Origin of the sequence: Pseudomonas sp. 06C 126, assembly GCF_001855215.1 — a bacterium.
Classification (GTDB): domain Bacteria; phylum Pseudomonadota; class Gammaproteobacteria; order Pseudomonadales; family Pseudomonadaceae; genus Aquipseudomonas; species Aquipseudomonas proteolytica.
Window position 1 is genome coordinate 55,854 of sequence record NZ_MIFU01000066.1, and the last position, 57,671, is coordinate 113,524.

Annotated in this window: 52 protein-coding genes, 4 tRNA genes and 1 riboswitch (1 of these 57 only partly in view); of the genes, 22 read left to right on the forward strand and 34 right to left on the reverse strand. The window is 58.7% G+C overall.

All coding sequences use genetic code 11. The features are described from left to right. Positions 1-7 precede the first annotated feature (7 nt). Positions 8-1,354, reverse strand: a complete 1,347-nt coding sequence (locus BHC62_RS07590; protein ID WP_070994657.1) for an ATP-binding protein — start codon at positions 1,352-1,354, stop codon at positions 8-10. Further along, complete coding sequence (locus BHC62_RS07595) at positions 1,351-2,028, reverse strand: response regulator transcription factor (protein WP_029300720.1); 678 nt, start codon at positions 2,026-2,028, stop codon at positions 1,351-1,353. Before BHC62_RS07595 ends, BHC62_RS07590 begins: the two co-directional genes overlap by 4 nt. Positions 2,029-2,176: 148 nt before the next feature. Here BHC62_RS07595 and BHC62_RS07600 point away from each other — a divergent pair, with 148 nt between their 5' ends. Next, on the forward strand, positions 2,177-2,893 hold the full coding sequence (locus tag BHC62_RS07600) for a 4'-phosphopantetheinyl transferase (RefSeq protein ID WP_070994658.1): 717 nt from the start codon (positions 2,177-2,179) through the stop codon (positions 2,891-2,893). Positions 2,894-2,991: 98 nt separating this feature from the next. On the opposite strand, the gene BHC62_RS07605 is transcribed toward BHC62_RS07600, so the two are convergent. Together BHC62_RS07605 and BHC62_RS07610 are read right to left on the reverse strand one after the other, a co-directional pair. Continuing rightward, entirely contained in the window at positions 2,992-4,602 is a 1,611-nt protein-coding gene (locus BHC62_RS07605) for an ATP-binding protein (RefSeq protein ID WP_070994659.1), read from the reverse strand. Beyond that, on the reverse strand, positions 4,599-5,324 hold the full coding sequence (locus BHC62_RS07610) for a response regulator (protein ID WP_029300726.1): 726 nt from the start codon (positions 5,322-5,324) through the stop codon (positions 4,599-4,601). The genes BHC62_RS07605 and BHC62_RS07610 overlap by 4 nt, the downstream gene beginning before the upstream one ends. Before the next feature lie 847 nt (positions 5,325-6,171). Between BHC62_RS07610 and BHC62_RS07615 the strand changes: the two genes are divergently transcribed. Next, positions 6,172-9,063 (forward strand): ribonucleoside-diphosphate reductase subunit alpha, encoded by a 2,892-nt coding sequence (locus BHC62_RS07615; RefSeq protein ID WP_029300728.1) that lies wholly within the window; start codon positions 6,172-6,174, stop codon positions 9,061-9,063. 94 nt (positions 9,064-9,157) lie between these two features. Here the strand turns inward: BHC62_RS07615 and BHC62_RS28545 are convergent, their stop codons facing one another. The 7 genes from BHC62_RS28545 to BHC62_RS07650 all read right to left on the reverse strand — a co-directional run bounded on the left by BHC62_RS28545 (position 9,158) and on the right by BHC62_RS07650 (position 15,529). After that, positions 9,158-10,213, reverse strand: coding sequence for a hypothetical protein (locus BHC62_RS28545; protein WP_070994660.1), 1,056 nt, complete (start codon positions 10,211-10,213; stop codon positions 9,158-9,160). Positions 10,214-10,429: 216 nt separating this feature from the next. Next, on the reverse strand, positions 10,430-11,749 hold the full coding sequence (gene flgE, locus BHC62_RS07625; protein ID WP_070994661.1) for a flagellar hook protein FlgE: 1,320 nt from the start codon (positions 11,747-11,749) through the stop codon (positions 10,430-10,432). Between the two features lie 31 nt (positions 11,750-11,780). Continuing rightward, positions 11,781-12,512, reverse strand: coding sequence for a flagellar hook assembly protein FlgD (flgD, locus tag BHC62_RS07630; RefSeq protein ID WP_029294490.1), 732 nt, complete (start codon positions 12,510-12,512; stop codon positions 11,781-11,783). A 16-nt stretch (positions 12,513-12,528) separates the two neighbouring features. Continuing rightward, positions 12,529-12,972 (reverse strand): flagellar basal body rod protein FlgC, encoded by a 444-nt coding sequence (flgC, locus tag BHC62_RS07635; protein ID WP_029294486.1) that lies wholly within the window; start codon positions 12,970-12,972, stop codon positions 12,529-12,531. A 3-nt stretch (positions 12,973-12,975) separates the two neighbouring features. Continuing rightward, positions 12,976-13,383, reverse strand: a complete 408-nt coding sequence (gene flgB / locus BHC62_RS07640; protein WP_057439685.1) for a flagellar basal body rod protein FlgB — start codon at positions 13,381-13,383, stop codon at positions 12,976-12,978. Positions 13,384-13,725: 342 nt separating this feature from the next. Then, the gene (gene cheR, locus BHC62_RS07645; protein ID WP_029294484.1) at positions 13,726-14,553 is read right to left on the reverse strand and encodes a protein-glutamate O-methyltransferase CheR; all 828 of its coding nucleotides are present in this window, start codon (positions 14,551-14,553) and stop codon (positions 13,726-13,728) included. Between the two features lie 43 nt (positions 14,554-14,596). Further along, positions 14,597-15,529: a chemotaxis protein CheV gene (locus BHC62_RS07650; RefSeq protein WP_029294483.1), complete on the reverse strand. Its 933-nt coding sequence runs from the start codon at positions 15,527-15,529 to the stop codon at positions 14,597-14,599. 81 nt (positions 15,530-15,610) lie between these two features. Here BHC62_RS07650 and flgA point away from each other — a divergent pair, with 81 nt between their 5' ends. The 4 genes from flgA to BHC62_RS07670 all read left to right on the forward strand — a co-directional run bounded on the left by flgA (position 15,611) and on the right by BHC62_RS07670 (position 18,195). Continuing rightward, positions 15,611-16,375, forward strand: coding sequence for a flagellar basal body P-ring formation chaperone FlgA (flgA, locus tag BHC62_RS07655; RefSeq protein ID WP_029294482.1), 765 nt, complete (start codon positions 15,611-15,613; stop codon positions 16,373-16,375). Between the two features lie 141 nt (positions 16,376-16,516). Continuing rightward, entirely contained in the window at positions 16,517-16,834 is a 318-nt protein-coding gene (gene flgM / locus BHC62_RS07660) for a flagellar biosynthesis anti-sigma factor FlgM (protein ID WP_029294481.1), read from the forward strand. A gap of 48 nt (positions 16,835-16,882) precedes the next feature. Next, positions 16,883-17,350 (forward strand): flagella synthesis protein FlgN, encoded by a 468-nt coding sequence (locus tag BHC62_RS07665; protein ID WP_029294480.1) that lies wholly within the window; start codon positions 16,883-16,885, stop codon positions 17,348-17,350. Between the two features lie 95 nt (positions 17,351-17,445). Beyond that, positions 17,446-18,195 (forward strand): flagellar brake protein, encoded by a 750-nt coding sequence (locus tag BHC62_RS07670; RefSeq protein ID WP_029294479.1) that lies wholly within the window; start codon positions 17,446-17,448, stop codon positions 18,193-18,195. Positions 18,196-18,256: 61 nt separating this feature from the next. On the opposite strand, the gene BHC62_RS07675 is transcribed toward BHC62_RS07670, so the two are convergent. Continuing rightward, on the reverse strand, positions 18,257-19,636 hold the full coding sequence (locus BHC62_RS07675; RefSeq protein ID WP_029294478.1) for an MFS transporter: 1,380 nt from the start codon (positions 19,634-19,636) through the stop codon (positions 18,257-18,259). A gap of 539 nt (positions 19,637-20,175) precedes the next feature. On the opposite strand from BHC62_RS07675, the gene BHC62_RS07680 reads away from it, so the two are divergent. Further along, positions 20,176-21,387 (forward strand): site-specific integrase, encoded by a 1,212-nt coding sequence (locus tag BHC62_RS07680; RefSeq protein WP_070994662.1) that lies wholly within the window; start codon positions 20,176-20,178, stop codon positions 21,385-21,387. On the opposite strand, the gene BHC62_RS07685 is transcribed toward BHC62_RS07680, so the two are convergent. Next, positions 21,380-21,868 (reverse strand): hypothetical protein, encoded by a 489-nt coding sequence (locus BHC62_RS07685; RefSeq protein WP_070994663.1) that lies wholly within the window; start codon positions 21,866-21,868, stop codon positions 21,380-21,382. The two genes, BHC62_RS07680 and BHC62_RS07685, sit on opposite strands and share 8 nt — an antisense overlap. 184 nt (positions 21,869-22,052) lie before the next feature. Here BHC62_RS07685 and BHC62_RS07690 point away from each other — a divergent pair, with 184 nt between their 5' ends. The 3 genes from BHC62_RS07690 to BHC62_RS07700 all read left to right on the forward strand — a co-directional run bounded on the left by BHC62_RS07690 (position 22,053) and on the right by BHC62_RS07700 (position 23,527). Then, complete coding sequence (locus BHC62_RS07690) at positions 22,053-22,256, forward strand: helix-turn-helix domain-containing protein (RefSeq protein ID WP_065950537.1); 204 nt, start codon at positions 22,053-22,055, stop codon at positions 22,254-22,256. Positions 22,257-22,374: 118 nt separating this feature from the next. Next, positions 22,375-22,611 carry a helix-turn-helix domain-containing protein gene (locus tag BHC62_RS07695; RefSeq protein ID WP_143007503.1) on the forward strand — a complete coding sequence of 79 codons (237 nt, stop codon included), beginning with the start codon at positions 22,375-22,377 and terminating at the stop codon, positions 22,609-22,611. A 64-nt stretch (positions 22,612-22,675) separates the two neighbouring features. After that, positions 22,676-23,527, forward strand: a complete 852-nt coding sequence (locus tag BHC62_RS07700) for a hypothetical protein (protein WP_256324285.1) — start codon at positions 22,676-22,678, stop codon at positions 23,525-23,527. Between the two features lie 104 nt (positions 23,528-23,631). On the opposite strand, the gene BHC62_RS28895 is transcribed toward BHC62_RS07700, so the two are convergent. Continuing rightward, positions 23,632-23,997: a hypothetical protein gene (locus BHC62_RS28895; protein ID WP_256324286.1), complete on the reverse strand. Its 366-nt coding sequence runs from the start codon at positions 23,995-23,997 to the stop codon at positions 23,632-23,634. Between the two features lie 143 nt (positions 23,998-24,140). Next, positions 24,141-24,368 carry a hypothetical protein gene (locus BHC62_RS07710; protein WP_070994664.1) on the reverse strand — a complete coding sequence of 76 codons (228 nt, stop codon included), beginning with the start codon at positions 24,366-24,368 and terminating at the stop codon, positions 24,141-24,143. A 219-nt stretch (positions 24,369-24,587) separates the two neighbouring features. Between BHC62_RS07710 and BHC62_RS07715 the strand changes: the two genes are divergently transcribed. Beyond that, positions 24,588-26,378, forward strand: coding sequence for an SIR2 family protein (locus BHC62_RS07715; protein ID WP_070994665.1), 1,791 nt, complete (start codon positions 24,588-24,590; stop codon positions 26,376-26,378). A 478-nt stretch (positions 26,379-26,856) separates the two neighbouring features. Here the strand turns inward: BHC62_RS07715 and BHC62_RS07720 are convergent, their stop codons facing one another. Beyond that, positions 26,857-27,720 carry a pentapeptide repeat-containing protein gene (locus BHC62_RS07720; RefSeq protein WP_143007504.1) on the reverse strand — a complete coding sequence of 288 codons (864 nt, stop codon included), beginning with the start codon at positions 27,718-27,720 and terminating at the stop codon, positions 26,857-26,859. Between the two features lie 1,343 nt (positions 27,721-29,063). Here BHC62_RS07720 and BHC62_RS07730 point away from each other — a divergent pair. From BHC62_RS07730 to BHC62_RS07760, 6 genes are all read left to right on the forward strand, one after another. Beyond that, the gene (locus BHC62_RS07730) at positions 29,064-29,480 is read left to right on the forward strand and encodes a DUF5681 domain-containing protein (RefSeq protein ID WP_017138405.1); all 417 of its coding nucleotides are present in this window, start codon (positions 29,064-29,066) and stop codon (positions 29,478-29,480) included. Continuing rightward, positions 29,477-29,908, forward strand: a complete 432-nt coding sequence (locus BHC62_RS07735; protein WP_070994668.1) for a hypothetical protein — start codon at positions 29,477-29,479, stop codon at positions 29,906-29,908. The genes BHC62_RS07730 and BHC62_RS07735 overlap by 4 nt, the downstream gene beginning before the upstream one ends. Then, entirely contained in the window at positions 29,895-30,104 is a 210-nt protein-coding gene (locus tag BHC62_RS07740) for a hypothetical protein (RefSeq protein WP_143007505.1), read from the forward strand. Before BHC62_RS07735 ends, BHC62_RS07740 begins: the two co-directional genes overlap by 14 nt. A gap of 4 nt (positions 30,105-30,108) precedes the next feature. Then, entirely contained in the window at positions 30,109-30,942 is an 834-nt protein-coding gene (locus BHC62_RS07745; RefSeq protein WP_070994669.1) for a hypothetical protein, read from the forward strand. 66 nt (positions 30,943-31,008) lie between these two features. Beyond that, complete coding sequence (locus tag BHC62_RS07750) at positions 31,009-31,302, forward strand: hypothetical protein (RefSeq protein ID WP_176770971.1); 294 nt, start codon at positions 31,009-31,011, stop codon at positions 31,300-31,302. A 446-nt stretch (positions 31,303-31,748) separates the two neighbouring features. Beyond that, on the forward strand, positions 31,749-32,360 hold the full coding sequence (locus tag BHC62_RS07760; protein WP_070994671.1) for a recombinase family protein: 612 nt from the start codon (positions 31,749-31,751) through the stop codon (positions 32,358-32,360). Here the strand turns inward: BHC62_RS07760 and BHC62_RS07765 are convergent. The 3 genes from BHC62_RS07765 to BHC62_RS07775 form a co-directional block, all read right to left on the reverse strand. Further along, on the reverse strand, positions 32,357-32,764 hold the full coding sequence (locus tag BHC62_RS07765) for a hypothetical protein (protein ID WP_143007506.1): 408 nt from the start codon (positions 32,762-32,764) through the stop codon (positions 32,357-32,359). The genes BHC62_RS07760 and BHC62_RS07765 overlap by 4 nt on opposite strands. Further along, positions 32,764-33,033 (reverse strand): hypothetical protein, encoded by a 270-nt coding sequence (locus BHC62_RS07770; protein ID WP_070994673.1) that lies wholly within the window; start codon positions 33,031-33,033, stop codon positions 32,764-32,766. Before BHC62_RS07770 ends, BHC62_RS07765 begins: the two co-directional genes overlap by 1 nt. Before the next feature lie 226 nt (positions 33,034-33,259). Next, positions 33,260-33,336 (reverse strand) — tRNA-Arg (locus BHC62_RS07775). Between the two features lie 330 nt (positions 33,337-33,666). Between BHC62_RS07775 and BHC62_RS07780 the strand changes: the two genes are divergently transcribed. The 3 genes from BHC62_RS07780 (at position 33,667) to BHC62_RS07790 (ending at position 34,809) form a co-directional block, all read left to right on the forward strand. Then, positions 33,667-33,891 carry a hypothetical protein gene (locus tag BHC62_RS07780; protein WP_029294477.1) on the forward strand — a complete coding sequence of 75 codons (225 nt, stop codon included), beginning with the start codon at positions 33,667-33,669 and terminating at the stop codon, positions 33,889-33,891. Positions 33,892-33,902: 11 nt separating this feature from the next. Next, entirely contained in the window at positions 33,903-34,082 is a 180-nt protein-coding gene (locus BHC62_RS07785) for a PA3371 family protein (RefSeq protein ID WP_070994674.1), read from the forward strand. 400 nt (positions 34,083-34,482) lie between these two features. Then, positions 34,483-34,809 carry an Arc family DNA-binding protein gene (locus tag BHC62_RS07790; RefSeq protein ID WP_029294475.1) on the forward strand — a complete coding sequence of 109 codons (327 nt, stop codon included), beginning with the start codon at positions 34,483-34,485 and terminating at the stop codon, positions 34,807-34,809. A 166-nt stretch (positions 34,810-34,975) separates the two neighbouring features. Here the strand turns inward: BHC62_RS07790 and mgtE are convergent, their stop codons facing one another. From mgtE to ltaE, 8 genes are all read right to left on the reverse strand, one after another. Further along, complete coding sequence (gene mgtE / locus BHC62_RS07795; protein ID WP_029294474.1) at positions 34,976-36,418, reverse strand: magnesium transporter; 1,443 nt, start codon at positions 36,416-36,418, stop codon at positions 34,976-34,978. Positions 36,419-36,798: 380 nt separating this feature from the next. Continuing rightward, positions 36,799-36,875 (reverse strand) — tRNA-Arg (locus tag BHC62_RS07800). A gap of 72 nt (positions 36,876-36,947) precedes the next feature. Next, a tRNA-Arg gene (locus BHC62_RS07805) sits at positions 36,948-37,024 on the reverse strand. Between the two features lie 108 nt (positions 37,025-37,132). Beyond that, positions 37,133-37,223 (reverse strand) — tRNA-Ser (locus BHC62_RS07810). Positions 37,224-37,285: 62 nt separating this feature from the next. Further along, on the reverse strand, positions 37,286-37,474 hold the full coding sequence (csrA, locus tag BHC62_RS07815) for a carbon storage regulator CsrA (protein ID WP_003178872.1): 189 nt from the start codon (positions 37,472-37,474) through the stop codon (positions 37,286-37,288). Positions 37,475-37,657: 183 nt separating this feature from the next. After that, positions 37,658-38,899 carry an aspartate kinase gene (locus BHC62_RS07820; protein WP_029294469.1) on the reverse strand — a complete coding sequence of 414 codons (1,242 nt, stop codon included), beginning with the start codon at positions 38,897-38,899 and terminating at the stop codon, positions 37,658-37,660. Between the two features lie 97 nt (positions 38,900-38,996). Next, the gene (alaS, locus tag BHC62_RS07825) at positions 38,997-41,615 is read right to left on the reverse strand and encodes an alanine--tRNA ligase (protein WP_070994675.1); all 2,619 of its coding nucleotides are present in this window, start codon (positions 41,613-41,615) and stop codon (positions 38,997-38,999) included. Between the two features lie 147 nt (positions 41,616-41,762). Continuing rightward, complete coding sequence (ltaE, locus tag BHC62_RS07830; RefSeq protein ID WP_070994676.1) at positions 41,763-42,767, reverse strand: low-specificity L-threonine aldolase; 1,005 nt, start codon at positions 42,765-42,767, stop codon at positions 41,763-41,765. A gap of 209 nt (positions 42,768-42,976) precedes the next feature. After that, positions 42,977-43,146: riboswitch (FMN riboswitch) on the forward strand. A 115-nt stretch (positions 43,147-43,261) separates the two neighbouring features. Here ltaE and BHC62_RS07835 point away from each other — a divergent pair. After that, a complete protein-coding gene (locus BHC62_RS07835) occupies positions 43,262-43,771 on the forward strand; it encodes a 6,7-dimethyl-8-ribityllumazine synthase (RefSeq protein WP_029294462.1) in 510 nt (169 codons plus the stop codon). Between the two features lie 54 nt (positions 43,772-43,825). On the opposite strand, the gene astE is transcribed toward BHC62_RS07835, so the two are convergent. The 7 genes from astE to BHC62_RS07870 form a co-directional block, all read right to left on the reverse strand. Then, entirely contained in the window at positions 43,826-44,830 is a 1,005-nt protein-coding gene (gene astE / locus BHC62_RS07840) for a succinylglutamate desuccinylase (RefSeq protein ID WP_070994677.1), read from the reverse strand. A 12-nt stretch (positions 44,831-44,842) separates the two neighbouring features. Beyond that, entirely contained in the window at positions 44,843-45,133 is a 291-nt protein-coding gene (locus BHC62_RS07845) for a hypothetical protein (protein ID WP_029294458.1), read from the reverse strand. Between the two features lie 23 nt (positions 45,134-45,156). After that, the gene (gene astB / locus BHC62_RS07850; protein WP_029294455.1) at positions 45,157-46,503 is read right to left on the reverse strand and encodes an N-succinylarginine dihydrolase; all 1,347 of its coding nucleotides are present in this window, start codon (positions 46,501-46,503) and stop codon (positions 45,157-45,159) included. A 204-nt stretch (positions 46,504-46,707) separates the two neighbouring features. Next, positions 46,708-48,177 (reverse strand): succinylglutamate-semialdehyde dehydrogenase, encoded by a 1,470-nt coding sequence (astD, locus tag BHC62_RS07855; RefSeq protein WP_176770972.1) that lies wholly within the window; start codon positions 48,175-48,177, stop codon positions 46,708-46,710. Beyond that, positions 48,174-49,199, reverse strand: a complete 1,026-nt coding sequence (astA, locus tag BHC62_RS07860; RefSeq protein WP_070994679.1) for an arginine N-succinyltransferase — start codon at positions 49,197-49,199, stop codon at positions 48,174-48,176. Before astA ends, astD begins: the two co-directional genes overlap by 4 nt. Before the next feature lie 51 nt (positions 49,200-49,250). After that, positions 49,251-50,270 carry an arginine/ornithine succinyltransferase subunit alpha gene (gene aruF / locus BHC62_RS07865; RefSeq protein WP_029294448.1) on the reverse strand — a complete coding sequence of 340 codons (1,020 nt, stop codon included), beginning with the start codon at positions 50,268-50,270 and terminating at the stop codon, positions 49,251-49,253. 194 nt (positions 50,271-50,464) lie between these two features. Continuing rightward, positions 50,465-51,685, reverse strand: coding sequence for an aspartate aminotransferase family protein (locus BHC62_RS07870; RefSeq protein ID WP_029294446.1), 1,221 nt, complete (start codon positions 51,683-51,685; stop codon positions 50,465-50,467). A gap of 312 nt (positions 51,686-51,997) precedes the next feature. Between BHC62_RS07870 and BHC62_RS07875 the strand changes: the two genes are divergently transcribed. Next, positions 51,998-57,671, forward strand: partial view of a dermonecrotic toxin domain-containing protein gene (locus BHC62_RS07875; RefSeq protein ID WP_070994680.1) — the 5' portion only. 239 nt of this gene lie beyond the right edge of the window; the window shows 5,674 of its 5,913 coding nt (coding positions 1-5,674); the start codon lies at positions 51,998-52,000; the stop codon falls past the right edge of the window.

Below are 57,671 nucleotides of genomic sequence, written 5' to 3' on the forward strand. Positions count from 1 at the left end.
ATAAAGATCAAACAGCCGGAAAATGAATCCTGAACGCCGCGCCCCCTAGAGGCGAATCCCCCAGGGTCAACCGTGCGCCGTAGCTTTCAATAATGTCCTTGACCACCGCCAACCCGATCCCCTGCCCCGGATGCTGGCGGTCCAACCGCTCACCGCGCTGCAGGATCCGCGCACGTTGGTCGGGAGGCACACCGGGGCCGTCGTCTTCGATGCACAAGCGCACGCCATCGGCACTTTCATCCAGGGTCACGCGCACCTCACTCAGGCACAGGCGGTAGGCGTTTTCCAGCAGGTTGCCGAGCAACTCCAGCAAGGCGCCTTGCTCGATGGGCACGTCGCACTGCTCTGGTAGCGCGAAAGACACGCGCACGCGCTTGTCGCGGTAGACCTTGTCGAGGGTGTCGCACAGGCTTTGCAGCACCGGGCGCAGGCGCACCTGGTGGCGTACCAGGCCGCTTTTACGCAGGCTGGCGCGCTGCAACTGATAGCTGATCTGCTGGCTCATGCGTTCGATCTGCGACTGCAGGACCCGTGCCTGTTCAAGGTCCTGGGGGCGCTGGGCCATGTCTTCACTCACCCCCTGCAACACCGCCAGCGGGGTTTTCAGGCTGTGGGCCAGGTCGTCCAGGGAGTCGCGGTAACGGGTGCGCTGCTCGCGCTCGCTATGGAGCAGGCGGTTGAGGGAACCGGTCAGGCGCAGCAGCTCCCGCGGGTGTTGCTCGCTGAGGCTTTCCCGGGTGCCGCCTTCGATTTCATCCAGCTCCTGGCTCAGCCGGCGCAAGGCCTGCAAGCCCCAGGTCAGGCCGATCCACAGCAGGCTCAGCAGCACCAGCAAGGCGGCGCCAAACCCCAGGTAGAGGTTCTCCCGCAGGCCTTCAAGGGTCACTTGGTATTCGCGCACCGGTTGCAGGGCGACAATACTGAACGCCGCGCTCTTGCCCCCCAGCAGCTTGACCTCGACGTCATAGACGAAGAATTCCTGGCCGTTGGCTTCGCGGATCTTCGCAAACTCGTTGCCGCGCCCGTCGTAGCGCGGCCGGTAGTTGATGTTTTCTTCCCTGGTCGCCCGCGAACGCCAAACCAGATGGCCTTCACGGTCGTAGATATAGCCCAGCAGGCGGCTATCGGTCAGGTTGAAGCGCTCGTCCGGCAACTGCGCCGGCATCAGCAAGCGGTTGTTATCGACCCGCGCGGCAGAGATCAGGGTGGTCACATCGGACGCCAGGCGCTGCTCGATGGAATCCTGCAACGCCAGGCTGAACGCGCCCTGCATCGCCGGTAACAGCCCGAGCATGAACAATACGGCCAAGGTGGTGGCCGCCAGCATCAGGCGCACACGCAGCGAACGAATCAACGGCAGCGCTCGTTAAACATGTAGCCCAGGCCACGCACGGTGTCGATGGGCTTGAACCCGGCCGGGCCTTCGAGCTTGCGACGCAGGCGGCCGACCAGCACTTCGATCACGTTCGGATCACGCTCGTCATCATCGGGATAGAGTTGTTCCATCAACCGATCCTTGGCCACCACTTGCTGGTGATGACGCATCAGGTATTCGAGGATCCGGTACTCATAGGCCGTCAGCGCCAGGGGCTGCTCGTCCAGGGACGCCTGCTTGCGGTTGAGGTCCAGCAGCAAGGGGCCGGCGACGATGGTCGATTGGGTAAAACCGCTGGAGCGGCGCAACAGGGCGTTCATCCGCGCCTCCAGCTCTTCGAACTGGAACGGCTTGACCACATAGTCATCGGCCCCAGCGGCCAGGCCTTCGACCTTGTCCTGCCAGTTGCCGCGCGCGGTGAGGATCAGGATCGGGAAGGTCTTGGCCTGGGCCCGCAGTTGGCGGATCAGGTCCAGGCCGCCCATGCCCGGCAGGCCCAGGTCGATGATCGCCAGGTCATGATTGAATTGCCCGGTCTGGTACAGCGCTTCTTCGGCGTTAGCCACGGCTTCGACCACGTGGCCGCTGTCGCCAAGACGGGTCAGCAGGTGATGGCGCAACAACGCCTCATCTTCGACAACCAGCAATTTCATAACACTCTCCAAGGCCAATCCACCGTCCCGCAGGGAACCATCATAGCGGCCCTGAAGGTATGCTTGCGCAGTTTACGGCGGTTGAACTGAACACAGTCTGAACCGGCGGGCTACCCAGGCAGGTCCCGCCCCGTGCAGAATAGCCGGCATGAACCCGATACCCGCCTGCTGCACCCCACTTGATGACCATTGGCCGCTGCCCGCCACCTTGCCCGGCACGGTGTTCCTGAGCACCCGTTTCGAGCCCAAATTACTCGAACCCGGCGACTTCCAGCGCTGCGCCGTGCCGCCGCCGGCCAGTATCCAACGCTCGGTGGCCAAGCGGCAGGCGGAGTTTCTGGCGGGCCGGCTGTGCGCCCGCAGCGCCTTGCAACAGCTAGAAGGCCTGGACTTTATCCCCGCCATCGGTGAGGACCGCGCCCCGGTGTGGCCCTCGCATATCAGCGGCTCGATCACCCATAGCACCGGGCATGCCGCCGCCATCGTCGGCCACAAGGCCCAGTGGCGCGGGCTGGGCATGGACCTGGAAAACCTATTGCCCCTTGAGCGGGCCGAGCGCCTGGCCGGGGAAATCCTTACTCCGGATGAGATGCAACGCATGGCCACAGGGCCAAGGGAGCAGGTTGCGCAACTGGTGACCCTGACGTTTTCGGCCAAGGAGAGTCTGTTCAAGGCGCTCTACCCGATTGTGCAGAAGCGTTTCTACTTTGAGCATGCCGAGGTGGTGGAGTGGTCCGATTCGGGATTTTTGCGCTTGCGATTGCTGACGGATTTGTCCAGTGAGTGGTGTTATGGCAAGGAGCTGGAGGGGCAGTTTGCGGTGGATGACGGGCAGTTGTTGAGCCTCGTGGCCATCGGTGCCTGATATAGCGCTATCGCCGGCAAGCCAGCTCCTACAGTTGACCGAGTACATCCTTTGGAATGCAGTCAACTGTGGGAGCTGGCTTGCCTGCGATGACCACCTCAAGTCTTGTCCTGATCCCGCGGCCAGCTCAGGCTGAAACACGCCCCGCCCAGGTTGTTGCTCTTGCTGATCAATGCCCGGCCGCCGTGCCAGTAGATAATCCGCCGCACAATCGACAAACCCAGGCCATGCCCACCCGAGGCGCGTGTACGGCTGTCATCAAGGCGCAGGAATGGGGTAAAGATCCGCTCCCAGGCGCTTTCCGGCACGCCTGGGCCATCGTCTTCGACGTCGATACGGCAACGCACCTGCCCCACCTGGTAACTGATCAGCACCCGCGACTGCGCATGGCGCATGGCATTGCTCACCAGGTTTTGCAGGGCGCGGTGCAGGTAGCGCGGCTCGGCGTCGACCCAGGCCGCATCCAGGTGCGCCGATGACAGACACACGCCCCGCGCCACCTCGATCTCTGGCCGCAAGGGTGCCAGCTCGCCGATCACCTGGTCGAGCAAGGCACTGAGGTCGACCCGCTGGAAACTCAGGGCCGGCGAACCCTGCTCCAGGCGCGCATAGGTGAGCATTTCATCCACCAGGCCGTCGAGGTCCTGGATATCACTGTCCATGCCTTCCATGTATTTGCGCCGGGCTTCGGGCGTCGCGGCGTCGCCGATCATCTCCAGGCCAAAACGCAGGCGGGCCACCGGGGTGCGTAACTCATGGGACACCGCGCGCACCAGTTCACGCTGAATCGCCAACAGGCGCTGCAAGTGCTCGGCCATGCCGTTGAAGGCCGCCGCCAGGCGCCCTACCGAGTCGGCACCGCGCGCCGGCACCCGCGCTTCCAGGTTGCCCTTGGCGATGCGCGTGGCGGCCGCTTCGAGCCCGCGTAGGCGGCGCTCCAGTTGGCGTACCAGCAAATACACGATCAAGCCGATCAGGGTCAGACCAATCAATGCAATCAGCACCAGCCATTGCGCCGGGTAAGGATTCATCTGGTACAGCGGGCCGATTTCCAGGACCCACGGCGTGCCGACCATGCCGGCAAACACACGGATCGAGTCGCCGCCCTTGCCCAGGGCCATCACCGTGTCGCCTTCGGCCACGCGACGCCGCTGGTCCTCGTCCATGTCCGCTTCGTCGAGCTTGAGCAGGTGCATTTCAAAGCCGAAGCCCTTGGCGTCTTTCAGGTCGGCCAACCGCTGCGGCTGCTCGGCCACTGGAAACCGCACCAGTTCGTCGGCCAGTAAATAAATGGTGGCCCGGGCCAACTGCTCGCTGATCTGCTGCACTTCGCCGGTGAGCAGCAGTTGCTCCTTCTCACTGACCAGGCGCAACACCCGGGCCGCATGGGGCCCGGTCTGCTCCACCAGGACCTGGCCGCGCTGCAGGCGATTGCGCTGGCTCAGGTCCAGGCGGGCATCCGCCACCGTCTGCAATTGCAAGGGAATCCCCAGCAATCGCTCCCACACCGCCAGGGCGCGCTGGCGCTCGATGCTGCTCATCGGCTGCAGGTTGTCGCCCATCAGGGCAAAGGTGCCGTGGGCCAGCCGCTCGCGGTACTGGCCGCTGCGCACCTCATTGAGCAGGTGCAGCGCCAATACGCCAAGCAGGGCCACGAGGATCAGCGCCGCGCACATGCCGCCATAGATACGCAGGAAGATCGAGTTCACGACAGCATATCGGCGGCGGCTTCGGGGACGAACAGGTAGCCTTTGCTGCGAATGGTCTTGATCAGGCGCGGGTGGATGGGGTCGTCGCCGATTTTCGGGCGGATCCGCGAGATGCGTACGTCAATGGAGCGGTCCTGGCCGTCGTAGCCGATACCGCGCAAGGCGGTGAAGATCTCTTCCCGGGACAGGATGCGCCCGGCATTGGCCACCAAGAGCCACAACAGATCGAATTCGGCGCTGGTCAGTTCGATGCCGCCATCGTGCAGCCAGGCTTCGCGCAAGGCGTTGTCGACCACCAGGGGGCCGAATTGCAGGCGCCGCTGTTTTTCCGGGGCGGCAGGCTCGGCGCTTTCGCTGCGCCGCAACAGCGCCTGGATCCGCGCCAGCAGCAGGCGCGGGCGCACCGGCTTGCACACATAGTCATCGGCCCCCATGTCCAGGCCCAGAACCTGGTCCATGTCGTCGGTACGCGCGGTGAGCATCAGGATTACCCCGTCGTAGCGCTCGCGCACCTTGCGGCAGATGCTCAGGCCGTCTTCGCCGGGCAGCATCAGGTCGAGGATTACCAGGTCCGGCTGCTCGGCAATGATCCGCGCCACCGCCAGGGCTCCGTCGCCCTCGATGGAGACCCGCAGGCCGTTGCTTTCCAGGTAGTCACGGGTCAACTCAGCCAGCCGCTGGTCGTCCTCGACAATCAGTACCTGCCAGGCTTCTTGCTCCACGGGTGGTCCTCGTTTTTATAAGGGATTTGTCAGGACTGCGCAGGTTCAAATGTTGGAGCGGGCTTGCCCGCGATAGCAGTGTGTCAGGCAACATACCTACTGCTGATCCACCGTTATCGCGGGCAAGCCCGCTCCCACATTTTGATCTTCGCCAGCCGTACCAAATTTGTCATGCATAAAGGGCATAACAGTGTAGGAATAAAGGCCGATTGTAGCCATGGCCTGACCCTGCAACACAAGCCAGGAAATGCATTCGGTGATCGCGATTTTTTGTGATAGGGTTCGCGCCCGCAAAAATCCAACCGGGTGTTTTCAGCTTGGAATATTCGGTGACAAACGGTGCGATGCAGCAGTACTGCGGCCTACACGGCGGTTCCACCTTTCATACACATTTTACCCACAGCGTTATCCACAGGTAGTGCGTTGCTAAGCCCCCCAAAACGCATTATCTTGTACCTCGTCGCAAAAAAAACCCTACATGTAGGGTTTCAAGCGACAAGACCAAACACAAATCAGACAAGAAACTCAAGTGCTTTCTTGCTCCTGTTTGGTGGAACTTAAACCTTTTTCGAAAGCCCAAACCGCGCACGCGGATGGCTGCTGTTTTCAAGCCCCATCGGGAGAAAGCGGTACGGGTGTTGCAATACAAACGACACCCACACAGGAATACGGTAAAGAGCCCAGGGCTTGGAACCGAAGACTTCGGCATGGAAGCGGCGCGAACAGCTCCCTTCCTCCTGTCCCGAGGTTGTTATGCCAGGCCAAGGCCTGTTGTAAGTGCTTCAGGACGGAACGGTGGGCACCGTGATGGTGCCCAAATAAATATAGAATGTGGAGACAACCCCCCATGCAAACCGACACAACTCGCGAGAACCCGCAAGGCTCCGTGCCGCAGGGCGCTGATTCGAATATGGATCTGTCCGCCACCGCGCCCGGCCAATTGCGCGTGATCAAGCGTAACGGCACTGTCGTTCCTTACACCGACGACAAAATCACCGTCGCTATCACCAAAGCGTTTCTTGCAGTTGAAGGCGGCACCGCTGCCGCTTCGTCGCGTATCCACGACACCGTTGCCCGCCTGACCGAACAAGTCACCGCGACCTTCAAGCGTCGCATGCCTTCGGGCGGCACCATCCACATCGAAGAAATCCAGGACCAGGTCGAACTGGCCCTGATGCGCGCCGGCGAGCAGAAAGTGGCCCGCGACTACGTGATCTACCGCGACTCGCGCGCCAAGGAACGTGCCGTACACGCACCGTCCGCCGAAGCCGTGCAAGCCCACCCGTCGATCCGCATTACCTTGGCTGATGGTTCGTTCGCGCCGCTGGACCTGGGCCGCCTGAACACCATCATCACCGAAGCCTGCGAAGGCCTGGAAGAAGTCGACGGCGACCTGATCCAGCGTGAAACCCTGAAGAACCTGTACGACGGCGTGGCCCTGACCGACGTCAACACCGCCCTGGTGATGACCGCCCGTACCCTGGTTGAGCGTGAGCCGAACTACTCGTTCGTGACCGCGCGCCTACTGATGGACACCCTGCGTGCCGAAGGCCTGGGGTTCCTGGGCGTGGCCGATAGCGCCACCCACCACGAAATGGCCGACCTGTACGCCAAGGCCCTGCCTGCCTACATCGCCAAGGGTATCGAATTCGAATTGCTGAACCCGATCCTGGCCACCTTCGACCTGGAAAAACTCGGCAAGGCGATCAACCACGAGCGTGACCAGCAGTTCACCTACCTGGGCCTGCAGACCCTGTACGACCGTTACTTCATCCACAAGGACGGGATCCGTTTCGAACTGCCGCAGGTGTTCTTCATGCGTGTGGCCATGGGCCTGGCGATCGAAGAGAAGCACAAAGAAGACCGTGCCATCGAGTTCTACAACCTGCTGTCGTCCTTCGACTACATGTCGTCGACTCCGACCCTGTTCAACGCCGGCACCCTGCGTCCACAGCTGTCGAGCTGCTACCTGACCACCGTGCCGGATGACCTGTCGGGCATCTACCACGCGATCCACGACAACGCCATGCTGTCCAAATTCGCTGGCGGCCTGGGCAACGACTGGACGCCGGTCCGTGCACTGGGTTCGTACATCAAGGGCACCAACGGCAAGTCCCAGGGCGTTGTGCCGTTCCTCAAAGTCGTGAACGACACCGCTGTCGCGGTCAACCAGGGTGGCAAGCGCAAAGGCGCTGTGTGTGCCTACCTGGAAACCTGGCACATGGACATTGAAGAGTTCATCGAGCTGCGCAAGAACACCGGTGATGACCGTCGTCGTACCCACGACATGAACACCGCCAACTGGATCCCTGACCTGTTCATGAAGCGCGTCTTCGATGACGGCCCGTGGACCCTGTTCTCGCCATCGGAAGTGCCAGACCTGCACGACCTGACCGGCAAGGCCTTCGAAGAGCGCTACGAGTACTACGAAGCCCTGTCCCAGTACCCAGGCAAGATCAAGCTGTTCAAGACCATCCAGGCCAAAGACCTGTGGCGCAAAATGCTGTCCATGCTGTTTGAAACCGGCCACCCATGGCTGACCTTCAAGGACCCGTGCAACCTGCGCAGCCCGCAGCAGCACGTGGGCGTGGTCCACAGCTCGAACCTGTGCACCGAGATCACCTTGAACACCAACAAGGACGAGATCGCCGTTTGCAACCTGGGCTCGATCAACCTGCCGAACCACATCGTCAACGGCAAGCTGGACACCGCCAAGCTGGAACGCACTGTCAACACCGCCGTTCGCATGCTCGATAACGTTATCGACATCAACTACTACTCGGTGCCACAGGCGCAGAACTCCAACTTCAAGCACCGTCCGGTCGGCCTGGGCATCATGGGCTTCCAGGACGCTTTGTACCTGCAGCACATTCCCTACGGTTCGGATGCTGCGGTCGAGTTCGCCGACAAGTCCATGGAAGCGGTCAGCTACTACGCGATCCAGGCTTCCTGCGACCTGGCCGACGAGCGCGGCGCCTACGAGACGTTCCAGGGTTCGCTGTGGTCCAAGGGCATCCTGCCGCTGGACTCGCAACAGATCCTGATCGAAGCCCGTGGCCAGAAGTACATCGATGTTGACCTCAACGAATCCCTGGACTGGGCGCCGGTACGTGCCCGTGTGCAGAAAGGCATTCGTAACTCCAACATCATGGCCATCGCACCGACCGCGACCATCGCCAACATCACTGGCGTGTCGCAGTCGATCGAACCGACCTACCAGAACCTGTATGTGAAATCGAACCTGTCGGGCGAATTCACCGTGATCAACCCGTACCTGGTCCGCGACCTGAAAGCCCGCGGCCTGTGGGACTCGGTGATGATCAACGACCTTAAGTACTACGACGGTTCGGTACAGCAGATCGAGCGCATCCCGCAAGAACTCAAAGAACTCTACGCGACCGCGTTCGAAGTGGACACCAAGTGGATCGTTGACGCCGCCAGCCGTCGTCAGAAGTGGATCGACCAGGCGCAGTCCCTGAACCTGTACATCGCCGGCGCATCGGGCAAGAAGCTCGACGTGACCTACCGCATGGCTTGGTACCGTGGCCTGAAAACCACTTACTACCTCCGTGCCCTGGCCGCGACCAGCACCGAGAAGTCGACCATCAACACCGGCAAGCTGAACGCTGTATCCAGCGGTAACCACGGTGATGATTCGGTTCTCGCAGCGCCGGCCGGCCCAGCGCCAGTGCCTAAAGCCTGCGCGATCGACGAGCCGGATTGCGAAGCCTGCCAGTAAGCTGACAGCACCTTGGGTTTAACCCCCCAAGGATGAAAAGCCCCCGATAGGCCTATGGTGTATCGGGGGTTTTCTTTTGCCGTAGAACCAAAGGTTAAACAAAGCCAAAAGCTATACCCTCTGTTGGATAGCCACCACGCCCTCCCCAAAGTTCCTTCCTGCCATTAACCACGGCCACCGAATGAATATTCGTATCCGCCGTACCGACTGCTCCCCTCGCCAAGTCACTTAAACTCACCTGTTTAACATGATTCTTCAAACCCAGGCGGTCAAAGGCCTCCTTACTCCACTCGCCATCATTTAACGAATCAATAGCCTGTCCGTAACTCATCCCCACCCTGCCGTCGTTATTTTCTTCCTGTGCACGCTTGGCACTTACAGCAAACATAAAGTTGGCATCCGTCATCATTTCCGGATCGTCACCCTTAAAGTTTGCTCCCCTGGCCGCCTGCTTCAACTCATCTCGACTAAGGTGAAGCTTATATCCATCGCGCATTGTCACGTCATAACCGTTACCCGCCTCCTTGACCTCCTTATAAATGTCAGTTGGCTTCTGGCCAAAATGCATCATTGACGCTTTGATCGCAGAGACTGTTCCACAATTACCCTCCTGTCCCTGACTGAATCCACTCCAGATATTTTTGGGCTTTTTTCCTGCGTTTTCGGCACTGGAGTCAGGTCGATAATCGGTATAACCCGCCCCTACTGACAGAGGCTTGTCGCTCATACGCTCAGCACTTCTTTGGCCGCCACCTACATTGGCATTGCCGCCACCACCCCCTCCTCCCCCTCCTCCCCCTCTCCTTCCTCCACCGACACCCGAGCCCCCACCGGCATTCCCAGTACCACCATTTCCCAAGGCTGAATCAGATGCTGGGAACCACTCATCCCGCAGGCGCCTGAGAAACTCAAGAAACGACAGAGGCGTTTCATCCGACTCAATCATTTGATTGAGAATATCCTTGAGTTTTTCATCACTGATCTCCTCGCGCTTTGCATTGAGCTTGTCACGCAGATCGCGAGCCAATTGGGTCTTGGAGGTTTGCTCGGCCTCGAACAACTGGTTGAACAACGTCTTGACCGCCGACACGTCACTGACGGGTTCGATGGGAGCAGGCTCCCGACGCGTAACAGTCGGCACCAAAGCCATGCGCCCATTACCTGGCGCGGACACCCCGGAGTTCCACATTTTCAGCTCCCATTGATCGATGAGCCCCCTGGGCTCTTGCCCCGATCAGTGGTGCGGGCCGATTGAAGCGTTCCTTTCCCAAGCATTTCAGTGCGTAACCCAATGCGGCACCGGTGCTTTTCCTACGCCCACAAAAAAGCCCCTCTGACGAGGGGCTTCTTGTGCAGCGCTAACGCATCAGGTCATCTGAATGATGGTCTGCATGATGGTGCTCTGGGTGGAGATGGTCTTGGCGTTTGCCTGGTAGTTGCTCTGGGCCTTGATCAGGTCCACCAGCTCGTTGGTCAGGTTGACGTTGGAGTTCTCCAGGGAGTTGGCCACGATCGAACCCAGGGTCCCGGCTTCTGGTGCATCGTAGCCAGGCTGGCCCGAAGCGAAGGTTTCTTTCCAGGTGGTGCCACCGGCCGGCTGCAAGCCTTGCTCGTTGTTGAAGCTGGCCAGGGAGATCTGGCCAATGGCCTTGCTCTGCTGGTTGCTGAAGGTGGCGAACAGTACACCGCTGCCGTCGATTTTCAGCCCGGTGATTTCGCCGGTGGCGTAGCCATCGGTGATCGGCGGGTTGCGGTAGCTGGCCGAGTTGTACTGAGTGATATCGGACATGTTGATCGCGATACCGCCCGGGTTGGCCGCCGCCCCGTTGTCAGGGTTCCACACGCCGTTGTCCATGACGCCCGGCTTCCAGTTGCTGATGGTCAGGGTGGTATTGGATACAGTGCTCGGCGGGGTGATGATCCCCTTCAGGGTGCCTGATGTATCGAATGTCACCGTGGAGGCCACCGGGGCAACCGCGCCCGTTCCCTTGACCGGCGTACCGTCAGGGTTACGCCCATCGATCAGGGTGTAGGACTTCCAGGTATTGGAGCCGGTTTTCACCATGTACTGCACCATCTCATGGGCATTGCCTTGAGTGTCATACAAAGTGGTGCCGTACTGCTCGGTAAACGAGCTCGCTACCGTCGGATCAAACGGGCTGGTCGCCTGGTCGATCACCGGCTTGGAGGAGTTCAGGTTGCTGCTGGAGTCAACCTTGGTCGACGCTTTAGGCGGCAAGTTGGACAGGTTGATCCGCAGGTCGGTCAGGCCGCTCTTGGAGATCTTGCCATCTTCATCGGCTGCATAACCCTGCAGGCGCGAGGTGCCGGTGTTGTTGGTGATGTAACCGTCTTTGTTGGCCTGGAACGAGCCATTACGGGTGTACTCCAGCGAACCGTCGCTGCCCTTCTGTACGAAGAAGCCGCCGCCCTGGATGCCCATGTCCAACACGCCACCGCTGCCGTTGACTTCACCCTGGGTGAATTGCTGGGAAACCGCCGCCAGGTTCACGCCGGTACCGATGGTCTTATTGCCTGTGCCTAGGCGGGACGCCGCATAAATGTCGCCGAACTCTGCGCGGGACGACTTGAAGCCGGTGGTCGCGACGTTGGCGATGTTGTTGCCGGTCACGTCCAGTTGTTTGTTGGCCGCATAGAGGCCGCTAAGGCCGATATTAAAAGACATGTTTCTCTCCTCTTGCCGTATTTAGCCGGCTCTATGTACCGATAGTCTGAATTTGCGACAGCTTGATGCTGCCCATGCCGCCAGAAAGATTGAGCAGCATTTCGCCGCCGGTCTGGCTCAAGGTCACGCTGGTGACCGTGGCCGGCAGCGAGGTTTTCAAGGCCACCGGATCACCGGCGTCATTCTTGGTGCTGGCCGCGAAGGTGTAGGTGCCAGAATCAAGCTGCTCGCCCGCTTCGTTCTTGCCGTCCCAGATAAAGTCCGACTTGCCGGCGCTCTGGGCGCCCAGATCGATGGTCTTGACCAGGTTGCCGTCCTTGTCGGTGACCTTGACGGTAACGTTGCCCACCGACGCACCCACGGCGACCGAGCCGGTAAAGCTCTTGCTGGTGTCGACCATGGCCTTGTTGGTTTCAATAATTACCGAACGCCCCACCAGCGACGAGGCTTGCAGCGCCTGCGACGACTTGTAGTTACCGGTGATGGTGTTCACCGAATCGTTCAAGGTGTTGATGCCTTCCAGGCTGCTGAACTGCGCCAGTTGCGCCACGAACGCGCCGTTGTCCTGGGGCGACAGCGGGTTCTGGTTCTTCAGCTGGGTGACCAGCAGTTGCAGGAATGCATCCTTGCCCAGGGACTGGTTGCCCGAGGCCGCCTTGGCGGTATCGGCCAGGTTGCCCTGGCTGGACTTGGCATCCTTGACCTTGGAGTCGAACAGACTCTGGATCGTCGATTGACTCGACACATCGTTAGTGACGGACATTCTTTAGCGCCCCTTATCACTGACCGAGGGTCAGGACCTTCTGCATCATGGCTTTGGCGGTGTTCATCATTTCCGCGTTGGTCTGGAACGAACGACTGGCGGAAATCATGTCTGCCATTTCCTCGACCACGTTGACGTTGGGGTAGTACACGTAGCCCTTTTCGTTCGCGGCAGGATGATTGGGTTCGTAGCGCGCATCGAGGTTGCTCTGGTCTTCGACCACACCCAACACCTGTACGCCCTGGCCGGCAGCATCCTGGCTCTGGAACAACGAGTCGCTGCCGCCGTTCTGACCGGCCTGGAACATGGTGGCGAACACCGGATGCCGGGCGCGGTAGGTCTGGTCGATGCTCGACGAGACCGTCTCGGCGTTGGCAATGTTACTGGCGACCGTGTTCAGACGCGTGGTCTGGGCGCTCATGCCACTACCGGCAATATTGAAAACACTGGATAGAGACATGGCTTACTCTCCGCGCAGGGCTGACATCAGCCCTTTGAATTTGCTGTTGAGCAGGGTGAAGCTGGCCTGGAAGTTCACCGAGTTCTCGGCGTAGTTCGATTGCTCCAACTGCGCATCGACGGTGTTCTGGTCGATCGACGGCTGCATCGGCGTGCGATACATCAGCGACTCATCGCCACTGCTCAGGCCCTGCGCTTCGATATGACGGTTATTGGTCATGTTCAAGGCGAAGGAGCCGTTCTTGGTCTTGTCGCTCTGTGCGGCGAGCACGGCGGCAAAGTCCAGGTCCCGAGCCTTGTAGTTCGGGGTGTCGGCGTTGGCGATGTTGTTAGCCAGGACTTCGGCACGCTGGGCGCGGAAGCCCAGGGCCTGTTCGTGGATACCGAGCGCTTTATCGAAGCTGATGCTCATGGCGGAAACCTTTAGGGGCTGACCTGCTTTTCGTAACAGGGATATAGCAAGCGCCATGCCAGGTTTATCAAGCCCAATAAATCAAGGGGTTAGGTAGAGGTTGCCGCCGGCAATGGCGGAAAAGCGGCAAGCGCTTTCCGCGAAACGTCAGGAAAGCGGCAATGGGGAGTTGCCGCTTTCCAAGGTCTGACACAAAAAAATGTGGGAGCGGCGGTGCGACGGTTCGACTTGCTCGCGAAGGGCGCACTTCAGTGTGTCAGTCAGCTATCAACCAACTTCACTACCGCCTTCGCGAGCAAGCCCGCTCCCACACAAGCCCCACTCCAAATGTTGGGTGAGGTGTTATTTAGCCTGGTAGATAATACCGGGGCTGCACTGCACCATCTGGTAATGGTCCGGCAAGCCGTTCAACGCTTCGGACGCGCCGAGGAACAGATAGCCACCGCGCTTGAGCGTGCCGTGGATGCGCAGCAGGATGTCCTTCTTCACTTCAGCCGAGAAGTAGATCAATACGTTGCGGCAAAACACGATGTCGAACTTGCCGAGGCTGGCGTAGCTGTCCAGCAGGTTGAACGAGCGGAACTCCACACGGCTCTTGATCGGCGCCTTGACCGCCCAGCGCCCGGCGCCCTTGGGGTCGAAGTAACGCTGCAGGCGCTCCTGGGACAGGCCGCGACCCAGGGCGAGGCTGTCGTATTCGCCGGTCTTGCAGTTGGTCAGCATGGTGCCGGACAAATCAGTGGCAACAATTTGCACACCTGCTTTCAACTGGCCCATGTTGGTCCGCTCGAACTCATCGATGGACATCGACAGCGAATAGGGTTCCTGCCCCGATGAACACGCCGCCGACCAGATGCGCAAGCGCTGGCCGGGGCTGGCCTTGATGGCCTCGGGCAATACCTTGTTCTTGAGCACCTCGAAGGGGTAGGTATCACGAAACCACAGGGTTTCGTTGGTGGTCATGGCATCGACCACCATCTCCTTCAACCCGCTGCGCGGTTGACCCTGGATGCGCTGCACCAACTCGCCCAGGGACTTGATGCCCTGCTGTTCCATCAATTTGTTGAGACGGCTTGATACCAGGTATTGCTTGTTTTCACCGAGCAATATGCCACAGGCTTTTTCCAGGAATACCCGGAACTGTTCGAAATCCAAATTACCCGTAGACAATGAAACCGCCTCTTAACTCGTGTGACCGCCAGGGAGAAAGCCCCTAGCCGTGATCTGCAGATTTGATCCGTTCGACGACCCGGGAAGCCAGGTCATCAGGACGGAATTTGGCCAGGAAGTCATCGGCACCGACCTTCTTGACCATTGCCTGGTTGAATACACCGGACAATGAAGTATGCAGGATGATATGCAATTTTTGCATGCGTGGGTCGTTACGTATCTCGGCCGTGAGGGTGTAGCCGTCCATTTCCGGCATCTCGATGTCGGAAATCATCATCAGGAATTCTTCTTCCGGCTTCTTGCCTTCGTCCACCAGCTTGCGCAGATAGTCCAGGGCCTGGCGGCCGTCATTGAGTGCCACTACTTCGACACCAACGGTCTGCAGGCAACGGGACACCTGCTTGCGTGCCACAGAGGAGTCATCCACCGTCAACACCCGCAGGGACACGGCCTTCTGCTGGGTCTGCTCATCCACCACACCCACCGAAATATGCTCCGAAGTCGGCGCCACCTCTGCGAGGATCTTCTCCACGTCGATGATTTCCACCAACTGGTTATCGACCCGCGTCACTGCCGTGAGGTAGTGATCACGCCCGGTGCCCTTGGGTGGTGGATGGATCTCTTCCCAGTTCATGTTGACGATACGTTCCACCGAGCGCACCAGGAAACCCTGGGTCTTGGTGTTGTACTCGGTGATGATCACAAACGGACTCTCGCGGTCCTGCAAACCGGCAGAACCGGTAGCCATCGCCAGGTCAAGAATCGGAATCGTCGAGCCACGGATGTTGGCCACGCCACACACCACCGGGTTGGACTTGGGCATTATGGTGAGTTTGGGGCATTGCAGCACCTCCCGCACCTTGAAGACGTTGATGCCATATAGCTGCTTGCCATCGAGTCGAAACAGCAACAACTCCAGGCGATTCTGCCCTACCAGCTGTGTGCGCTGGTTCACTGAATCCATTACACCCGCCATGCCCAGACTCCTACGCTACAAAACTTACGGGTACGACGCGCACCCAACACGAAACGGCACGCGCTTTGCTTTTTATTGGCCATGGACATCAAAACGACAGTTTCCCGACGCCTTCGCTCGCCACAGTACCGCAGATTGCTCTGTGCCTGGATGGCGTTGCTTGCCTTGGGCGCAGGCCATCAGGCCCGTGCCGACAACGTCACCTTGCCTGATCTGCTTATCGGCGTCACTCAAGGCTTTCTTGAGTTCACTGTAGAAGATTATCTGGCGACCACCCAGACACCGGGCCGTTATGAAATCCAGGTCAACCAGTTGGACCCGCGTTTGCGCATGCCCATGTGCGACAAGGAATTGACAGGCTCCCTGGAAAGCCCCGCCCAGCCCATCGGCCGCGTGACCGTGCGCGTGCGCTGCGACGGCAGCTCGCCCTGGACGGTGTTTGTGCCGGCCCAGGTCCGCCTGTTTCGCGACGTAGTGACCGTCACACGCCCGCTCAAGCGTACCGGCATCATCGGTTTTGAAGACGTAGCCCTGCGTGAGCGGGACATCAGCCAGATCAGCCAGGGTTACCTCACCTCCGTGGACCAGGCCGTTGGGCAGAGACTGACCCGACCAATGGTCACCGACCAGGTCATTACCCTGGTTCACCTGGAACAGGCCGAAGTGGTGCGCAAGGGTGACCATGTGGTGATATCCGCCAGCAGCGGCGGCCTGAACGTGAAAATGCCGGGGGAAGCCCTGGCCAACGGCGGGATGAGCGAACAGATTCGCGTGAAGAACCTCAACTCCAAGCGCGTGATCAAGGCCCGGGTGACAGCCCCTGGCCAGGTGGAGGTGGCTTTATAGATCACTGGCGTGGGACGCTGGCTTTTCCTACACTGTGCGCATGATCTCGCTATGCACAGGTTTATTGTCGATCGAGCCTAAAGTTTGTCCGGGTATGGCCGAAAACATGGCAAGCGTCCAAATACCCAGAGGTTTTTTAACATGGTCATTGATTTCAGCCGATTGAACGGCGCCCAGGCAACGCCCGGCGGCACGCGTACCAACGCGGCCAAGGACAGCGTTGAAGCCAAGGCCCCGGCACTGCCTGCCAAGGCAGAACAAACCGCTTCGACCCAAAGTGGCGAATCGGTGCATTTGAGCAACGAGGCTCAACAGTTGCAGAAGATCACGGACTCGCTGCGCGATCAGCCGGTTGTCAATAAAGCCCGCGTGGCCGAATTGAAACAGGCGATTGCTGATGGCAGCTATCAGATCGACAACGACCGTTTAGCCGGCAAAATCATCAAAGCCGAGCGCTAGGCCAAGGCCTGCGCCAGGCTTTTGGACGCTTAAACCCCAAGGCCAGCCATGCACGACGAAAATCTGCTGCAACTGATCAACGAAGACCTGGCTCCGGCGCAACACCTGCTGGAGCTGCTTCAAGAAGAATTCGTGGCCCTCTATGGCCGCGATATGCGCCTGCTGGAAGATATCCTGGCACGCAAGCAATCGCTGATCATCCTGCTCGAACAGCACGGCCAGAAGCGCAGCCAGATCCTGCTCAGCCTGGGCCTGCCCGCTGACCACAGCGGCCTGGAACAGTTGGCCAGCCATTCGTCGGTCGGCGACCAGTTGCTGGCCCAGAGCGCAGCGCTCAATCAGTTGTTGATCAGTTGCCAAGAGGCCAATGTGCTCAATGGCCAGTCGATCCAACTGCAGCAAGCTACCACCGCCAACCAGTTGCGCATCCTGCATGGTGGCGAACCTCCAGCACTGTATAACGCCCAAGGCTCCACCTCACGGCTGGTCAAGCCCAGCACCCTCAGCCAAGCCTGACGCCGGTTTATCGCGCGCCCTATCAAGGCACGCCACATGCTGGCAAAATGCCGGTTCTTGCGTGTAGTCGTATTTTGTCTGGAGATGGAAGAACCGTGTTCAACACCCTTAGCGCGGAAGATGCTCCGCAGCCACCCAAGGTCCTCACCACTCCTCTGGAAATTGCCAGCACCCTGCGGCTGCTGCAAGAGAGCCACGACCCGCTGATCATTACCTTCCACGAACGCAACCAGCGCTTCCAGAGCTACCTGGTGGATGTCGACAAGGACAGCAAGACCCTGAGCCTGGACGAAATGATCCCGCCCGAAGGTGAACGCTACCTGGAGAATGGCGAAGCGTTTCGTATCGAAGGCTTCCATGAAGGTGTACGCGTGGCCTGGGACAGCAATGGCACCCTGACCATTGGCGCAAAGGACGGCCACCGCATCTACAAGGGCAGCCTGCCGGAAGAAGTGGTCTACCATCAGCGGCGCAATGCCTTTCGTGCGGCATTGAAGCTGGCACAACTGGTGAATATCGAATTGGGCGGCGAGAAACTCAAGGCGCCCATCAGCGGCAAGTTGCTGGATATCTCCGCCACCGGCTGCAAGCTGCGCTTTGAAGGCGACATCTCCGAGCGCCTGCAACTGGGCCAGGTCTACGACCGTTTCATCGCCGCCCTGCCCTTTGGCAGCATGACCACGGCGGTGGAGTTGCGCTACCTGCACTTTGAAGAAAGGATCAACACCACCTTTGCCGGCGTGCGCTTCCACAACATGAGCGGCCTGGTGCAGCGCCAGGTCGAGCGTTTTGTCTACCAACTGCAGCGCGAGGCGCGACGGTTCGATAAAGACGACGACATGTAAACGTCGAACCATCGGCATAAAAAACGGGCAGCTCCTTTGGGAACTGCCCGTTTTTTTTGCTTCAAGGGCGGGCGCGGCTCAGGTCATGCGGGTGATCATCCGGGTCGGGATGCTCCGGCGGCTCGGGCTCGGGTTGCGGCGCAACTTCAGGCTCAGCCTCGGGCTCAGGCTCAGGCACGGCGGTTTGCATCTGGTCCTGGACCACCTGTTCATCGACACGCGGGTCGAGGGCGGCTACCAATGGCGAGCTGGACATGCTGTCGGGCATCGCCACGTGATGCAGCGGCGCGTCGTCCACCTGATGCAGGTTGGTCACAGCCTTGGGTCGAATGCGCCAGACCAGGATCAATGCGCACAAGCTGAAGAACGCATAGAGCATCTGGTTGCCAAACAGCTTCATGACCACACCCGCCAGCAACGGCCCGATACTCGCCCCCACACCGTAGGTCACCAGCAACATTGCCGTGAGGGACACCCGGCGATCACCTTCGACATGGTCGTTGGAAAACGCCACGGCCAGTGGATAGAGGCAGAACTGCACCAATGAACATAGGAAGCCGGCGATAAACAGTACTTCCAGCGGCACCTGGGTCATGATCGCCAGCGGCAACGCAGCCACCGCCAGGGCCAGGGCGAAACAGCGAATCAGCAACGCACGGTCATAGCGATCCGACAGCCAGCCCAACGGCCATTGCACCAACAGGCCGGCAAAAATGCAGCTACCCATGAACAGACCGACCTGCTCGGTACTCAGCCCCTGCTGAGCCGCATACAGTGGCGCCAGGCCGTAGAAGGAACCGACGATCAGACCTGCCCCCAACACCGTACTCAGGGACTGCGGCACGCGCTTGATAAAGAAGCGCGGCTCCATCGGCGCCGGATGCAAAGGCGCAGGGTGAATACGCCGGGTCATGGCGACCGGCACCAGGCACAGCGCAAAACACAATGCCACCAGCATCAGCAGCTCAAGCCCCAACTGAGGGTGCATGACCAGAATCAACTGGCCCAGCACCAGGCCCAGGTACGACGCGATCATATAACCGCTGAACACCACGCCGCGCTGCTTGGCATCCGCCTGCTCGTTGAGCCAGCTCTCGATGACCATGTACTGGCACATCATGCCCAGGCCGACAATGATCCGCAGGACGATCCAGGCCGGCAGCCAATCCACCAGACCATGACCGAGCACTGCCGCGCCGACGATCCCGGCGCAAGTGGCATAGGCACGGATATGCCCGACCCGGGCGATCAGGCGATGCCCGATCTTGCCACCCAGCACCAGGCCAAAATAGTTGGCGGCCATCAGCGCACCGACCCACAGGCTGTCGACGTTATCCGCCGCCAGGCGCAGGGCCAGGTAAGTACTGAGCAGGCCGGAGCCGATCAGCATCATCAAGGAAGCGAAATAAAGGGCTCGAAAAGATTTCCAGATCTGGCGCATCGGCGGTCCGAGCGGCTCCTTGCAGTGGGTGTCAGGCTATTCAGACTAGCCTGAGGGCGAAGCGTCGTTAAACCCAGGCACCCAACTACATCGGCACCCAGGGGTATTTTGATCCGGCAAACCTCACGATCGTCGAAGCATGCAGCCTTCGATGAACTCGAGACCCAACAGTTCCTTCGCTGTTCAGATACGTGTCAGACGCATCCAGGCAGGGGGCGAGGTACAAGGTTTTGACAATATATCTCGCCAACCCGCCCGAAGGCACTGGCCAGACGGCTAAGAAAACTGATCCCCACAAAAAAACCCCGCCAGAGCGATCTGGTCGGGGTTCTTTTACGTCACGGCCGGTTAGGCGGCGCAACTGCAGATGGTGTCCCAGGGCCGGTTCGAACGGCCAACCTTCCCCTTAGGAGGGTCAATTTCGACCCAGCAGGCACAGCCACAAGCCCAGTATTACTGGGCCTTTTAGTCCCATTGAGTCCGTGAACATCGAGCGGCATAGTGCGTTTTGCTGCCACCCTGCTGTCACGGACGAACCCTTGAAATCCAAAATCACTCAGAAGCTAATTGGCAGCCTAGCCGCCGAGGCGAAAGCATACCGCGTGCATGACACAGTGCAACCCGGCTTCTTCATTCGCGTGCTGCCCAGCGGTCACAAGTCCTACATGGTCACTTGGGGCCGAAACAAGAACGCCACCCTCGGGCGTGTCGGCGTGCTTACCCTTGACCAAGCCCGAACCGAGGCCGCCCAGTACTTAGCCGATGCGCACGCCCACGGCGAGCCCCTGGCCATCGCCCAGGGGCGCAAGGGGTCAGCCCTGCCCTCGCTGCGCGATTTCATCGACGACACCTATATGCCGTGGTTCAAGGCTCATCACAAAGGCCACGAGAAGACACAACACACCCTCAGCAATAACTTTGAAGCAATCATGTCCCAGCGCCTGGACGCGATCACCGGGCGAGACCTGGAGCAAATCCGTACCGCCTGGATGCAAGCCGGCAACAAAGCATCGACGGTGAATAGAAAAATGGGCTCGATCAGTGGTGTTTTCAGTCGTGCCGTTGAGTGGGAGTACATCGACACACACCCGCTGGCCAAGCTGAAACAGCTCAAAGTCGATTCAAAGGGGGTGATTCGCTACCTCGCTGCTGACGAGACCAAGCGTCTACGCGATGCCCTGGACGCTCGACAGGATGAAATGAGGGCCGAGCGTGAGAGTGCAAACACCTGGCGGACCGACCGCCACAGAGAACCACTGCCAAGCCTCCTGCAACTACCCTTCACCGATCATCTGAAGCCAATGGTGTTGGTATCGTTGAATACCGGCATGAGGCGCGGGGAGCTATTCGACCTGAAATGGTCAGCGGTGAACTTCGACACGAAGACAATCACAGTCGCCGGGGCCACCACCAAAACAAGCGATACGCGCCACATCCCGATGAACAAGGAGACCATTGGTGTGCTGGAAGCCTGGAAGGAGCAGGTGAGCAAGTCGCCGTATGTCTTCCCAGGTCAGGGCGGCGGTCGCTTTGAGGACGTCAAAAGCGCCTGGCTCAAGTTGCTTGAGCGGGCGCAGATCGACGAATTCCGCTGGCACGACATGCGGCACGACTTCGCTTCACGCCTGGTAATGGCCGGCGTACCGCTCAACACAGTACGGGATCTGCTGGGGCACGCCGATATAAAAATGACGCTGCGCTATGCGCACCTTGCGCCAGGGACCAAGGCCGCCGCGGTGGAGCTTATTTAAAAGGAACGTAATCGAGATCGCGCATGGGGACGACGGTAGAACTCGTTTTATGTTTTTCAACATGAGCAAGCAAAGAGCTCCATCCCATACTTACCGCATCCAACGATATAGATTCACGGTTGACCTCATAGCAACCCACCTCATCCGCAATCCAAAAAACCGGGCTTACTTTTATCGTTTCCCATGTCCTCAGCTCGTCGTAAGTCAGCGCCTGGGGCAAATCAAAACAAAGCTTCACAAACCTGATCGACTCATCAGTAGACCAAATCCCGTCAATTACCTCACCAAGCGCAGCTTTCGAACCGTCCACATTTTGATGCGCGATTGCCTGGGAAATCGCCCATTCAATCACTGCGGTTAGAGAGCGCTTCTGCAGTCGGCCCATTATATCCAGAGCAAATTTAATTTTTGGGTCAATCCTAATGCCCACGGCGACCGTGGTGCTCGATTCGCCAGTCCGCTTACTTGTCTTAGTGGCCATACATTCCATCTGCTCTGATTAGGTCAGCCTAACCGACCTGATTGCCACAGCTTGCGCGACGCGCAAACCCCTGTCAATCCATGCGCGTACAAGTCAATTTAGCTTTTGCTTGCAAATATAGTTTTGCACGATGTAGGCTAGCGAAACACGACGCCTCTCTGGCTTCGTTTTTTGGGAGACCACCATGGAACAAGCACAGCAACAAATGGCGCCGCTGTCGGTGAGCGTCGAAGAATCTGCCCGCATTTTAGGTATCTCGCGCTCGGCCACCTACGAGCTGATCGCTCAAGGTGAACTCAAAACTTTCAAAATCGGCCGCCGACGCCTGGCACTGGCATCCGAGCTGAAGGCTTTTATCGAGCGCGCAGCAAAGGTCGGCGCACGGTGAAGTGCGAAAGGAATAAGGATTGGGGGTTGCGCATGGCTGCGCGAGAGGTTGCCAAGGCGGTGCTCGAACACCGCCTTAGCGAAAACACACTGGATAGCACCAACGTGAAGGGCAAACTATGACACGTCATTCTTCAACAGAGCAAGACTGCAAGATGATGGAGGCCCTGCGAAACGGGCCGGTATCGACCATCGAAGCCGCCAAGGAACTGGATATCGTCCAGCCCCCCAACACCATCCGCCGCCTCAGGAAAAAGGGTCATGAGATCCGCACCTATTGGACGCACCAGTCCACCGAGCCAGGCCGGCCACCTCACCGCGTGGCCAAGTACATTCTGATGCGCGAAGCGTCGTAATCCAGAGGTCGTAGAGGTCTCCGCAGTTTTGCGGCGACCTCTTGCGCCTGCCTGTGAGCTGCCGGTGGGCTTCGGCCCGTTGGTTATCCAGCCGAATTACGCTGAGGTCGATTCAGTGGAATGCCTAGCGACAAAACTACTTAGCCGTGGCGACGCGGTTAGCATTGAGCGTGGGCAGCTCGCCATTCAACCGGCGAGCGGCAAGCCCGTACCGCCGGAGTGGATCAGTATCAACCGGGCCAGAATTTGCCGTGAAGTGCTCATGTCGGTGGGCCTGGATGCATTCGAGTACGTAGGCTATTCAACCGGGCACTACGGCAAAACCCGGAGCGCCGGTATCACGCTTCAGTTTGTCTCGATGCTGTCCGGCCAATCTGTCTACGCAGTGTTCAACGCCGATCTGACGCGTCAGCGGAACACCGCTACGGCTAAGGCTGGCGCTCTGCTACCAAAAGGACAATTCCGCATCGGCAAGCGCAGCCACTTCTACAAGTTCTGGATGGGGACCGGCCTGCCTTTTCCTCGGCGGCTGGCGGCTATGCACGATTACATGGGGAAGCTACGTAGCGTCCTGGTGACTGGATTGGTGACTGATGACCGCTTCAAAGTCGGCAGTCTAGTGCCTGTCAGTCTGACCGCAGAGCAATTCAGAGCAGCCATTTTGCCGGACAACATCCGGACAATTTCCGGACAAGCGCCGGACAACTCCCGGACAAAAGTGCCGGACAAGGAAATGCCTACAGACCATGAAACACGAGGGTTACAGCCGTTTCCAACTACGTGTGTTTCAAACTACGGAAACAAGGTAATAAGGGAGGACGGTTACAAGACCTTTCCTTACTCCCCCATACACACACCTAAGCCACCACAGGACCAGAGTGTTGATGAGTGGTTGGAGGCATACAGCTCAACCTGATCTACTTTGCTGAGAAGGCACCGACCGCCAACAAATGAAAAAGGGCACCACCCTATTTCGGGGTAGTGCCCTCGATGCCGCGAAGGTTTCGTTGCTTATCAGCCCTACTCCAACACCACCGCGCGGTATTGCTGATCGCCGCCCAGGTCATCTGAGCCGAACAGAACCTGATTGACGGCCTTCCTACTCTCAAGCAGACGGTCATGCTCATCATGAGTGCCAATGTCCGCCGCCACCCACTCAGGGAGCTCCCTACGCCGCCGCATCTCGCTCAGGTGCGTCCACCATCGAGTAGAGTGACGACGCTCTGCCAGGATGAGCTCAACCACTAAGGTTCGTTGTTTGTCGGTGAAGAGAGGCAGAAGTACGGAGGTAGAGTCGCCCGACTCATTGCCTACCGAGCCCTCCCCCTCGAATTCGGACTTATCTTGGCCTTCCAGTGCGTTACTGATATTTTGGTAAAGTTGCATGACGTCGACCTTCAAGTTTCGTCGTGTGATCGCCAAGCCGCTGTTAGCGCAGCGGCTTGGCCCCCCTTCTGAGATGGCCAAAATCTGGACCATCGGCCTGATCGGCTAATTTCTGCCGATCAATTGGCGAAATATTCCGCCGGTTACTGCTTACCCTTCTCACTGATCCATCCCGCTGCCCAGCTCAGCGGGTCTCTCGTGCCCATCGGTTTGAGTGGCTTCCCGTCCCGAGCCGCCTGCTTGCCCTCCTCTTCCGTCGCCGTGTGAAGCCATACCGTTGTGTGCCTGAAACCTGCTTCGCGCTGACGCTCCTTAAAGAGCCTTTGTCGATCCGCTGCGGATAATGGCTTTGTTTTTTCCAGCTCTTTCATGTCGCACCTCGTTACCACTCACGATGACACTAATCATGCGTCATCGTGAGTGGTAACACAACTGTGGCGAGAAAAATATTTGCAGACCTCTGTCGCTTTATCGGTGGGCAACAGGAGCGGCAGCCATAAACGAGGTTGGAATGAGTGGTGGGAGGCGAAGACTTCATAGTGGCTAATGGCTTAGCATGCGGCTATGTAAATTGAATAGGGACTATTGCTATGGCGCTACTTAAGGATGACGTAACTCAGCTCGCGTTTTCTGTTTACGAAAGCAAAGGTGTCTTTGCGCTTTTGCTTGGTTCAGGCCTCTCGCGGGCGGCCGAGATACCGACGGGTTGGGAAATCACCCTAGACTTGGTGAAACGCGCCGCCTTAGCCCAAGGAATTGAGGAGCAGGCAGATTGGGCTGCCTGGTATCGCGAGACTACTGGGGAAGAACCCAACTACTCGACACTGCTGGAAAAGCTCGCATCATCCCCCGATGAGCGCCGCGCGATAATGCACCGCTACATCGAGCCAAACGCTGACGACCGAGAAGCAGGCAAAAAATTACCTACTGCTGCTCATCACGCTATTGCTAACCTCGTCGCAGGCGGTTTCATACGCGTAATCATAACCACCAACTTCGACCGGTTGATGGAAAATGCTTTACGCGAGAAAGGCATTGAGCCGACCGTGGTTTCTTCTGTGGATGTATTAGCGGGAGCGGAACCTATTACCCATAGCTCTTGCTACATTTTGAAGCTCCACGGAGACTATAAAGACGCCCGCATACTCAACACAGAGACTGAATTGAGCGGGTATCCAGAACAGTACAATGTTCTCTTGGATCGTATCCTGGATGAGCACGGACTTATTGTTAGCGGATGGTCAGGGGAATGGGATCATGCACTCCGAGCAGCGTTTATTCGTGCCCCAAACCGTCGTTACACCACTTACTGGGCATCTCGCGGCCGCCTCGGCAGTGGTGCGCAGGAGCTAGTTGATCACCGTAAGGCACGAGTTGTTTCAGCAGGAGATGCTGACACTTTATTCACCACACTTCAGAAATACGTGGATACGCTCGCACAGAGTCAGCGCCAAAACCCTCTAAGCATCGAACTTCTCGTTAGTAGCGCAAAGCGCTTCCTTGCAAAACAAGAGTATCGAATACAGCTCGACGACTTAGTACACCAAGAAAGCGAGCGACTCTTATCACAGATAGGAAGTGCAGACTTTTCACAGCCGTACCAATGGACTTCTAAAGAATTACAGTCCTATGCTTTAAGATACGAAGCTGTGAGCGAGGCACTGATAAAAATATGCGGAGTCCTTGGCAGGTGGGGCGACAAAGAAGGGAGTGAACTCCCTCTTGTTCTTGAACTTATTCGCGCACTGCACACTCATGCTGAAAGTGTGGGAAGCGGAAATACCGGCTATATTGGCTTACGCTCATATCCAGCCTTACTTATCTTTACTGCCTACGGACTGGGATTAACCCGAAGTGAACGATGGGGAACTCTTCACAAGCTATTCACCGCTCAGCTGCACTTAACGTATCGAGGCCCAGCCCGAATAATTGATACCCTTTTCTTATGGAAGTGGAAGGGAGCTGAAAATGACCAATGGAAAAATATGGAGGGCTACAAAGATCGTAAAACGGCGCTGAGTGACTACCTACTAAGTCTTTTCTCTGATTATAGCAAGCCTTTTATGGGCCTCGTATCTGACTTTGAACTACTTTATGAGCGCTTCGAAATATTAGGATCTCTTGCTTTCTTTGAAAGCGAAGCTGAAAATAAAGATGCCATTCAAGAATCCTTAGCAAAGAATCCCCGCAATGGCTGGGCATGGATGGTAGTCGGCAGATCTGGATGGCACTCTAGCAACGCAAGCAGAATTTTGGCGGAAGTTGAATCCGATCCATTTAAAAGTATTCTGTTGGAGGCAGGATTTGCAGGAAAGGATATAGATCTTTTCGAACTATTCCCTAAAAATTTTAGAGCAATTGCCCATCATATTAGTTGGTAGCCTCATATAAATTTCTAGAAATTACTCTAGGTACTGATCTTCTCTGAATAAGAGAAGTCAGCGCATAGTTTTTGATGAATCGAACAGGGCTAACATCACGCCGCCTCTACGGCAGATTCAGAGCGCGGCAATTATCTCACCAGTGGAATACCTCACAGTTTGACGTTTTGGTCTATCTGGCCGATCGGTAATCGCTCTCACATCGACGAGACAGACCTAGTGAGCCGACTCATCAGGTCTGCTTGCCTCAACCTCACGACAGAGAACAGATAAGGGCCGCCAACGTAGCTCGTCATCCCGATAAAAATTCCTGCTCTGCACATTCCCCATGAGTCGAGAGTCGAGCCACCTGAACTGCCTGCGGCTATTACGCGCGGGCGTATGCTGCTGGCTTGACGAAAATGCAGTGCTGACGTATTGTCAACGCTCGTGGCCAGATGCGGGTCAGCTAGTTTACTAGTGAGAGGGTTCAATTCCCTCAAGGCCGACGAGTATCACGTTGAAATTTAATATTTGGCCGCAGCACTATTAAATCCGTTAATAACTCTTTCGAAATTGATATATAATCTAATTTCTTAGCTTTAGCCAATTGGGCCACATCTATATCTCGTGCACCCAAGAAACTGCATCGACTCAAATCGGCACCATCAAACCTCACGCCCGCCAAGCTAACCTTTTTAAAAATCGTATTAGGCATCGTACAATTAATAAATTCCGCCTGATTTATATCCACGCCTTCAAACTTAACGCCAGCCAGAGTGGCACCCTGAAAGTTGCACTTATACATCTTTACGGACATAAAATCCGTATTTCTAATTGTGCAATCAACAAAATTTGAAGACCTCATATCAACATCATCAAAAGTGGTAGAAGTTATCTTCCCACCAGTTAACTTCAGGCCAATCACAGCACAACCCTTTAACTTCAGGCCTTTCAGCTCTCTCCCCACCAAATGCAAATCTCTTACAATGAATTTTGTATTTCCGGCCACACTTAATCTTTTTAGAGCTCCAATCTTTCTCAAGTGAGCCTCCGGAAAATCAAGATCCGCGTAATCAGCAAGCTCCTCCTTACTCTGCAATATAGATTTTGCATGCTCTCGTCGTCCATCCAGCCACAATAAAAGCACACCGACAACGGCAAGCTCTATCAGCATCCCGTGCAGCTCAACAAGCACATTTTCCCAGAACCCTCTATTATAGGCACCTAGAGTAGTATTTGGAAAAATAGTAGTACTTATAAACTCCCAAGCCGAACTAATTGTAAAGATAACTATAAAAGCAACTAGCACAACAAGAAGTGCTGTCCCAATAGGACTGTTTATAACCTTACGCAATTCCACGCCCTCTCCCTGTTAATTACTCGTACAATATGAAGCATTGTCCTCAGCGCGGTGCTTCCCTGCTGAAATTGGACTGATGCGTAGTGTGACGCCTCGTGCTCTGTAAGACAATTTCATCTCACTGAGACGGTTCGGTCTCACTCAGCGTGGCGGAAACGCCACAGAGTGTGGCGAACAACAGACGGTGGGGTGGTCAACATCACCATACCATCGCCGCAAGGCACAGGATGGAGCCGCTGCCTCCCCGTCGAGACAGACCAAATGAGCCGGTTCGGACCGTTTGGTCTGCTTGCCGGCCGTCGCTCCTGACAGCAGGCTGGAGCAGGTGTTGCGATGACAGCATCACCTTCAGATAAAGGTGATCTTGGCCCACTTAAACCAGGGCACGCCTTCAAAATGCGAAAGCGTGCCGCATCTGCCTCTTAGCGGATTTTTCTCGCGTAGCCTTTCTTGACCACGCGCCCAATATAGCTATTCAGCCCTTGGCCAGCCCTAGCCAGCCGGTGCATTTCAGCAATAGATCCCGGCCCAGCGCTTTCATTGGTATAGAGGTACTGCGCACCGTCGTTAAACTCGACAGTGATTGAACCATTCCCTATCTCAAATGCGGCCACATTTGAGTCTCCCCCTAAGTTCCTATAACGCTCCATTAGCTTTCCTTTGTACGGTAGCTCGTGAGCAGGCCGGCTATCTGGCCTGTGGCCATGACGTTAGCCCAGGATCGCTACTTGTCCAAAAAAGGGCATAAGTTTTCGACAGTCCCCGCAAAGCCCAATCGGAATACCTGGTAGCAGTGTAGGTTTACCACCACTGGTGGAAGATGCGTCCAAAGCTGGACGCATCAAATCCGCGCCACGTTTTCATATCTCGCAAAACGTGGCGCGAGAATCTGACAAAACCTGCCATCCCAAAACGGTAGTTCAGCCCCCCCGCCCCACCCTCAATCTGAGGCCGGACTGAGCTGAAATTCCAGCCCTGTATCACTTTGCCTATCCTCGACTTACTGCAACAAAAACACCCTCTCCAATCCTGCCAAAACCAACTATTTCAGTCCCGTTTAATCCGGTTACGTGTATCATCTAGAGTACACCTAAAAAGCACTGGATAAATGATCAGATCATGCCTAATGTGAGTTTTTGAGCCATTCAAAACCCATTCGAGGCAGCACCTATGAACACAGCTAAGCCCGCCCGAGGACGCCAGCACAAACCAACTCGCTCCGAAGTTGCTGCCGCCTGGGGCCGCCTTCGCGAAGCCGCAGCAGACGGAAGCGTTCAAGCATCCGCGCTGCTGATAGCGCTCGCTGAAAACAAACCGGTCATCGCTATGGAATCGCCCACCGCATGACTGATCGCGATAAAGCCGGCAAATGGAAGCCGGGGCAGTCAGGTAATCCCGGTGGTCGTTCTGGCCAAACGCAGGAGCTGCGCGCCCGCCTCGCGGAAGGTGCAGATGCCGTGACAAAGAAGGTTCTGACAGCGGCCAAGAAGGGCGATATGCAGGCTTGCCGACTGATCCTCGAGCGCCTGGTACCGCCAATCAAACCAACTGCCGAGACCGTGTGCTTCGAACTCGATGACACCGACCTACCCAGCGCAGCCAAATCAATCCTTCGCGCAGTTGCCGCCGGCGAACTACCGCCCGACCAGGGCAAAGCGTTGATCGAAGGGCTAGGCGCTGTTGCCCGGGTAATCGAAGTTGCCGAGCTACAGAAGGCCGTCGAAGAACTTCGCGAACAGATGGAGGGAATGCGGCAATGAGCATTAAGTGGATGCGCGCCGAGCTCAAGCGAATTGCGGAAAAGATCGGCGCCGAAGACGAAGAGACAGTGCTCGTTATGTTGACGGTAGTGGACTGCAGCGTTGACGCGGTTGAGGAGGAGATGGACTACCCCAAGACAGTGGGCCACTCCTTCAACTATCCCGTCCTGGGCGTGCAAACGGTGATGCACTTCCCACTGTGCACCATGAACAGCAACGACGCGGCCAATCTAGCAGAGGCGTTCATTCTCCACGTCCGCGCAATTGAAAGCCTCCGCCGTCCCGCTCCGGTAGGCGTGATGGATATGCGGCCATTCCCAAGCTCTAGTGCCTGGATCTTCCCGCCGCTGGCTGATGGGCAAAACATCAAAGAGCACGTCGCAGAACAGTACCAACTGATCATCGAGGCCCGCCATGAACATCCGTAACCAGGTGGCCAAACTGCGCCAGCAATCCGGGCTCACTCAGTTCAATCGTGACGTGCGAGAGATCAGCGCCCTTATGGACGAGTTGCACGCAGCAGCAACCGGCGGCGACTCCCCGGAGAACGCTTCCCTACTCGAGATCCTGAGCGAAGCCTCAGACCAAAGCCGGCCGAACCGCGGCCAGACAATCAAAAGGTAACTCAATGAAAATCGGCAAACGCTCCGTCCTCAAAGTTGGCTTGGCCAACCTCCATTACTCCGAATACGAGCACTCCCGGGTAGAGGCCCGAACATTCAATATTCAGCGCCCCGACGGCACCAAAGGCACATGGCAGGCCGGCGGCTTGCTGAAGTCGGTTCGCCATTTGCAGGGCTTGGCGCTGGAGACTTTCAAGGACCTTGGAGAAGAAATTCTCTCGATTCGGGGAAACAAAGACCTCAACGCCGCAGCCATCGAGCGCAAGGGCAAGGAACAGATCGACGGGATCGTTCCTGCCTTGATGCCGGCTATGGAAAAGGCGGCAAAGGATATGCTGACGCTGGCCCAAACAGTGGTCAACGGCTTTGCTCCGGTCACGCCTCGCGCAAGCTCGGACGTTGTTGGCTTCCTGGCTGATCAGGAGCTACGAGCCATCGTGCGGAGCCTTAAGCCGGAAGAGCGCCAGCGACTGGTCGCTGAGGCGCGTGCAGGTAGTCATCCCGACGTTGTAGAGGCGGTGCTCAGGGCAAACCCAATGCTCTCCGGGCTATCGCCAGAGGCGGCTGACAGCCTTTCGCGTGCAGGTATTGCCGCGTCCCGCGCCGAAGACATAGAAGGGCTCAAGCAGATGCTAGCGATCTATGATGACGTGCTGGCCACCGCCTCCAATGCTGGTGTCGCACTGAGCGGTATGGTCGCCAATTCGAATGGGTACACCGGCCGGTTTGAGAAGTGGCGATCGGGCTGTGAGGGCTCCGAAGCACTTCGCGAATGGCTGGCGAAAATGCCCACACGCACCTCCGCAAAAGCGTCTCCTGATCAATCCGAAGCGGCCTAACTGCCCAAGCGCGTGCCTGCCGATCGGGTCTATGCCTACCAGGCCGCCGTCCCAGGGGGCGCTACGTTGCTGGTAAGCCGGGATAACGGGGTTTGGGCTTCAGGTGGCTGTATCGCGACCGTACTCATTGACGGGAAAAAGGTCGCGCGCATCAACACTGGCGAAGTGGTGAAACTTCAGATCGAGCCGGGCCGTCATATTATCGGCATCGGTGGTGATTATGAGGGCAACGGCCTTGGCGCGATGCAGATCGGCCAGCCAGTCAAGGAAACGGCATCAGTGGTGGGGGCGGGTGAGGTTCAGAAGTACCGAATCTCTGGCACGCAGAACGGAACGGATATTCGCCCCAGCTCGCATTGACCTACCATCGTGGCGAAAACAACACAGTGTGTTGAAACCTACACACTGTGTGGCTTTCGCCAGTCTGTTCCAGCCCTAAGCCTTAGGCTCCAAGCTTTCTAGCTATGCGCTCCAGCATAGAGCCCGCATTCATAAACTCGGTGACGCCGACCACCCCACCGCAACGCGAGCACTGAACAAACATCATTCTGAAATTAGACCCTGCAATTTTGGCCTCCTTCATCTCAAAGCTTGTACCGTCGCATTTTACGCATTTCGAGCTAGCCATCTAAGTCACTCCATAACCTACTTTCCAATTGAAAACGAAAGATATCAGAGTGCCATCCTTTAGGGTATGCCTATCCAGATACAGGCTTATTTTGCCTTTTCCGTGCTTTTCGCTTGATAAGTAACACCCATAGTGCAACATTATTAGTAGAACGCCCTAACTGATACAGGCACCCATCATGTTCATGCGCGCATACCTCCGAGCCTCCACCGAAGAGCAAGACGCCGGCCGTGCCCGGGCGTCGCTCGAGCAGTTCGCCAGCGACCATAACAAGGTCATTGCAAGCGTGTACCTGGAGAACGCCAGCGGCGCCACAGCCGACCGGCCTGAGCTAATGCGCCTGCTCAAGGATGCCCGCAAGGGTGACGTGTTGCTGGTGGAGTCGATAGACCGCCTCTCCCGCTTACCGGTGGAGGACTGGCAAAAGCTGAAGGCTGCGATCGACTCCAAGGGCCTGCGCATCGTCGCGCTTGACCTGCCGACCAGCCACCAGGGAATGCAGGACACCAAGGGCGATGAGTTCACCGGGCGGATGCTGGGAGCAATCAACTCAATGCTGGTGGAAATGATGGCCGCAATCGCGCGCAAGGATTACGAGCAGCGCCGCAATCGCCAGGCCCAGGGTATTGAAAAAGCGAAGGCCGCAGGCAAATACCAGGGACGCCCTGTGGACGTCGATCTGCACAAGCGCGTGAGGGAGTTGCTAAGCGCTGGGCTAGGTATCCGAGCAACAGCTAGGCACGCTAACTGCTCAACTACTACAGTCTTGCGAATTAGAGAGGGACTCTAGCGTGTTTGCGGTGCTTGTTGCGGTTGCACCGGCTGCACCTGCTGAACCGGCTGCTGAATAAGTTGAGGCAGTGCAGTAGCAGGCACTGTCTGGCTGTACACCGATCGCTTAGCCATATCCATGCCGAAATCGATCGCTTTATTGCCGACATAGCCGACTATTGCCAGCACAGCTAAGGCTGCATAAATCTGCTTCTCAACGGTCGAGAGTTTGCCTTTGACCTTAGCATGCTCGTCCTTTAGCTCTTTTACTGTGTCTGTGAGCGCTTTGATGCTTGCTTCCATTGAGACTACGGAAACCTTCAAGTCGGTAAAGGCCTGCATAGCCCAATCAGGGCCAGATCTTGGAGGTGTTGATATTGGTGATGATGGTGTCGTGTCATCCTCACGCCGATGTTTAGCCATTACGCCTCCCACCGCGACTTCATCCAGTCCCAGATATGTGTTGGCGCGCGGCCGAAATACGAACCGATTGACGCAACCACACCAGTACCGGTGGTGCCCTCTGAGATGCCAACGATATTCGACAGTTCTTGGCTGGTACCGGAGTAGCTGACTGCGAAGCCGGAGGTCGGAAGCTTGATGAAATCGAGCTTTGCGCTGTTTTTCAAGGTTTCAAGCTCTCGCTCGATCAAGTGAGGGTTCGCGATTGGAACGATGAGAAATATAGCCATGAGATTTGCGGTCCATTACTAGCTCATCCGTGAGATTGGGATGAGTATCTTCTATATCAACGACAGTACACCAGTGCAATCAGTCAATATTTTTAACGTTTTCTATTGCCTAGATAAAAGCCCCGCAAGGTGAACCTGTACGGGGCTTTAAACGCCTGCTGCTGTCACCCTGCTGTCACGATAAAAGTGAGCTGGCAGCGGATCTAGTTAAGAGGCCCTATTTATGTGGTGTCCCAGGGCCGGTTCGAACGGCCAACCTTCCCCTTAGGAGGGGGATGCTCTATCCAATTGAGCTACTGGGACTAATGACAGGCGCAGAGCCAAATTGCACTGCGACAGACGGCGTGCATGTTAACGGCCAAGGTGAGTTTTGTCATGTCGTCCGTCAGCTTTTTAGGCGTAAGACTCCACCACTCCAGACCCACGGCCGGCCCAGGTCCACAGGGCTGCCAAGTCTCATCGTGCAAAATGCACTAACACAAAAGGCCATCATTGCATCTTGCAACGAGCAGCACTTGCGAATCGTTTATAAACTATTGTTTTTAAAGGATTTTTATCAACTTAGAAGCTGGCACGATGACTGCACTCTTTACCTTATCAATCTGTCCTGCACATGAACACGGGGAAACACCCATGAACAGCACCCTCCTGCTTCTGAACGCACTGGCCCTGGCCGTCCTCGTGATGTTCCAGTTTCAGAACAGTAGCGACAGCGATGCGGCACAGCTCAGCCACACAGGCAGCCACCAGACCCAGCAACGAGCACAATTGGCGGTGATGACAGCCAATGGCCAACCCTCTGTCCAACTGGCACAAGGTGCGCAGGCCGCCAGCACTTCTGAACACTGGATTTTCTAAGCGAGCCGATCATGACCAAGACCACCTGGTTGCTTCTTTCCCTGACAATCGCCACCGGTATCCTGGGGATCAACGCAACGTCGAATTATTGGCAGATCCTTTCTCTGAGCGCCTGCGCCGTCTTCGCCAGCGCATGGGTGATTGCCGCGATTGTCGGGCGCCGCTTCAAATTCGACCCGGTCCTACGCTGAATAGCCGGTTCACCCTCCTCGCTCCAGCCCCGCCTATCGCCCGACCTTATGTCGCCTCGGCTCGCAAATCGGCCATTTGCCACTAGTCTTAAAATTAAGGGCAAAAGGCCACATTGCTATAGGATGTGCGCCCGAAAACCCTCTCGCGTCGAGAGCCCGCGCCGCGTTTACGGCGTGGAAAAGTTTTCCAACCAGTCCGCAAATTTGAAAATGAGTACTGGCATAACGCCTTTAGTAAGTTCAATATTTGTCACAGAATTGACGCCAAGGAACTGGCAAATTTGAGGCATGATGCGGCCTCTTTGCAATTCAGGTTGAACATTTGTTCGCAAGCCTTGTCCTAACACACATCTTGCGGCCAATTCCAAAAACCGCTCCCCTGAACTAACCGGTTAAATATATGCGCCCATTGAAACAGGCAATTTATTCCAGCCGTACGGCTGACAAGTTCGTCGTACGTCTGCCAGACGGAATGCGGGAACGCATTGCCGAGGTGGCTCGCAATCATCACCGCAGCATGAATTCTGAAATCATCGCGCGCATGGAGCAAAGCCTTATTCAGGAAGGCGCGTTGGGTGACGAACTGAGCATGCGCATGGACAGCCCGGAGCTGTCACTGCACGAACGCGAGCTGCTGCAGCGGTTTCGCCAACTGTCCCACCGTCAGCAAAATGCGCTTGTGTCGCTGATTGCCCATGACGTCGAGGCAGCCGCAGAAGCCGAATAATCGGCAACTGAAAGCTGAAGCCAGCCTTGCGCTGGCTTTTTTTTGCCTGGAATTTAGGGACGACGCGCGAAAACCAAGGGGACCGATTTTCTATTGGTGCCCGGCGTTATCGTTAACGATTTTCGCGAGCAAGCTCGCTCCTACAGAAGTGGGAGCGAGCTGCGGGTCAGAGCAGGAAGATCGTCGCCAAGCCCAGGAAGATGAAGAAGCCACCACTATCGGTCATGGCGGTGATCATCACACTGGCGCCCATCGCAGGGTCGCGCCCAAGGCGTGCCAGGGTCATGGGGATCAATACCCCCATTAACGCTGCCAGCAACAGATTGAGCGTCATGGCCGCTGTCATGACCACCCCCAGGGACCAACTGCCATACAGCAGATAGGCCACCACACCAATGACACCACCCCACACCAGGCCATTGATCAGACCCACCGCCAATTCCTTGCGCATCAAGCGCGAAGTATTGCCCGTACTCACCTGATCCAGGGCCATCGCCCGTACGATCATGGTGATGGTCTGATTACCCGAGTTGCCGCCAATACCGGCCACGATGGGCATCAGCGCTGCCAACGCCACCAGCTTCTCGATAGAGCCCTCAAACAGGCCAATCACCCGCGATGCAATGAACGCAGTGACCAGGTTGACCGCCAGCCACGCCCAACGGTTGCTCAGGGATCGCCAGACTGACGCAAAAATATCTTCCTCTTCACGCAGACCCGCCATGTTGAGGACTTCGTTTTCGCTTTCTTCACGGATCAGGTCGACCATCTCGTCGATGGTCAAACGGCCGATAAGCTTGCCGTTCTTGTCGACCACCGGGGCCGAGATCAAGTCATAACGCTCAAATGCCTGGGCGGCATCATAGGCATCTTCATCTGGATGAAAACTGACCGGGTCGCTGGCCATGACCTCGGCCACCTGCTTGTCTGGATCATTGACCAGCAGGCGCTTGATCGGCAGCACGCCCTTGAGGATGCCTTCATAGTCGACCACAAACAGCTTGTCTGTGTGCCCCGGCAGTTCCTTGAGGCGCCGCAGGTAACGCAGGACAACTTCCAGGCTGACATCCTCACGGATGGTCACCATTTCGAAGTCCATCAGCGCACCGACCTGCTCCTCGTCATAGGACAACGCGGAGCGCACTCGCTCACGCTGCTGGCCGTCGAGGGTCTCCATCAGCTCATGGACAACGTCACGGGGCAGTTCAGGGGCCAGGTCGGCCAGCTCGTCGGCGTCCATCTCCTTGGCCGCAGCCAGGAGCTCGTGATCGTCCATGTCGGCGATCAGGGTCTCACGCACCGAGTCGGATACTTCAAGGAGGATGTCGCCATCGCGATCAGCCTTGACCAACTGCCAAAGCGTCAGACGGTCGTCCAGCGGCAGGGCTTCAAGGATGTAGGCAACGTCGGCAGAGTGCAGGTCATCGAGCTTGCGCTGCAATTCGACGAGATTCTGCCGGTGGACCAGGTTCTCGACCCGGTCATGATGAGGACCTTCCTGGCGATGGGTCAGATCTTCGACCACACGCTGGCGATGCAGCAGCTCGACGACTTGCGCCAGGCGATCCTGCAGGCTTTCTTGTGTTTTCTTTACTTCTACTTCGGTCATAGGCGAACTCCACTCCCAGCAGCGGGGCACGCCGGAGGGATCAATCAGTCAATTCATGATTGGTAAAACGGGGTACTGAGTAACTACTGGGTAAGTCCATGGAGGTATTCCACAAGCCCCGGCGGGGCTGACGGGCGCAATGATACACGTTGCGCCCGCTTTAAACGTTAAAAAACTGGAAAGAACAAGCGCTTGCGCAGCAAAGCTGAGTATTGGCCGCACGTATGAAACTGCGACGACACCGACAGAAAAGAAAACACATAGGCGAGAGAAAAACATGCGCGACCGAGATAGGCCCAACAAAAAACACTCGACCCGCAACAGGAAAATAAAAACCCCAGACGGCAAAAAGCCCGCACTAGGCGGGCTTTTTGTTTGTATGGTGCACTCGACAGGATTCGAACCTGTGACCGCTCGGTTCGTAGCCGAGTACTCTATCCAGCTGAGCTACGAGTGCAGATTGTGGTTTTATACCAGATCACAACTGGTTGGAGCCAAGTTACCTGCATTGCTGCAACTAACTCTTAAATGGTGCACTCGACAGGATTCGAACCTGTGACCGCTCGGTTCGTAGCCGAGTACTCTATCCAGCTGAGCTACGAGTGCATTTGTTGCCGCGCATTATAGGCCGTTCAATCTCTATGTAAAGCTATTTTTTCGTTTAATTTCAACAACTTAGCGAAAAAACCAGATTGCAACGTACTAAGCAAATAATGGCGGAGAACGGGGGATTCGAACCCCCGACACCCTTTTGAGGTGTACTCCCTTAGCAGGGGAGCGCCTTCGGCCACTCGGCCAGCTCTCCGCAACACGGGGCGTATATTAACCAGCTTCATCCCCGTTTGCAAACATAAAAAACGATAAAAATTAATGGCTTGGTTCGTCGTCCTTCTCTTTCTTGATCCGCAGGTAGATTTCCTCACGGTGGACGGCCACCTCTTTGGGGGCATTGACCCCAATCCGCACTTGATTGCCTTTGACGCCAAGCACGGTCACGGTGATTTCGCCATCACCAATAATCAGGCTTTCTGCGCATCGACGAGTCAGAATCAGCATACCTTTCTCCTCACGCATTTCATTTCGGGAACAACAGTCTGCAAAAAAAGGCCTTAGCCCCATGACCCAGCGGCCATGACCCTACATGCCTAAGTATTGTCGAGCACGGACAAAAGAACAGGCCTGCACCCTCACCCGACAAAAAAGAAAGGCGCGGATCAACCGCGCCTTCCTGGCAACGCGTTACTCGCCCTGTCGAGCCGGCGCGTCCAGTTCGAAAGCGGTATGCAGTGCACGCACAGCCAGCTCTAGGTACTTCTCTTCGATCACCACCGACACCTTGATCTCCGAGGTGGAGATCATCTGGATATTGATGGTCTCCTTGGCCAGGGATTCGAACATGCGGCTGGCAACACCCGCATGGGAGCGCATGCCCACACCGACGATCGACACCTTGGCGATCTTGGTGTCGCCCACCACTTCACGGGCGCCGATCTCCTTGGCAGTGTTCTGCAGGATACGTTCGGCCGCGTCGTACTCGTTGCGGTGCACAGTGAAGGTGAAGTCGGTGGTGTTATCGTGCGCAACGTTCTGCACGATCATGTCGACTTCAATGTTCGCGCCACTGATCGGCCCGAGAATCTTGAATGCCACGCCCGGGGTGTCTGGCACGCCACGGATGGTCAGCTTGGCTTCATCGCGATTAAAGGCGATGCCGGAAATGATCGGCTGTTCCATGGATTCCTCTTCATCAATAGTAATGAGGGTGCCCGGACCCTCTTTAAAGCTGTGCAATACGCGCAGCGGTACGTTGTACTTGCCGGCGAACTCCACCGCACGGATCTGCAGCACCTTGGAGCCGAGGCTGGCCATTTCCAGCATCTCTTCGAAGGTGATCTTGTCCAGGCGCTGGGCCACGGACACCACGCGCGGATCGGTAGTGTAGACGCCGTCCACATCTGTGTAGATCTGGCATTCGTCAGCCTTCAAGGCTGCCGCCAGCGCCACACCAGTGGTGTCGGAGCCACCACGGCCCAAGGTCGTGATATTGCCGTGCTCGTCAACGCCCTGGAAACCGGCGACAACCACTACGCGACCGGCCTTCAGGTCACCACGAATCTTCTGGTCGTCAATCTGCAGGATGCGCGCCTTGGTATGCGCGCTGTCTGTCAGGATCCGTACCTGAGTGCCAGTGTAGGACACCGCCGGAACGCCACGCTTGTTCAGCGCCATGGCCAACAGGGCAATGGTCACTTGCTCGCCCGTGGACACGATCACATCCAGCTCACGTGCCAGCGGAGCTTGATCACCGCTGATTTGCTTGGCCAGCTCGATCAGGCGATTGGTCTCGCCGCTCATGGCCGACAGCACCACAACCAGGTCGTCGCCCGCATCGCGGAATTTCTTAACCTTGTCGGCGACCTGCTCGATTCTTTCGACAGAGCCGACCGAGGTGCCTCCAAATTTCTGTACGATCAAAGCCATTTCTAAGCCGCCTCAGCCCGTAAAGGGGCGCCCAATAAACAAATCTTCCAGTACCTAGGCAAGCCCATGCCTTAAGCATGGGCCCGCCGACAGCGCCTTAAATACCGGCTTCGACAAATGGCACGGTCAGGGCCAGCGCCGCGTCCAGGGCTCCAGCGTCTACACCACCGCCTTGCGCCATGTCCGGACGACCGCCGCCCTTGCCGCCCACTGCCGCAGCAGCTTGCTTCATCAAATCACCGGCCTTGAGTTGGCCAGTCAGGTCCTTGGTTACACCGGCAACCAGTACGACCTTTTCCTCATGGACACTGCCGAGCAGGATCACTGCGCGGCCGAGCTTGTTCTTCAACTGATCAACCAAGGCCAACAACGCCTTGCCGTCCTGACCGTCCAGGCGTGCGGCCAGAACCTTCACGCCCTTGATGTCCAGTGCCGAGGCCGACAAGTCGTCGCCCGCTGCGCTGGCCGCCTTGGCTTGCAACTGCTCCAGCTGTTTTTCCAGCAGGCGGTTGCGCTCCAGTACGGCAGAGAGCTTGTCGATCAGATTGTCACGGCTGCCCTTGACCAGGGTCGCCGCTTCCTTGAGTTGTTCTTCGGCCGCATTGAGATAGGCCAGGGCCGCAGCACCGGTCACTGCCTCGATACGCCGTACACCGGAAGCCACACCGCCTTCGCTGATGATTTTCAGCAGGCCGATGTCGCCGGTGCGCTTGGCATGGATACCACCGCACAGCTCCACGGAGAAGCTGCCGCCCATGCTCAGTACGCGTACGTTGTCGCCGTATTTCTCGCCGAACAGCGCCATGGCGCCTTTGGCCTTGGCGGTCTCGATGTCGGTTTCTTCGGTTTCCACCGGGGTGTTCTTGCGCACCTCGGCGTTGACGATATCTTCCAGGGCCTTGATCTGCTCAGGCTTGATCGCTTCGAAGTGGCTGAAGTCGAAGCGCAGGCGCTGGCTGTCGACCAACGAACCCTTCTGCTGGACGTGCTCGCCCAGTACCTGGCGCAGCGCGGCGTGCAGCAAGTGGGTGGCCGAGTGGTTCAGCGCAGTGGCGTGGCGCACGTCGGCGTCCACCTGGGTTTCCACTGGCGCGCCCACCAGCAGGCTGCCCGACGCCAGTACACCGTGGTGCAGGAACGCGCCGCCGGTCTTGGTGGTGTCACGCACATCAAAACGACCGGAGGCTGCCTTGAGCACACCACAGTCGCCAATCTGGCCACCGGATTCTGCGTAGAACGGCGTCTGATCAAGGACCACCACGCCCTCATCGCCTTCATTCAACACATCAACCGATTGGCCTTCTTTATAGAGGGCAACCACCTTGGCCGAACCGTTGGTGGCGGTGTAACCGGTAAATTCGGTGGCCACGTCAACCTTCACCAGGCTGTTGTAGTCCATGCCAAAGGAGCTGGCCGAACGTGCGCGCACGCGCTGGGCTTCCATCTCGCGCTCGAAACCGGCCTCGTCGAGGGTCAGGTTGCGCTCGCGGGCGATATCGCCGGTCAGGTCCATCGGGAAGCCGTAGGTGTCGTAGAGTTTGAACACCACATCACCCGGCACCACGTCGCCTTTCAACTCGGCGAGGTCTTGCTCGAGGATTTTCAGGCCCTGCTCCAGGGTCTTGGCGAACTGCTCTTCTTCAGCCTTGAGCACGCGCTCAATGTGCGCCTGGTTCTCGGTGAGCTCGGGGAACGCCTGGCCCATCTCGGCCACCAGGGCCGCGACGATCTGGTAGAAGAAGCTGCCGCTGGCGCCCAGCTTGTTGCCGTGACGGCAGGCGCGACGAATGATGCGACGCAGCACGTAGCCACGGCCTTCGTTGGATGGCAGCACGCCATCGGCAATCAGGAAGCCGCAGGAACGAATGTGGTCAGCCACCACTTTGAGCGATGCCTGGTCGTCGTTGGCGCAGCCGATGGCCTTGGCCGCCGCCGCCAGCAGGCTTTGGAACAGGTCGATTTCGTAGTTGGAGTGCACGTGCTGCATCACCGCACTGATCCGCTCAAGGCCCATGCCGGTGTCGACCGACGGCGCTGGCAACGGATGCAACACGCCATCGGCGGTGCGGTTGAACTGCATGAACACGTTGTTCCAGATCTCGATGTAGCGGTCGCCGTCTTCCTCTGGCGAGCCCGGTGGGCCGCCCCAGATGTCGGCGCCGTGATCGTAGAAGATCTCGGTGCACGGGCCGCACGGGCCGGTATCGCCCATGGTCCAGAAGTTGTCGGAGGCGTACGGGGCGCCTTTGTTGTCGCCGATACGCACCATGCGCTCGGCCGGCACGCCGACTTCCTTGGTCCAGATGTCGTAGGCCTCGTCATCGCTGGCGTAGACCGTGACCCAGAGTTTTTCCTTCGGCAGTTTCAGCACGCCAGTGAGGAAGGTCCAGGCGAAGTTGATCGCGTCTTGCTTGAAATAGTCGCCAAAGCTGAAGTTGCCGAGCATTTCGAAAAAGGTGTGGTGACGGGCGGTATAGCCGACGTTTTCCAGGTCGTTGTGCTTACCACCGGCGCGCACGCACTTCTGGCTGCTGACAGCACGGGTGTAGGCGCGTTTTTCCTGGCCCAGGAAGCAGTCCTTGAACTGGTTCATCCCCGCGTTGGTGAACAGCAGGGTTGGGTCATTGCCTGGGATCAAAGAGCTGGAGGAGACACGGGTGTGACCTTGCTCTTCGAAGAAGCGAAGGAAGGCTTCACGGATTTCTGCGCTTTTCATTAGGTTCTTCCACGGAGGCTGCGGCCAAAGGCCAGTGCGCAACATCAATCAGACGGAGCGACGGCAAAGGGCCGCATTATATCGGCCCTTTGCCCGTGGTACAGCGTGTTTATACGATAGAAACAGTCAATTAGACGGTCTGCACTGTCATTTCCGGGAAAACTCGACAAATGTCGCCAACACTTGTTCGATCTGTGCCCGGCTGACGTCCAGGTGCGTGACCATGCGCAGGCGCGGCGCCGCACTCAACTTGATCCCGCGCTCCTCGGCAAAGGCTTTCAGCGCCTGGGCCTGCTCGCCGATCTGCACGTAGACCATGTTGGTCTGTACCGGCTCCACGCTATAACCGGCCTTGCGCAGCTCGTCGCCCAACCACAAGGCATTGGCGTGATCTTCGGCCAGGCGTGCCACCTGATGGTCCAGGGCATACAGCCCCGCCGCTGCCAGCGAACCGGCCTGGCGCATGCCACCGCCGACCATCTTGCGCAAACGGCGAGCCTTGGCGATCAACGCACTGGAACCGCACAGCACCGAGCCCACCGGCGCGCCAAGGCCCTTGGACAGGCATACCGAGACCGAATCGAAATGCTGGGTAATCTCCCGCGCATCCACACCCAGCTTGACCGCTGCGTTGTACAGGCGCGCGCCGTCCAGGTGCAGGGCCAGGCCATGCTCACGGGTAAACGCGCGTGCGGCAGCCAGGTAGCTGATGGGCAGCACTTTGCCCTGCATGGTGTTTTCCAGGGCCAACAGCCGGGTGCGGGCGAAGTGGAAGTCATCCGGCTTGATCGCTTCTGCGACCTGGGCCAGGTCCAGCGAACCGTCGGCCTGGACTTCCAGGGGCTGCGGCTGGATCGAGCCCAGCACCGCCGCGCCGCCGCCCTCGTATTTGTAGGTGTGGGCTTGCTGGCCGACGATGTATTCCTCGCCCCGCTCGCAGTGAGCCATCAGCGCCAGCAGGTTGCTCATGGTACCGGTAGGCACGAACAGCGCTGCGGCAAAGCCCAGGCGCTTGGCCAGTTCGGCCTCAAGGTGGTTGACGCTGGTGTCTTCACCGTAGACATCATCGCCGCTCGGCGCGCTGGCCATGGCATCGCGCATGCCTGGGGTGGGTTGGGTCACGGTGTCGCTACGAAGATCAATCACGGACATCAAGCTGGCCTCTGCGTGTGGGGAGTTCCCTGTTGTAACCGATTACTGCGGGTATCACGGGCAAATATCAACCCCTGCCCTTGTAGGATTCGGCTTGCCGGCTCCTACAGGGGCTGCCCGCAAACCTGTCGATAGTCGATATCAACAAGCACCCTATGCAGTTTTTCGAAATGTATGGTAAAAACTCTCCGCTGCCAGGGTTCTGGTGGCAACGTTCTCAGGGCGGGGTGTAATTCCCCACCGGCGGTAATTGCGTGCAATACGCATAGCCCGCGAGCGCTTGGCGCCTCGAACTGCTTATGCAGGACGGCGGCAAGGTCAGCAGACCCGGTGTGATCCCGGGGCCGACGGTCATAGTCCGGATGAAGAGAGAACGGGATTGGCGCCTAAGGGCCGTGTGCGAGAAATCATGCCTGGCATGATCGATTCGGCCGTACCCTTAAATCCCATTCGATTCATAACGCCCTGTTTTTTTCATAAACAGGAGTCAGAACATGCAACCCACCGCAATCGACAGCAAGAGCAAAAACCATCACGGTGAGCGCGTCGCGTTTATCCAGGCTTGCTGGCACAAAGATATTGTTGATCAGAGCCGTAAAGGCTTCCTCGCCGAAATGATCGCCCAGGGCTACCAGGAATCGGATATCGATTTCTTTGAAGTCGGCGGCGCCTTTGAAATGCCCCTGCACGCCAAGCTGCTGGCCAAGTCCGGCCGCTACGCCGGCATCGTCGCCGCCGCGCTGGTGGTGGACGGTGGGATCTACCGCCATGAATTCGTCGCGCAATCGGTGGTCAGCGGCCTGATGCAGGTGCAGTTGGAAACTGAAGTGCCAGTGTTCTCGGTGTCCCTCACCCCGCATCATTTCCACGCGGGCAGCGAGCATCACAACTTCTTCTTTGAGCACTTTGTGCACAAGGGCAAGGAAGCCGCGCAGACCTGTGCCGATACCCTGCACAAGATCCGTGCGATCCGCCGCAATGAGCCACGCGCCTTAGCAGTCTAAGCCGCACCGCAAAACCAATTGTGGGAGCGGGCTTGCTCGCTCCCACAATTGGATCTAGGCCAGGCCGGCGTCTGTGGTCGGCACAATCAGGATACCTGCCCGCAAGCCATTCTTGACCTTGGGGTTGGGGAAGATGATGCGCGCGCCCTCCTCCTCGATCACCCAGCGGGTCTTGGCAATGTCCTCGGCCAGCAGATAGCCCTTCTCCAACTCCGAAAAATTCTCCACGTCCGCCGGCAAATGCAGGGTGAAGGCGTCGCTGTGCTTGATCACTTCCCGGGCCACGCTGAACAACTTCAGGCCGTCCAGGCCCTCGGTGGCCGGCTCGTTGCCTTCGATGATCTGTATGAGGCGGGTTTCCAGGCGCGATACATCCACCCCCTGGTTCTGCCCGAATGGCCGGGCCTTGCCCAACTCCAGGGTGAACGACTCAGCGCCCAGTTGCTCGTAGGTAAACGCGGTGAAGGTAATGGAGGTCTTGTTCTGCAACAGCACCGCTTCCATCCCTGCCGCCCGCAGGCGGGCCAGTTCGGCGCGGGAGTGCTGGCGCCCTTCTTTGAACGGATAAAGCGCGAACTGCTCGATCTTCGAGCCACGAATCGCCGTATGCAGGTCGTAGTGCAAACGACTACGGTCAGGCACGCTGAAGAAGGTACGGGCCAACTGTTCAAGCTCGGCCGCGCGCATCGCTTCCGGGCCGATGCTTTGTTCGTGACGGCCATTGAACAGCCGGTTGACGTCCTGTTCGAGGTAACGCTCGCCGCGACGCATGGCCTCGGGGTTACCGAACAGGAACAGAATACGGGTGCGGGGCTTGATCTCCCCACGGGCGATGCCATGCAGCAAGCGGTCGGCCAATTCGATCGGCGCGGTTTCGTTGCCATGGATGCCGGACGACAGCAGCACGTCGGCGCCGTTGTCCCGGGCTTGGGGAGGCCGCACTTCGAGTGCGCCCTCACTGAGCCAGCGCATCTGCACGCCGTCGACAGTCAGTTGAATTTTTTGCGCCGGTTCACGACCGGCGAGGGTCAGTTCAAGCAGTTTGCCGAGGGCGAGCATAGAGCAGCTTCCTTAGTGGTTGCAGCCTGGGCCGTGGACGTGATCGTCGTCATCACCTTCAACATCGGCCGGTTCCATTTCCAGCTGCAGGCTCATCAGATTGGTGGCCAGGGGACGCATCAGCAGGTTGGCGTATTCGGCATCACCTTCTTCCACATCCACGCCGATCAGCAGTTGGCCACGGCCGTCGTGCTGGATCCAGATTTCCTTGCCCTGCCATACCACGGCCAGGCGAGTGCAGGAGGTTTCCAGCTGGGTGCCGTCGGTGTCTTCAAGGATCAGCTTCAGGGTATCGGTGGTCATAAATAGGTCTCAGCCGTGGGGTATTAATTGATCTGGAAAGGATAAACCGCGCCCAGTTTAAGGATTTGCGTCAGTTCATCCAATGCCGTGCGACATTCGAGCAGCAACTGCGGGTCAGCCAGGTCGGTTTCGCGCAGGCTGTCGCGGTAGTGCTTGTCGACCCATTGGGTCAACGTTTCATACAGCGGTGCAGTCATGATAACCCCTGGATTGACCGCCGCCAGTTCACTCTCCTTCAACGCTACGCGCAAACGCAGGCAGGCCGGACCACCGCCGTTCTGCATGCTTTGCTTGAGGTCGAAGACTTTGACTTCGCCGATCGGCCCGCCGGAGCTGGTCAGGCTTTGCAGGTAGTGCCAGACGCGCTCGTTGTTGCGGCACTCTTCGGGCACGATCAGCAGCATCGACCCGTCAGCACGGCTCAGCAACTGGCTGTTGAACAGGTAGGAGCGCACGGCGTCTTCGACACTGACCAGGGCGCGGGGTACGCAGATCGCCTGGAAGTTGCCGCCGACCTTGCCCAGCTTGGCCTGCAGTTCAGCGAGCATCTGGTCGGTATTGAGGAACGCATCCTCGTGATAGAACAGCACTTCACCGTTGCCCACAGCGATCACGTCGTTGTGGAACACCCCGGCATCAATCACCGCCGGGTTCTGCTGGCCGTAGACCACCCCGTCATCCTGCAGGCCGTGCAGGCGCGCAACTGCCTGGGACGCTTCGAGGGTCTGGCGCGCCGGGTACTTTTGCGGCGCCGGGTAGCGCGTGTCGAACGCACTGCGGCCAAACACGAAAAACTCCACGCCCGCCTCGCCATATTCGCGGCAGAAACGCGTGTGGTTGGCCGCGCCTTCGTCACCGAACTGCGCCACCGCCGGCAACGCGGCGTGGTGGGCGAAGTGCTGCTGATCGGCAAACATCGCCCCCAGCACGCGGCTGGTGGTCGGGTGTTCGATGCTGCGGTGGTATTTGCAGTTGAGGTTCGCGGCAGTGAAATGCACACGCCCGTCAACGGTGTCGGCGCTCGGGCTGACGGTGGCGGCATTGGCCACCCACATGCTCGATGCGGAACAACTGGCAACCAGCAACGGCATGGCTTGCTTGGCCGCCTGCTGGATCACCTGGGCATCGCTGCCGGCAAAGCCAAGGCGGCGCAGCGCGGCCACATCCGGACGTTCCTGGGGCGCCAGTACACCTTGCACAAAACCCATGTCCATCAGGGCTTTCATTTTCGCCAGGCCCTGCAGCGCCGCTTCCTTGGGGTTGGAGGATTGCTGGCTGTTGCTCTGGGACGCGACGTTGCCGTAGGACAAACCGCCGTAGTTATGGGTCGGCCCCACGAGACCGTCAAAATTGACTTCACAGGATTTCATCGGCGAGGCTCCACGAACATCTGTTTTTATAGGCATCAAAGGTTTCAAAACACCACAAATCTGTCTTTGCAAACCCGATCAACTGCAGGTGCTGGCTTGTGTGTGGGAGCTGGCTTGCCTGCGATGCGGGCACCTCGGTCTTTCAGCCAGATCGAGGGGATGCCATCGCAGGCAAGCCAGCTCCCACACAAGCCCGCTCCCACATTAGTTCAGCGTTACACCCGGCGTCAGCGCGGCTGGCAAGACCAGGCTCGGTGTCTCCAGGGATGCCACCGGGTACGCGCAGTAATCCGCCGCGTAATAGGCACTGGCGCGATGATTGCCCGACGCCCCTACCCCACCAAATGGCGCGGTGCTCGCCGCGCCGGTCAGCTGTTTGTTCCAGTTGACGATACCCGCACGGCTTTGCAGCCAGAACTGCTGGTAGCGCGCCTCGGAGTCCGACAGCAACCCTGCGGCCAAACCGTATTGGGTGTTGTTGGCTTCACGGATCGCCGCTTCGAAATCCGCGTAGCGAATCACTTGCAGCAACGGGCCGAACAGCTCTTCGTCCTCACGCTCGGTCACGGCGGTCACGTCGATGATGCCAGGCGTCAGCAAGGCTGCCTGCGCCTGGGGCTGGGTCATTTCCAGCAGCGCCACGGCGCCGTTGGCCAGCATCAGCTCCTGGGCATCCATCAAGGCCTTGGCCGCGCCCAGGGAAATCACCGAACCCATGAAGGGTGGCGGTTGCTGGTCGAAGGCGCCCACGGCAATCGTCGCGCTGACGGCAACCAGGCGCGCCAGCAGTGCATCACCCCAGGCGCCTTCCGGCACCAGCAGGCGCCGGGCGCAGGTGCAGCGCTGGCCGGCCGAAATGAAAGCGGACTGGATGATGGTGTAGACCGCCGCATCGACATCGGCCACTTGATCGACCACCAGCGGGTTGTTGCCGCCCATTTCCAGCGCCAGGATCTTGTCCGGGCGCCCGGCGAATTGCTGGTGCAGGTGGTTGCCGGTGCGGCTGGAGCCGGTGAAGAACAAACCGTCGATCCCCGGGTTGGCGGCCAGGGCAATCCCGGTCTCCCGCGCGCCTTGCAGCAGGTTCAAGACGCCCGCCGGCAGGCCGGCTTCGACCCAGCACTGCACGGTCAGCTCGGCCACTTTAGGGGTCAGCTCGCTCGGCTTGAACAACACGGTGTTGCCCGCGAGCAAGGCCGGCACGATATGCCCGTTGGGCAAGTGGCCGGGGAAGTTGTAGGGGCCGAACACCGCGACCACGCCGTGCGGCTTGTGGCGCAACACGGCGGTGGCGTCGCCCAGGGGGCCGCTCTTCTCGCCGGTACGTTCGCGGTAGCTCTGCACCGAGATCGCGATTTTGTTAGCCATGCTGGTGACTTCGGTAGCCGACTCCCACAGCGGCTTGCCGGTTTCTTCGCCGATGCAACGGGCGATTTCATCGGCGCGGCTTTTCAAGGTCGCGGCGAAGGTTTCCAGCACGCCGATACGCTCTTCCAGCGGGCGCATGGCCCAGGCCGGGAAGGCCTGGCGGGCGGCCTGCACGGCGGACTCAACCTGCTCGACGGTGGCGCCATTGCCGGCCCACACCACTTGCTGGGTCACCGGGTTCAGCGACTCAAAGCGTTCACCCTGGCCAGCCAGCCAGCTCCCTGCGATATACAGCGAATTCATTATTTCGACTCCCGGGCAGCAGACAACGATACGGCACGCACTTGATCACCGGCCACCAGTTGCAGGCGCTTGGCGGTCAGCGGATCGACCACCAGGGTGCCAGCCGCCAGGCGCGCCGGTGCGGCGGTGATGCGGCAATCTTCACGTTTACGGTTATGCATCAGGAACGGCGTGGCGTCGTCCCCCGGCGTGCCGATGGCCAGCACCAGCGCCTGGCTGTCACGCACCGCACGGATCTTGCCGGTCTCACACTCCACCGCCGGACCTGCGTCGAAGATATCGACGTAGCCCTGGTAGCTGAAGCCTTCGCTCTTGAGCATGCTCAAGGCCGGCTCGGTGTCGGGATGGACCTTGCCGATCACGTTGCGCGCGTCCTCGGACAAGAAGCAGGTGTACAGCGGGAACTTGGGCATCAGTTCGGCAATAAACGCTTTGTTGCCCACGCCGGTGAGGTAGTCGGCCTGGCTGAACTCCATCTTGAAGAAGTGCCGGCCCAGGCTTTCCCAGAACGGCGAACGCCCGGCCTCGTTGGACACACCGCGCATCTCGGCAATGATCTTGTTGCCGAACAGTTGCGGGAACTCGGCAATGAACAGCATCCGCGCCTTGGCCAGCATGCGGCCGTTGAGGCCGTTGCGGTAATCGGCATGCAGGAACAGCGAGCACAGCTCGGAGTTGCCCGTCAGATCGTTGGCCAGGAACAGCGTGGGGATCTCGCGGTAGATATTCAGCTCCTGGGAGGCGCTGACCGTCAGGCCGACCCGGAAGTTGTACCAAGGCTCACGCAGGCCGACCGCACCGGCGATCGCCGAAATCCCCACCACGCGGCCTTCGTCGTTTTCCAGCACAAACAGGTAGTCGGCATCACCACGCCCGGCTTCGCCGCGAAAGGTCTTTTCAGCCCAGCCAACCCGGTGGGTCAGGCGCTCTTCGTTGGCCGGCAAGGTGGTAAGGCCGGTGCCGGTGCTGCGCGCCAGATCAATCAGGGCCGGTAAATCGCTGCTGCGTACGGGACGAACGATCATGCTATCTCCTCGGACGGGCCGCCTGTTACAGGCCACCCGTTAAACTCTGCTTTAAACCGCTACCAGACGCACACTGGCGCCTTCGCCGACGCCCAGGGCTTCGGCTGCTTCCAGGTCCAGGGTCACTGGCTTGCCTGGCGCGTAGTCCAGTTCCAGCATCACCGCACGGTAATCCTGCAACTGCGCGTTGCTCACCAGGTACTGGCGGCCGACGCCCTTGACCATTTCGCCGACCTTCACCGGCACCACGCGGCTCTGGGCAATCGAACGGATGCCAGAAACCCGTGCATGCAGGGTCGGGCCACCGTCGAAGATGTCGATGTAATGGTCGGTTTCAAAACCTTCGCGCATCAGGATGTCGAAGGTGATCTGCGCACGCGGGTGCACCTGGCCCATGGCTTCCTGGGCTTCGTCGGGCAACAGCGGCACGTAGATCGGGTAATGGGGCATCAGTTCGGCGAGGAACGTGCGGCTCTTCAACCCACACAGGCGCTCGGCGGCGGCGTAGTTGAGGTCGAAGAAGTTGCGGCCGATGGCATCCCAGAACGGCGAATCACCGTTCTCGTCGCTATAGCCGACAATCTCGGTCACCACCGAGTCCGCGAAGCGCTCGGGGTGGCTGGCGACAAACAGCAGGCGGCCACGGGAATTGAGTTCCGACCAGGCCGACCCCACCAGTTCCGGCACCACGTAGAAACTGGTCAGCAAGCTGTTGCCGGTCAGGTCGTGGCATTGGGACAGGACGTGGATCTTGTTGTGGATCTTCAGTTCGCGGGACGCGTGGACGAAGGTCTCGTTGCGAAAGCTGTAGAACGGCTCGGAATACCCGGCCGAAGCGACGATGGCCGAACAGCCCACCAGCTTGCCGGCGACGGTGTCTTCAAGGACAAAGAAATAGCTTTCCTCACCATTGAAACTCACTTCGGCGGCGAAGGACGCTTCGCTGGCGGCGATCTTGTCGCTCAGGCGTTCAACGTCATCCGGCAGGGAAGTGACACCAATCGGGCTGTCCGCAGCCAGACGCTGTACCTCGCCCAGATCAGCCATTTGCGCGGGGCGCATCACCAGCATGGTGTCACTCCTTAACTCGAAAACTTCATAAAAAAATGCCGGACACTGAACCTGGAATCACCCAGGTCCCAATGTGGGAGCGGGCTTGCCCGCGATTGCGGTGGGCCAGTCACAACAACGTCGACTGACAGATCGCTATCGCGGGCAAGCCCGCTCCCACATTTGATCCGGTTCGTTAGACAAATGTGTCTCTATCAGGCTTGCGTCAGCGTTTTTACAGCACGTTCAAAACGATCCAGGCCTTCGGTGATATCCGCGTCTTCCACCACCAGGCTCGGGGCAAAACGCACCACGTCCGGGCCGGCTTGCAGGATCATCAGGTTTTCTTTCTCGGCAGCGTTGAACACATCCTTGGCCTTGCCTTTGAACGCGTCGCTCAATACACAACCGAGCAGCAGGCCCATGCCACGGACTTGGGTGAAGATCCCGTACTGCTTGCCGATCTGCTCCAGGCGGGCCTTGAACAGGTCATGCTTGGCGTTGACACCTGCCAGCACTTCAGGAGTGTTGATCACGTCGATCACCGCTTCGGCTACCGCACACGCCAGCGGGTTGCCGCCGTAGGTGGTGCCGTGGGTACCGACCACCAGGTGCTTGGCCAGGTCTTCACGGGTCAGCATCGCGGCAATCGGGAAACCCCCGCCCAGGCTCTTGGCGCTGGTCAGGATGTCGGGCACCACGCCGTAGTGCTGGTAGGCAAACAGGTGGCCGCTGCGGCCCATGCCGGTCTGCACTTCGTCGAACACCAGCAGCGCATTGTTGGCATCGCACAGGTCACGGGCGCCTTGCAGGTAGGCAAGTTCGGCCGGCAATACACCGCCCTCGCCCTGGATCGGCTCCAGGACCACCGCGCAGGTCTTGTCCGACACGGCGGCTTTGAGCGCTTCCAGGTCGTTGAACGGAACGTGGGTGATACCGGTGATTTTAGGACCGAAACCGTCGGAGTATTTCGACTGGCCACCGACGTTGACGGTAAACAGGGTGCGGCCGTGAAAGCTGTTCAGGGCGGCGATGATCTCGTATTTCTCGCTGCCGAAACGGTCGAACGCCACGCGACGGGCCAGCTTGAAGGCGGCCTCGTTGGCTTCGGCGCCGGAGTTGCAGAAGAACACGCGCTCGGCAAAGGTCGCATCGATCAGCTTATGGGCCAGGCGCAAGGCCGGCTCATTGGTGAAGACGTTGGAGACGTGCCACAGCTTGTTGGCCTGTTCGGTCAGTGCACCGACCAGCGCCGGGTGGGCGTGGCCCAGCACGTTCACTGCGATGCCGCCGGCAAAGTCGATCAGCTCGCGACCCGCCTGGTCCCACACGCGCGAACCTTCGCCACGCACAGGGATGAAAGCGGCAGGTGCGTAGTTAGGCACCATGACCTGGTCGAAATCGGCACGTTGCACCGGGGCTTGCTCAACGGACATCGGAGTCTCCTGAAGAGGAACGCCTGCCTGGAACTGGCGGGCGATGCAGGGATTGTAAGGACAGTTTTCAGAGCGGCCTTGCCGCCAAGCGACAACTTCTTATAGCGCCAACCCGTGTTTTGCGCGGGTTTACGCCAATGCGACAAATAGCGTCGCAAAGGCGCAGTTTAAACCGTGCAACGGCTTTGTGGGCAGGGGATGACGGGATCTTCGCAAATCCGCAAGACACGCTCGCACTAACTGTCTACCGCCTGCACCGCCTTGCGCACTGGTTTGCTGAAGGAACTTCAAGAGCCATCAAGGACAGGCACCATGGCGCAACCGCTTGCAACCCAATCCCCGCACCTCGACATCCTCAGCAACGCCATCCCCTCCTGGCTGGGCACTGCATCAGCCGCCAAGCGTGCGGCGCTGGCCGAGGGTACGCCGGCCATTGCCGCCTGGTACCTGCGCGCCACCGAGCAGCAGCACGCGCATCTCAAGCACCTGAATGCCGCCGCCTGGACCGCACAAAACCGCGTGGACAAAGCCCTCGCCGCCCTGCAGAGCCCCGAGACCTTTGGCGCCGCACGCCTGCAAGCGGCGCTCAAGGATGAGTTCGGCGTCGACGCCGACGTGCGCACGACCTACCTGCAACTGTATGTACCGCTGACCCTCGCCGGGTTCACCGTCAAGCCGGGGGCGGCGCGCACATGGTCGGTCTCGTTGCTGGACGCGGCCCTGCATAATTTCGAAACCGACGAGCCCTACGAGCAGCACTCCGGATTCAGCACCCAGCCAACGCCGGCGGGCCAGTTCACCCAACTGCCGGCCCTGGACGCGAAGATCAGCATCGCCCAATTCACCCAACTGTGCCGCCGCCTGGATATCGGCGCGGCCTATCGGCGCTATCTGGATGAATACCTGGACCTGGACAATCCCGTGGCCCGCACCAGCCTGGAATACTGGCTCAAACAAAGCCACCTGGGGGCGCTGCAGCTGGCGTTGTACATGGCCTTGCTGAAGGGCGACCTGCCTGCCGCCAGCCATGATGCCGTCCTCAACCTGCTCCACAATGGCCATGCAGCACACAACGGCTGCCCGCCGCTGGTGGCCCATGAACTGCTGATAATGGACTGCCGCCTGACTGGCATTGTGCTGTTTGCTCCGGACCTGGAGGCCAGCCGCGAGGTGGTGCCCTTGATCGCCTACATTCCCGACGACCCGCAAACCCCGGTCAAACACTACCCCAGCAGCGCGGCGTTCATGCAAAGCCTGGTCGCCAGGCTGCGCGCCACCGACTATCAACAGTTTTTCAGCCGTTTTGTGCGCCACGAAGACGCCGCGGTATTTTTTGCCAACCTCAACCAACGCCTCGGCCAGGTCTCGTGGCATCCGCACACCGCAGGCGATCCGCTGCCCAGTTGGCGCGAGAGCCCCACACAGCGCCCCAACCTGCAGTTTCGCGGGCTTAAAATCAGCGGTGATCTGTTCGCTCATCTGTTCCAGATGCAACTGAGCAAGCTGCAAGCCGACAGCCAGAGCCGCGCTGTCGCCACCGCGCGCGTCGACCAGAACGCCCGTTGGCGACGCTGGGCGTTCATTCAGAAGATCGCCGAAAGTGTTTTGCAAGTTATCGCCTTTGTGGCCCTGCCATTCATCCCGCCCCTGGGCGCGCTGATGCTCGCCTACACCGCTTATCAAGTCCTCGACGAAGCCTTCGAAGGGGTTGTCGACTGGGCCCAAGGCCTGCAACGCGAAGCCCTGGGCCATGCCTTGGGCTTGATGGAACAACTGGCGCAACTGGGCCTGTTTGCCACCGGCATTCCCATCGCCACCGAGTTGCTGCGCAAGGCTTTACCCCAACAAATGCTGGATTTTTTCGAAAGTCTGCTGCCCGTCAAGCGCCCCGATGGTCAACACCGCCTGTGGCAACCGGACCTCAGCCCCTATCGCCAGGAGGTGACGCTGCCGGCCGATACCCGCCCTGACGCGCAAGGCCTGCACCGGCACAACGGCAAACCCATCCTTGCCCTCAACGGCGAGCATTACCACGTAGAACAAGACGCCGGGCGCTATTTCATCCAGCACCCCACGCGCCCTGGAGCCTACCGCCCGCAGGTCATGACCAATGGCCAGGGCGCCTGGGTCACAGAGCTGGAGAACCCATTGGGCTGGGACCGCGCCACCCTGATGCGCCGCCTCGGTTACCAGACCGATAGCTTCAGCGATGAGCAACTTGCCCAGGTCCGCGACTGCAGCGCCACCCACGACAACACCCTGCGAAAAGTGCATGCCACCCAGCAGACACCCCCGCCACTGCTGGCTGACACCCTCAAGCGCTTTGGCATCGACCAGCAGTTGCAGGACTTCCTGGCGCAACTGAACAGTGACGATCCGGCGGTCTACGCCAAGGCCGATCCGCAGACCCTGTTGCAGTTACTCATCAGCTACGGACTGTGGCCCTCCAGCAAGACCCTGCGGGTAGTCAATGCCAGCGGCAGAACCCTCTGGCAATTCCCCGGTGACGAGGGGGCCAGCACCGTACAGGTGCTGGAAGCACAACTGCACAACGGCGATCTATTGTCGACCCTGATCGAGGGCTTGAGTGAGCCGGAGCGCAAACACCTGCTGGAAGAAGAGTTCGGCCTGCCGCCCTCTTCCAGCCGCACCCGCGCCACCGCCTTGCGCAAGCAATTGGCGCGGATCGCCCAGGACAAGCGTTTCTCGTTATTCGAGTCACGCTACCGCGGCCTGGACCGCGCGCCCAATGCCCGGGTCCAGAAAATCATCGACAGTGCCTCGCGTCCCGGCCTGCCCGCGCCGGTGGCCGAGGAACTGCTGTCCAGCGCCAGTGGCGAGGAACTCAAGGCCATCGACGCCGGTACTGTACCCACGCGCCTGGCGGAACTGGCCGAGTGGTCGCTGCATGAAGTGCGCACCACCCGCGCCTATGAAGGGCTGTACCTGGACACCGTGGAGAACCCGGACACTTGCCGGTTGGCCCTGCACTCCCTGGAAAACCTCAGCGGCTGGCCGACGTGGATACGCCTGGAACTCAGGGAGTACCGCGCCGAAGGTACGCTGCTCGATGCAATCGGCCCCACCTATGCGTTGACCAAAAGAACCCTGGTGGCGACACCCGACGGCCAATACATCCCGGAAAACGGCCAAGGCGCGCTGTTCGGCAGCACGGATTTTTACACCGCCATCCTGCAAGCCCTGCCTGACAGTGCCCGGGATGCCCTGCAGATCCATATCGGCCAGGGCCCGCGCCTCAAGCAGGCAATCGGCGAACACCCACTGGACCGCCCGAGCCTGCGTACGCTGCTTGATACCGACCCGCCGCGCAAACCCGCCTACGATCCGACTGTCATGCGCCTGCGCGGCGGCATGGACGGCTACCCGCCGGCCCTTCCCGAACAGCCAGGGCCAAGCCGCGGCCCTTCACTGGAGCAGCAACTGCAGACGCTGCGCCCGCAACTGTCGCCGGCAAAAGTCCGCGAAATGATCGCCACCCTGCAAAACACCTTTGGCGGTGCCCAGCCAGTGCTGACGCGCCTGAGGAACGAATACATCCGGCTGGACCTCGCCCTGACGGTCTGGGAATCTCAAACGCCCGACCTGCACCCTCTCACTCGGGCGCCGCTCAGTGCGACTGACAAGGAGTACCTGCGCCGTGATCGCAGCCTGTTCGCCCACCAGTTGCGCCGGGCGTGGCGCCAGGAAACCGCAATCGACAATTTCTACGAGGCACCGGCCACCAACGGCCACATGCTGCGACTGTCCGGCCCACTGCTCGGCGAGCTGCCCGCACTGGCTGCAAACTTCGACCATATCTCGCACCTGGAACTGCAAGGTGCGCACCAGCGCATCGACGTCGACGGTTTCCTGCAGCTTTTTCCAAGGCTGCGCTACTTGAGCATCCGCAATGTAGCCTTGAACGAACTGCCGCCTTGCCTGGCCTCGCTCACTCGCCTCAACGAACTGATCCTGAGCGGTTGCAACATCAGCCTGACCGAGCAAAGCCTGGCCGTCGTCAACGGCATGACGCGCCTATTGACCCTTGACCTGTACAACAACCCCCTGACCTTGCTGCCCAACCTGGAACAGATGCCGCAGTTGCAATACGTGGACTTGGCCAGCACCGGCATCAGCCAACTGCCTCCTGGTCTGTTGAGCCGCACTCATCTGATATACGTGATGCTGTCCAACAACCAGATCAGCGAACTGCCTGCGCAGTTGTTCGACCTGCCCACCGACATCACGCGGCACTTCGACCTGTCCGACAACCCGCTTTCAAACGAGGCGCTGGAGCGCATCAAAATCTACTTCCAGCGTACCCATCACTATCTGGAAGCCACCCCGCCCCAGCCCGACGTGGAGCAGGCCAAACGGTTGTTCCCCTCATTCAACGGCGATCAAATCAACCGCTTCATTTTTGCCCTGCCGGGCGACCTGGCTACCGGCCGCACCGAGATGAACCGGCTGGAAAGCGAGTTTCCCCTCATCCGCCTGGACACCCTCGACTGGGCCAACGACAGCCGCGTCGATGCGGCAGAACAAGCCTTGCGCCACCGCTTCATTGATGCCTTGGAGACAGGCTGGCGCCGGGATGTGACGTCGGGCGAGCCACCCGAGGGGCAACCTACATCCAGCTACGAATTCAGCCTATTCATCACCGTGAGCGGCACACTGCCCGCCCTGCGTGCATCGTTCAATCACGTGTCGGTGCTGGCGCTCAAAGGTCGCGGGACACACTTGAATCTGGATGCGTTCCTGCAGAGCTTTCCCGCGCTGACCGGGCTGCATATCGAGGACTACGCACTGGGTGAATTGCCGCAGATCAGCCACTTGCCGCAACTCTCCTACCTGGTGCTGGACCGCTGCGCCCTGAGCTTATCGCCCACCAGCACGCAAGCCTTGCAGCGCCTGGCCGAACTCAAACACCTGAACCTGAACAACAACCCTTTGACGACACTGCCGGACTTCAGCCGATTGCCCCAACTGATCAGCCTGTCACTGCGCAACACCGGCTTGACGCAACTGCCCAACTCACTGATTCAACCCGCCACGGTGCGCGCTCGCGTGGACTTGAGCCAAAACCTGCTGCGCGAGCTGCCAGACCAGGCCTTCCTCTTGCCCCCGGCCGTCAGCGCCGCGTTTGACTTGTCGACCAACCCCTTGTCGCCCTCCACCCTGCGACGTGTGAAAGGCTATTGCCAAACCAAGGGAGAGCATTGGAACGCTGATATTCCCACAACCGATCTGCAGCGCCTCAAGGCCCTTTACCCCAGGCTTTCGGAGCGTGACAGCAAGCGCATCTTCTTCGAACTGCCGGGCGAACTGGAGGACGCCGACACCCATATCAATCGCCTGAGCGCCGAGTACGCAGAGTTGGACACCCAGCTGCAGGAGTTCGCCTTGAACGTGCCGCTCATGGATCAACTGCAAGTCCCGGTGCTTAACGAAAACGCGCGTGCCGAGGAGCAGGTTCGCCGCCTGGCATTCAAGGAGTTACTCCTGCGCTGCTGGCGGCGAGAGACGGAACTGGACGAAACTCAAGAGCCGACTCGGCGCAGCTATAAGCTGATCTTCAACAACCCATTGCTCGGCGATCTGCCGTCGCTGAATGTGCGCCTGGAACATGTCACGCTATTGGAACTGATGGGCGACGGTAACCATAAACGTGTAGGCGAGTTCCTGCGCGCTTTCCCCAACCTGACAAGCCTGACGGTGGAGCGCCATGCCCTGCAGCGCATTCCCGAGCGCGTGTTTGATCTCAATCACCTGCAGCACCTGAAACTCAACGAAAACTCAATCCACCTGACACCAGACAGCATCGAACAGCTGTCGCGCCTGAACGAGCTCACCTTCCTGGACTTGAGCGACAACCCGCTCACACTGAGCCCGGACCTGCGCAACCTCACACGCCTGGTCATGGTGTACCTGCACAATTGCGGGTTGAGCGAGCCGCCGCCGGGAGTATTCAAACTGACGCGCTTGC

Excerpts from the sequence above, each read along its gene's own strand:
- BHC62_RS07595 (WP_029300720.1), bottom strand. The coding sequence starts at position 2,028 with ATGAAATTGCTGGTTGTCGAAGATGAGGCGTTGTTGCGCCATCACCTG.
- BHC62_RS07600 (WP_070994658.1), top strand. The coding sequence starts at position 2,177 with ATGAACCCGATACCCGCCTGCTGCACCCCACTTGATGACCATTGGCCG.
- BHC62_RS07615 (WP_029300728.1), top strand. The coding sequence starts at position 6,172 with ATGCAAACCGACACAACTCGCGAGAACCCGCAAGGCTCCGTGCCGCAG.
- BHC62_RS28545 (WP_070994660.1), bottom strand. The coding sequence starts at position 10,213 with ATGGCTTTGGTGCCGACTGTTACGCGTCGGGAGCCTGCTCCCATCGAA.
- flgE (WP_070994661.1), bottom strand. The coding sequence starts at position 11,749 with ATGTCTTTTAATATCGGCCTTAGCGGCCTCTATGCGGCCAACAAACAA.
- flgD (WP_029294490.1), bottom strand. The coding sequence starts at position 12,512 with ATGTCCGTCACTAACGATGTGTCGAGTCAATCGACGATCCAGAGTCTG.
- flgC (WP_029294486.1), bottom strand. The coding sequence starts at position 12,972 with ATGTCTCTATCCAGTGTTTTCAATATTGCCGGTAGTGGCATGAGCGCC.
- flgB (WP_057439685.1), bottom strand. The coding sequence starts at position 13,383 with ATGAGCATCAGCTTCGATAAAGCGCTCGGTATCCACGAACAGGCCCTG.
- BHC62_RS07650 (WP_029294483.1), bottom strand. The coding sequence starts at position 15,529 with ATGGCGGGTGTAATGGATTCAGTGAACCAGCGCACACAGCTGGTAGGG.
- flgA (WP_029294482.1), top strand. The coding sequence starts at position 15,611 with ATGGACATCAAAACGACAGTTTCCCGACGCCTTCGCTCGCCACAGTAC.
- flgM (WP_029294481.1), top strand. The coding sequence starts at position 16,517 with ATGGTCATTGATTTCAGCCGATTGAACGGCGCCCAGGCAACGCCCGGC.
- BHC62_RS07665 (WP_029294480.1), top strand. The coding sequence starts at position 16,883 with ATGCACGACGAAAATCTGCTGCAACTGATCAACGAAGACCTGGCTCCG.
- BHC62_RS07675 (WP_029294478.1), bottom strand. The coding sequence starts at position 19,636 with ATGCGCCAGATCTGGAAATCTTTTCGAGCCCTTTATTTCGCTTCCTTG.
- BHC62_RS07685 (WP_070994663.1), bottom strand. The coding sequence starts at position 21,868 with ATGGCCACTAAGACAAGTAAGCGGACTGGCGAATCGAGCACCACGGTC.
- BHC62_RS07690 (WP_065950537.1), top strand. The coding sequence starts at position 22,053 with ATGGAACAAGCACAGCAACAAATGGCGCCGCTGTCGGTGAGCGTCGAA.
- BHC62_RS07695 (WP_143007503.1), top strand. The coding sequence starts at position 22,375 with ATGACACGTCATTCTTCAACAGAGCAAGACTGCAAGATGATGGAGGCC.
- BHC62_RS28895 (WP_256324286.1), bottom strand. The coding sequence starts at position 23,997 with ATGCAACTTTACCAAAATATCAGTAACGCACTGGAAGGCCAAGATAAG.
- BHC62_RS07710 (WP_070994664.1), bottom strand. The coding sequence starts at position 24,368 with ATGAAAGAGCTGGAAAAAACAAAGCCATTATCCGCAGCGGATCGACAA.
- BHC62_RS07715 (WP_070994665.1), top strand. The coding sequence starts at position 24,588 with ATGGCGCTACTTAAGGATGACGTAACTCAGCTCGCGTTTTCTGTTTAC.
- BHC62_RS07730 (WP_017138405.1), top strand. The coding sequence starts at position 29,064 with ATGACTGATCGCGATAAAGCCGGCAAATGGAAGCCGGGGCAGTCAGGT.
- BHC62_RS07735 (WP_070994668.1), top strand. The coding sequence starts at position 29,477 with ATGAGCATTAAGTGGATGCGCGCCGAGCTCAAGCGAATTGCGGAAAAG.
- BHC62_RS07740 (WP_143007505.1), top strand. The coding sequence starts at position 29,895 with ATGAACATCCGTAACCAGGTGGCCAAACTGCGCCAGCAATCCGGGCTC.
- BHC62_RS07745 (WP_070994669.1), top strand. The coding sequence starts at position 30,109 with ATGAAAATCGGCAAACGCTCCGTCCTCAAAGTTGGCTTGGCCAACCTC.
- BHC62_RS07760 (WP_070994671.1), top strand. The coding sequence starts at position 31,749 with ATGTTCATGCGCGCATACCTCCGAGCCTCCACCGAAGAGCAAGACGCC.
- BHC62_RS07765 (WP_143007506.1), bottom strand. The coding sequence starts at position 32,764 with ATGGCTAAACATCGGCGTGAGGATGACACGACACCATCATCACCAATA.
- BHC62_RS07770 (WP_070994673.1), bottom strand. The coding sequence starts at position 33,033 with ATGGCTATATTTCTCATCGTTCCAATCGCGAACCCTCACTTGATCGAG.
- BHC62_RS07780 (WP_029294477.1), top strand. The coding sequence starts at position 33,667 with ATGAACAGCACCCTCCTGCTTCTGAACGCACTGGCCCTGGCCGTCCTC.
- BHC62_RS07785 (WP_070994674.1), top strand. The coding sequence starts at position 33,903 with ATGACCAAGACCACCTGGTTGCTTCTTTCCCTGACAATCGCCACCGGT.
- BHC62_RS07790 (WP_029294475.1), top strand. The coding sequence starts at position 34,483 with ATGCGCCCATTGAAACAGGCAATTTATTCCAGCCGTACGGCTGACAAG.
- mgtE (WP_029294474.1), bottom strand. The coding sequence starts at position 36,418 with ATGACCGAAGTAGAAGTAAAGAAAACACAAGAAAGCCTGCAGGATCGC.
- csrA (WP_003178872.1), bottom strand. The coding sequence starts at position 37,474 with ATGCTGATTCTGACTCGTCGATGCGCAGAAAGCCTGATTATTGGTGAT.
- BHC62_RS07820 (WP_029294469.1), bottom strand. The coding sequence starts at position 38,899 with ATGGCTTTGATCGTACAGAAATTTGGAGGCACCTCGGTCGGCTCTGTC.
- alaS (WP_070994675.1), bottom strand. The coding sequence starts at position 41,615 with ATGAAAAGCGCAGAAATCCGTGAAGCCTTCCTTCGCTTCTTCGAAGAG.
- ltaE (WP_070994676.1), bottom strand. The coding sequence starts at position 42,767 with ATGTCCGTGATTGATCTTCGTAGCGACACCGTGACCCAACCCACCCCA.
- BHC62_RS07835 (WP_029294462.1), top strand. The coding sequence starts at position 43,262 with ATGCAACCCACCGCAATCGACAGCAAGAGCAAAAACCATCACGGTGAG.
- astE (WP_070994677.1), bottom strand. The coding sequence starts at position 44,830 with ATGCTCGCCCTCGGCAAACTGCTTGAACTGACCCTCGCCGGTCGTGAA.
- BHC62_RS07845 (WP_029294458.1), bottom strand. The coding sequence starts at position 45,133 with ATGACCACCGATACCCTGAAGCTGATCCTTGAAGACACCGACGGCACC.
- astB (WP_029294455.1), bottom strand. The coding sequence starts at position 46,503 with ATGAAATCCTGTGAAGTCAATTTTGACGGTCTCGTGGGGCCGACCCAT.
- astA (WP_070994679.1), bottom strand. The coding sequence starts at position 49,199 with ATGATCGTTCGTCCCGTACGCAGCAGCGATTTACCGGCCCTGATTGAT.
- aruF (WP_029294448.1), bottom strand. The coding sequence starts at position 50,270 with ATGCTGGTGATGCGCCCCGCGCAAATGGCTGATCTGGGCGAGGTACAG.
- BHC62_RS07870 (WP_029294446.1), bottom strand. The coding sequence starts at position 51,685 with ATGTCCGTTGAGCAAGCCCCGGTGCAACGTGCCGATTTCGACCAGGTC.